The 42,714-nt window shown below is 63.2% G+C and carries 33 protein-coding genes and 2 pseudogenes (1 of these 35 only partly in view); 19 read left to right on the top strand and 16 right to left on the bottom strand.

Annotated elements, in window-relative coordinates:
* Positions 1 to 775: 775 nt before the first annotated feature.
* Positions 776 to 3,067 carry an MHYT domain-containing protein gene (locus VF716_RS07180; protein WP_011912838.1) on the bottom strand — a complete coding sequence of 764 codons (2,292 nt, stop codon included), beginning with the start codon at positions 3,065 to 3,067 and terminating at the stop codon, positions 776 to 778.
* A gap of 464 nt (positions 3,068 to 3,531) precedes the next feature.
* Between VF716_RS07180 and VF716_RS07175 the strand changes: the two genes are divergently transcribed.
* Positions 3,532 to 5,652, top strand: coding sequence for an FAD-dependent oxidoreductase (locus tag VF716_RS07175; protein WP_011912839.1), 2,121 nt, complete (start codon positions 3,532 to 3,534; stop codon positions 5,650 to 5,652).
* Positions 5,653 to 5,849: 197 nt separating this feature from the next.
* Here the strand turns inward: VF716_RS07175 and VF716_RS07170 are convergent, their stop codons facing one another.
* The gene (locus tag VF716_RS07170) at positions 5,850 to 7,244 is read right to left on the bottom strand and encodes a class II fumarate hydratase (protein ID WP_011912840.1); all 1,395 of its coding nucleotides are present in this window, start codon (positions 7,242 to 7,244) and stop codon (positions 5,850 to 5,852) included.
* A 147-nt stretch (positions 7,245 to 7,391) separates the two neighbouring features.
* On the opposite strand from VF716_RS07170, the gene VF716_RS07165 reads away from it, so the two are divergent.
* From VF716_RS07165 to VF716_RS07140, 6 genes are all read left to right on the top strand, one after another.
* A complete protein-coding gene (locus tag VF716_RS07165; RefSeq protein WP_037005484.1) occupies positions 7,392 to 7,898 on the top strand; it encodes a DUF2059 domain-containing protein in 507 nt (168 codons plus the stop codon).
* 11 nt (positions 7,899 to 7,909) lie between these two features.
* Positions 7,910 to 8,206, top strand: a complete 297-nt coding sequence (locus VF716_RS07160) for a BolA family protein (protein WP_013982451.1) — start codon at positions 7,910 to 7,912, stop codon at positions 8,204 to 8,206.
* A 126-nt stretch (positions 8,207 to 8,332) separates the two neighbouring features.
* The gene (gene trhO / locus VF716_RS07155; RefSeq protein ID WP_126526408.1) at positions 8,333 to 9,268 is read left to right on the top strand and encodes an oxygen-dependent tRNA uridine(34) hydroxylase TrhO; all 936 of its coding nucleotides are present in this window, start codon (positions 8,333 to 8,335) and stop codon (positions 9,266 to 9,268) included.
* 47 nt (positions 9,269 to 9,315) lie between these two features.
* Positions 9,316 to 9,945, top strand: a complete 630-nt coding sequence (locus VF716_RS07150; protein ID WP_440552362.1) for a DsbA family protein — start codon at positions 9,316 to 9,318, stop codon at positions 9,943 to 9,945.
* Positions 9,938 to 11,716: an ABC transporter ATP-binding protein gene (locus tag VF716_RS07145; protein WP_011912844.1), complete on the top strand. Its 1,779-nt coding sequence runs from the start codon at positions 9,938 to 9,940 to the stop codon at positions 11,714 to 11,716. Before VF716_RS07150 ends, VF716_RS07145 begins: the two co-directional genes overlap by 8 nt.
* A 174-nt stretch (positions 11,717 to 11,890) precedes the next feature.
* Positions 11,891 to 13,843: a methyl-accepting chemotaxis protein gene (locus VF716_RS07140; RefSeq protein WP_011912845.1), complete on the top strand. Its 1,953-nt coding sequence runs from the start codon at positions 11,891 to 11,893 to the stop codon at positions 13,841 to 13,843.
* A gap of 36 nt (positions 13,844 to 13,879) precedes the next feature.
* Here the strand turns inward: VF716_RS07140 and VF716_RS07135 are convergent, their stop codons facing one another.
* On the bottom strand, positions 13,880 to 14,929 hold the full coding sequence (locus VF716_RS07135; protein WP_125877200.1) for a metal-dependent hydrolase: 1,050 nt from the start codon (positions 14,927 to 14,929) through the stop codon (positions 13,880 to 13,882).
* A gap of 135 nt (positions 14,930 to 15,064) precedes the next feature.
* On the opposite strand from VF716_RS07135, the gene arfB reads away from it, so the two are divergent.
* Complete coding sequence (arfB, locus tag VF716_RS07130) at positions 15,065 to 15,478, top strand: alternative ribosome rescue aminoacyl-tRNA hydrolase ArfB (RefSeq protein WP_014596395.1); 414 nt, start codon at positions 15,065 to 15,067, stop codon at positions 15,476 to 15,478.
* Between the two features lie 2 nt (positions 15,479 to 15,480).
* On the opposite strand, the gene VF716_RS07125 is transcribed toward arfB, so the two are convergent.
* The 3 genes from VF716_RS07125 to VF716_RS07115 form a co-directional block, all read right to left on the bottom strand.
* Entirely contained in the window at positions 15,481 to 16,788 is a 1,308-nt protein-coding gene (locus VF716_RS07125) for an MFS transporter (RefSeq protein ID WP_014596396.1), read from the bottom strand.
* A 164-nt stretch (positions 16,789 to 16,952) separates the two neighbouring features.
* Positions 16,953 to 18,278 carry a DUF2254 domain-containing protein gene (locus VF716_RS07120; RefSeq protein WP_020309106.1) on the bottom strand — a complete coding sequence of 442 codons (1,326 nt, stop codon included), beginning with the start codon at positions 18,276 to 18,278 and terminating at the stop codon, positions 16,953 to 16,955.
* Between the two features lie 72 nt (positions 18,279 to 18,350).
* Complete coding sequence (locus VF716_RS07115) at positions 18,351 to 19,244, bottom strand: LysR family transcriptional regulator (protein WP_014596398.1); 894 nt, start codon at positions 19,242 to 19,244, stop codon at positions 18,351 to 18,353.
* Positions 19,245 to 19,367: 123 nt separating this feature from the next.
* On the opposite strand from VF716_RS07115, the gene VF716_RS07110 reads away from it, so the two are divergent.
* The 11 genes and pseudogenes from VF716_RS07110 to VF716_RS07060 all read left to right on the top strand — a co-directional run.
* The gene (locus VF716_RS07110; protein ID WP_125877199.1) at positions 19,368 to 20,189 is read left to right on the top strand and encodes an FAS1-like dehydratase domain-containing protein; all 822 of its coding nucleotides are present in this window, start codon (positions 19,368 to 19,370) and stop codon (positions 20,187 to 20,189) included.
* 70 nt (positions 20,190 to 20,259) lie between these two features.
* Entirely contained in the window at positions 20,260 to 21,423 is a 1,164-nt protein-coding gene (locus VF716_RS07105; RefSeq protein ID WP_102841423.1) for an acyl-CoA dehydrogenase family protein, read from the top strand.
* A gap of 114 nt (positions 21,424 to 21,537) precedes the next feature.
* The gene (locus tag VF716_RS07100) at positions 21,538 to 21,942 is read left to right on the top strand and encodes a VOC family protein (protein WP_108241880.1); all 405 of its coding nucleotides are present in this window, start codon (positions 21,538 to 21,540) and stop codon (positions 21,940 to 21,942) included.
* Positions 21,939 to 23,291 carry an MmgE/PrpD family protein gene (locus VF716_RS07095; protein WP_108241879.1) on the top strand — a complete coding sequence of 451 codons (1,353 nt, stop codon included), beginning with the start codon at positions 21,939 to 21,941 and terminating at the stop codon, positions 23,289 to 23,291. The genes VF716_RS07100 and VF716_RS07095 overlap by 4 nt, the downstream gene beginning before the upstream one ends.
* Before the next feature lie 145 nt (positions 23,292 to 23,436).
* A complete protein-coding gene (locus VF716_RS07090) occupies positions 23,437 to 24,645 on the top strand; it encodes a CaiB/BaiF CoA transferase family protein (RefSeq protein ID WP_125460603.1) in 1,209 nt (402 codons plus the stop codon).
* Between the two features lie 20 nt (positions 24,646 to 24,665).
* Positions 24,666 to 25,493 carry an HpcH/HpaI aldolase/citrate lyase family protein gene (locus VF716_RS07085; protein ID WP_011912855.1) on the top strand — a complete coding sequence of 276 codons (828 nt, stop codon included), beginning with the start codon at positions 24,666 to 24,668 and terminating at the stop codon, positions 25,491 to 25,493.
* A 54-nt stretch (positions 25,494 to 25,547) separates the two neighbouring features.
* Positions 25,548 to 26,537, top strand: a complete 990-nt coding sequence (locus tag VF716_RS07080; protein ID WP_125460602.1) for a TRAP transporter substrate-binding protein — start codon at positions 25,548 to 25,550, stop codon at positions 26,535 to 26,537.
* Between the two features lie 80 nt (positions 26,538 to 26,617).
* Positions 26,618 to 26,878 (top strand): nitroreductase family protein, encoded by a 261-nt coding sequence (locus VF716_RS07075; protein WP_011912857.1) that lies wholly within the window; start codon positions 26,618 to 26,620, stop codon positions 26,876 to 26,878.
* Between the two features lie 40 nt (positions 26,879 to 26,918).
* Positions 26,919 to 27,430: pseudogene (locus tag VF716_RS07070) on the top strand (IS5 family transposase); the annotation flags it as partial.
* Positions 27,431 to 27,949: 519 nt separating this feature from the next.
* Positions 27,950 to 29,218: a group II intron reverse transcriptase/maturase gene (gene ltrA / locus VF716_RS07065; protein WP_020309288.1), complete on the top strand. Its 1,269-nt coding sequence runs from the start codon at positions 27,950 to 27,952 to the stop codon at positions 29,216 to 29,218.
* A gap of 59 nt (positions 29,219 to 29,277) precedes the next feature.
* Positions 29,278 to 29,748: pseudogene (locus tag VF716_RS07060) on the top strand (IS5 family transposase); the annotation flags it as partial.
* A gap of 399 nt (positions 29,749 to 30,147) precedes the next feature.
* Here VF716_RS07060 and VF716_RS07055 read toward each other — a convergent pair.
* The 10 genes from VF716_RS07055 to VF716_RS07010 form a co-directional block, all read right to left on the bottom strand.
* Entirely contained in the window at positions 30,148 to 31,764 is a 1,617-nt protein-coding gene (locus VF716_RS07055; RefSeq protein WP_011912863.1) for an ABC transporter ATP-binding protein, read from the bottom strand.
* Positions 31,761 to 32,786, bottom strand: coding sequence for an ABC transporter permease (locus VF716_RS07050; RefSeq protein ID WP_011912864.1), 1,026 nt, complete (start codon positions 32,784 to 32,786; stop codon positions 31,761 to 31,763). The genes VF716_RS07055 and VF716_RS07050 overlap by 4 nt, the downstream gene beginning before the upstream one ends.
* Positions 32,786 to 33,856 carry a microcin C ABC transporter permease YejB gene (locus VF716_RS07045; protein WP_011912865.1) on the bottom strand — a complete coding sequence of 357 codons (1,071 nt, stop codon included), beginning with the start codon at positions 33,854 to 33,856 and terminating at the stop codon, positions 32,786 to 32,788. The genes VF716_RS07050 and VF716_RS07045 overlap by 1 nt, the downstream gene beginning before the upstream one ends.
* On the bottom strand, positions 33,853 to 35,628 hold the full coding sequence (locus VF716_RS07040) for an extracellular solute-binding protein (RefSeq protein ID WP_413787562.1): 1,776 nt from the start codon (positions 35,626 to 35,628) through the stop codon (positions 33,853 to 33,855). The genes VF716_RS07045 and VF716_RS07040 overlap by 4 nt, the downstream gene beginning before the upstream one ends.
* 214 nt (positions 35,629 to 35,842) lie before the next feature.
* Positions 35,843 to 38,542, bottom strand: coding sequence for a TonB-dependent receptor (locus VF716_RS07035; protein ID WP_011912867.1), 2,700 nt, complete (start codon positions 38,540 to 38,542; stop codon positions 35,843 to 35,845).
* A 148-nt stretch (positions 38,543 to 38,690) separates the two neighbouring features.
* On the bottom strand, positions 38,691 to 39,092 hold the full coding sequence (locus tag VF716_RS07030; RefSeq protein WP_011912868.1) for an ExbD/TolR family protein: 402 nt from the start codon (positions 39,090 to 39,092) through the stop codon (positions 38,691 to 38,693).
* 1 nt (position 39,093) lies between these two features.
* The gene (locus VF716_RS07025) at positions 39,094 to 39,798 is read right to left on the bottom strand and encodes a MotA/TolQ/ExbB proton channel family protein (RefSeq protein WP_020306074.1); all 705 of its coding nucleotides are present in this window, start codon (positions 39,796 to 39,798) and stop codon (positions 39,094 to 39,096) included.
* Positions 39,799 to 39,835: 37 nt separating this feature from the next.
* Complete coding sequence (locus tag VF716_RS07020; protein ID WP_011912870.1) at positions 39,836 to 40,693, bottom strand: energy transducer TonB; 858 nt, start codon at positions 40,691 to 40,693, stop codon at positions 39,836 to 39,838.
* 592 nt (positions 40,694 to 41,285) lie between these two features.
* Entirely contained in the window at positions 41,286 to 42,635 is a 1,350-nt protein-coding gene (locus VF716_RS07015; protein ID WP_011912871.1) for a TldD/PmbA family protein, read from the bottom strand.
* Positions 42,632 to 42,714: the 3' portion of a TldD/PmbA family protein gene (locus VF716_RS07010; protein ID WP_011912872.1), read on the bottom strand. Its footprint extends 1,363 nt past the window's final position; only the last 83 of its 1,446 coding nucleotides appear in the window; its start codon lies beyond the right edge, outside the window; its stop codon occupies positions 42,632 to 42,634. The genes VF716_RS07015 and VF716_RS07010 overlap by 4 nt, the downstream gene beginning before the upstream one ends.

Here is a 42,714-nt window from a genome sequence, read left to right as displayed (position 1 = left end):
GCCCTGGAAAAGCGGCCGCGCAGAACTGAGCCTGAACCGAGGCCGGCTGCTCCGATGCAGCCGGTGGCTGTGAAGGCGCTGCGGCGGGGTGAGGTAAAAGTACGGCTGCTGCACTGATACAGCATTGTCGGTGATAGCTTGGCTCGCTAAGCGGACCTGCTGGATGAAAGCAGGCAAGCTCATCTGGCCAAGCATATTGATGATGTTGGAGCCACGTCGTTGGGGGGCCTGGCTGCCGCACCGGAAAGCCTGGAAGGCAGCTGGTGACGGAGAGTGGGCAGGGTAGGGCTTACGGTGGTGCGATAAGGTCACCCTATTTAACGCGGCCTAGCAAACTGCGGTTCCACATTAACCGTCTAAGTCCAAAGACCGACGAGAGGCAAGGTACTCGTTCTTCCTCGTTCCGATCCTACCCAGCCGCCTAGTCAACAATCCTGCCTAAATGACGATTGCTGTTCGTGCCTCTGGCATATTCTCTGGCTGGCGGAGCGGGGAGATGCCTTGCATCCCGGTCAGCTCGAATGAATGAACGGCTGCGTCCGATGCGCGGCATTCGTCATGCAACAAATCGAAGGGCTGCCGTTTGAGTGGATGTTTCGCGCAGCGTGAGGTGCTCGAGTCGTCGACGATTCCGATGTGGGCCGCAGTGTGCCTACGCCCGTCTACAGCAAGCGTCACGGCTGAGCAGAGCCTACTTCGGAAGGTTTGAAGCTGTTCGTACGTTAGCCAGACCTTGCGCTGTAGGAACGGGACCCGCCGCGATAGGCGGCTCTCACTATCGCTTCTGGTGAAAGTCCACCACAACAGCGCCCTTGCCTGAAGGCCCTATCGATTGCTGGATGGCGTCCAGAAGGGTCTGTTGGGTGAACGGCTTGGCCAGGACTTGAAGCTGACGTGGGCTGTCGGCGAGATCGGCGTAGCCGCTGACCACAAGGACAGGCAGCTCTGGCTGCTCGTTTCGCAGCCGGTCCGCCAGTTGAGCGCCGGTCATGCCAGGCATCATGTGGTCCGTTATCAGAATGTCGTAAGCAACACGTTGGGTAAGTAGACCCAATGCCGTTTCCGCACTGTTGACCGCGGTTACCTGGCAGCCGAGATCCTCGAGCATCGAAGCCGTATTGTCCAACACCAGGGGATCGTCATCCACGACCAGGACCGACAGCGATAGCTCGGCAGGGGCAGTTAGCTGTGGGCCGGGGCCAGGTTCGACACGGTCCGACGTTTGCTCGGCCTGTCGCTCTGTGGCGATGGGTAGCCAGATTTCCACTGTGGTGCCCTTGCCGGGGCGGCTGTGGATCTGCAGACGACCCCCGGATTGTTCGGCCAGGCCATGGGCCATCGACAAACCCAGCCCCGTGCCATTGCCGGGCCCCTTAGTTGTAAAAAATGGATCGGTAGCGCGGGCAAGAACTTCCGGCTCCATACCGATACCGTCGTCTCGAACGATAAGAATGACGTAGCCGGGCGCATCGATTCTTCCGGCTTCGGCGGCTGTTCGGGACTGTCCCTCGATGCAGATCGATCCGCCGTCCGGCATGGCGTCCCGGGCGTTGACGACCAGGTTGATCAGGACCATCTCCAGCTGGTTCGCATCGACGTACGCCTGTGGCAGATCTAGCGGAAAACGCAGATCGATGCTGATGTTGGTTTCCACCGAGCGCTTCAAGAGCTCTCGCATCCCGATGACCAGATCTGGCAGTGCGACGGCGCTTGGTCGCAGCTCCTGTTTACGCGCGAAGCTCAACAGACGTTGCACAAGCCCCGCACCTCGGCGAGTCGCCTGCAAGCCATTTTCGATCAGTGATTCGGTACGGGGATCTGACGGCGGCAGCCGTTTGCGCAACAGTTCGAAGCTGCCACCGATGACGGCCAAGAGATTGTTGAAGTCATGGGCGATGCCGCCGGTCAGCTTGCCCATCGCCTCCATCTTTTGCGCCTGCCGCAAGGCCGCTTCAGCCTGCCGGCGTTCCGTCACGTTGATGAGCCCGCCGAGGATAAGCGGCCCGGTAGATGTACGTTCCACCCGGCTCGAGGCCAGCACATCGACGAACGTTCCGGCTCGGGCGACCAAGCGGTACTCCGCGTCTCGGCATTCGCTAGTTTCGAGCAGCGACGGCCAGTCATGCTCGAGGAACTGACGAGACGACGCCTCGGTCATGAAACACACGAGCGGTCTGCCGATCACGTCCTCACGGCGGTAGCCCACCAGTGATAACCACGCATCGCTTACCGATTCGAGACGCCCATCCTGATCCAGGGAGTGCAATGGCAGTGGCGTCTTGCTGTACAACTCGCGCAATCGCTCTTCGCTCAGGCGCAGGGCCGATGCCTCCTGCCAGCTACGACGCGCCTGACGCCTGTCGTACATCGAGGCCACCAGGCCGAAAAACAGAACGATGAAGGTCGCCGCGGATATCGCAACAGCCAGCGATAGCATATCCAGCTCACCGTCATGCGTGGCGCTTATGGCGTCATCCAATGGCGTGAAATGCGCGCCGATCATGGCCACGTAGTGCATGCCGGAGATCGCGACTCCCATTGCCGCAGCCGACAGCGCCTGCCCTGACAGGCTGGTTCCTCGGCCTGATAGCCACAACGCTACCGTCGCGGCGCTGATTGCGATGATGAACGACAGTACCACCCAACCGGTGGCGTAGCTGAGCTCGGCATCTACGACCATTGCCGCCATGCCGATGTAGTGCATTGCACCGATGCCCAGTCCCATGAAAAGGCCACCCAAGCCAAGCGTTCGGGGCGTAATACCGCGCTTGCTTACAGCAAAGAAGCTGATGGCGGTAACTGCGATAGGTACCGCAAAGGATGCGAGCGTCAACGCCAGGTCATAACGGACCTGCATGCCCGGCATGCCGAATGCCAGCATGCCTACGAAGTGCATGGCCCAGATGCTGCCGCCCATGCAGAGGGCAGCGGCGCCGACGAAGGCCTGTCGAGGCCAGCCTTCGGTCTCTCGTGTGCGGCTGGAGAGGTCCAGGGCGGTGTAGGAGCCGGCTATCGCGATGATGACCGACAGTACGACCAGAGAGACGTTGTAAGTGGTATGCATCATGCGGATCAGCTCCCGGTAGCGCAGCGAGAGAAACGTGCACGACGTCGTCTAAGAACTTTGACTCATATAGCGACGATACGTCCCGTCACCGGGCGCCCGATTATCGGTCAAGTACGCGGAGCTTGGAAATTTGCGCGGATCTTTACCTGCGCGCCTCAACGGCTTTTGAACGATCGGCAAGTCTACGCACCTTGAGGATCGCGCCTCCAACACGGTGGGACAACACCGTCGCGGGACGTCGAGCTGACGCGAGCGGGATTGCGAAGTTCGAAGTAAAGCGGTCATCGGGCCCATGCCGTCCCGGCCATATTGCTTATCTGCTGGAACGCCGGCGCGCCTCGAAGCTCCAACAGGACGTCAATGGAGAACACCATCCCGATGCTTTTCGCTTTCCTTAATCTCGCAGACGGTCTTACCCGCGTCCCTTGCCGTTCCGTTTCACGGTTTACTAAGGTCGTGCACGGATGAAAGCCAGCCGATGGATCATCGTGGCCCTGCTGATTGTCGCAGTGGTCTGTTTCTTCGCTTTCGACCTCGGCGAGTACCTCACCCTCGAATCCATCAAGGCCCACAGCGGCGCCCTGAAGGCCAAAGTCCAGGATCATCCATGGTGGGCTGCTGGGGTGTTCTTCGTTGTTTACGCGGCGCTTACGGCGCTGTCGTTTCCCGGTACGGTGGTGCTGACCTTGCTTGCCGGGGCCCTGTTCGGTCTGATAGAGGGGACGTTGCTCGTATCCTTCGCCTCGAATGCGGGGGCACTGGTGGCCATGCTCATCAGTCGTTTCATGCTGCGAGACTGGGTGCAGAAGCGATTCGGCAAGCAGATCGCCGGGATCAACAAGGGGCTGACGCGCGATGGCACCTTCTACCTCGTCTCGTTGCGACTGATCCCCATCGTACCGTTCGTGCTGCTGAACCCAGCGTTGGGTCTGACGCGAATCAAGGTCTGGACCTTTTGGTGGACCACCCAACTCGGCATGCTGCCCGGCAATGCGATCTATGTGAACGCGGGCGAGAAGCTGGTCGCCGTGCGCGCGCTGTCCGACATCCTGTCGCCGAGCATCATCAGCACGCTGGTATTGCTTGCGGTGTTCCCGGTCATCGCCACGCGGCTCCTCACCTATTACAAGGCTCGCAAGGTGTACCGCGGCTGGCGCAAGCCGAAGCGCTTCGATTACAACCTTGTGGTAATCGGTGGCGGTGCGGGCGGGCTGGCGACGGCGCGCATAGCGGCGACCTACAAGGCGCGGGTGTGTCTGGTTGAGCGCGAGCGCCTCGGTGGCGTTGCCATGCATGAGGGCGGTGTGCCAACCAAGGCATTTCGACGCCTGGCAAACGAACTCCATACAAGGCACGGCGGCCAGCCCCCCGTCGAAGCGTTTGGCGAATTGATGATGCAGGTCCGCCAGTTGACCGAGTCCGCCCGGCATCACGCATCGGTCGACGATTGCACGCGGCATGGCGTCGAGGTGGTTGAAGGCGAAGCACGGCTGAGCTCGCCCTGGACGGTCGAGGTGGAAGGCCGCACGCTGACCACCCGGGCGGTCGTCATTGCCACCGGAAGCCGGCCGTGGCTACCGCCTATCCCCGGTCTGGACGCAGTCGAGCCCCTGACCTGCGATACCTTGCTGCAACTGCACGAGCGGCCCGAGCGCCTGCTCATTCTCGGCGGCGGGGCAGGCGCCTGCGAGTTCGCCCAGCTCTTTCAGCGCATGGGTTCCAGGGTCACCGTAGCCAGCCCCGACGAGCGCCTGCTTGACCAGGAAGATGCTGAAGCTGCCCAGGCGCTGACCGCTGCACTGATTGCCGCCGGCATCGACCTGCGCCTTGGACTGACGGCGCAGCGGGTCGAGTCGACCGGCAGTGAGCACCGGCTGATTTGCCGGGCAGGCGAGGGCGAAGAGCAATCGCTGCCCTTTGATCGGTTGTTGCTGATGCTCGGGCAATACGCCGATGTCGAAGGACTGGGACTGGACGAGTTGAAGCTGCATTGTGGCGATGACGGTACGCTGGAAGCGGACGAGTATCTGGCCACGCGTTACCCGAATATCTACGCGGTGGGTAGCGTCGCCGGGCCGTACGGGGCTCCGCATGTGGCGGAGCACCAAGCCTGGTACGCAGCGGTCAACGCGCTGTTCGGCGGGCTCAAGCGGTTCGTGGTAAGCGATCGAGTCCTGCCTCGGGCCGTGTATACCTCGCCGGAGATGGCTACGGTGGGCCTGACCGAACACGAAGCGCGGGCGTTGAAGCTCGAGTTCCAGACGACCCGACTGGACCTGGCGACCCTTCCCGGTGCAGTTGCCGAACGCGCCGAGCAGGGGTTCGTCAAGGTGCTCACCGAGCACGACCACGACCGCATTCTGGGAGTCACCATCGTTGGCGAGCAGGCGAGTGAAACACTGGCCGGGTTCGTTGTGGCGATGAAATACAAGGTGGGCTTGCACAAGCTGGGCGACGCAGTCCAGCTGAGTCCGACCCAGGGTGAAGCACTGCGACGTGTCGCCGAAGCCTGGCGGCAACAGCACCGCTCGCCGAGGATGCTCACCTGGGCCGAGCGGCTGAACCGCTGGCGGGTCGAGAGGTAGACATCAACCTGGCTGTAGTTGCTGTCACTGGTGTTTGCGCCGCATTCACCTAGGTCGAGCGATCATCGAATCGACGGCTGCGGCTGGAGTCCGACGACACTGGCGAGCACCGGCACGGGGGTGGTCCGCGCCTGCCGTGCTCGCCGAACCAGGAAGGATCGCTCGAATGACCGGCGTCCGATCATCAGCAGCGTCCGTTACTCCCGCTGTCCCGACTCGAGCATCGTTTCCGGCCGCACCCACTGATCGAACTCTTCACTGCTCAGGTAGCCAAGCTCCAGCGCTGCCTCTCGCAAGGTGGTGCCTTGCGCATAGGCCTTCTTGGCGATTTCGGCCGCTCGGTCGTAGCCGATATGCGGATTCAGCGCAGTGACCAGCATAAGGCCGCGCTCGAGATGTTCTGCCATGCGTGCCGGGTCGGGCTCGAGGCCGGTGATGCAGTGGGTATTGAAGTTGCGACAGCCGTCGGACAGAAGCCGAATCGACTGGAGCAGATTGTGGATGATCACCGGCTTGAACACGTTGAGCTGCAGATGACCCTGGCTCGCTGCGAAACTGATGGTCATGTCGTTGCCCATCACCTGGCAGGCGAGCATGGACAGCGCTTCGCACTGGGTCGGGTTGACCTTGCCAGGCATGATCGAGCTGCCAGGCTCGTTGGCTGGCAATCGCACTTCGGCGAAGCCTCCGCGAGGTCCTGAGCCGAGCAGACGAAGGTCATTGGCGAGTTTCATCAAGGCGACCGCCAGCGTCTTCAGCGCGCCGGAGAGCGCGACCAGTGGCTCGTGGCCGGCCAAGGCGGCGAACTTGTTCGGTGCCGAGACGAACGGCAGGCCGGAAAGGGCGGCCAGCTCGGCTGCGACCGCTTCGGCGAAGCCATGTGGCGAGTTCAAACCGGTACCTACTGCGGTGCCGCCTTGCGCCAGTTCATAAACAGCCGGAAGGCACTGGCGAATCGTCCGCTCGGCAATGTCGAGCTGAGCGACGAATGCCGACATTTCCTGGCCGAAGGTGATCGGCGTGGCGTCCATCATATGGGTGCGCCCGGTCTTGATTAGCTTGTTGTGCCGCGCGGCCAGTTCGGCCAGCCCGCCGGACAACTCGGCCAAAGCCGGAAGCAGCTCACCGTGGACCGCCTTGGCAGCGGCGATGTGCATCGCTGTGGGGAAGCAGTCGTTGGAGCTTTGCGCGCGATTGACGTGGTCGTTGGGATGCACGGGAGACTTGCCGCCACGCTTGCCACCGGCCAGCTCGTTGGCGCGTCCGGCGATGACCTCGTTGACGTTCATGTTGCTCTGCGTGCCGCTACCGGTCTGCCAGACCACCAGCGGAAACTGGTCGTCGTGCTGGGCATGCAGGATCTCGTCGGCGGCCTGTTCGATCAGTCGCGCGACGTCAGGCGGCAGGTCGCCGATGCGGTTGTTGACCCTGGCTGCCGCCTTCTTGATCAGCGCCAGCGCATGCAGCACCTCGATCGGCATGCGCTCGGCACCGATTGCGAAATTGCTCAGCGAACGTTGCGTCTGGGCACCCCAGTAAGCCTGCTCCGGTACTTCGACCTGCCCCAGGCTGTCGGTTTCTATACGCGTCATGCCATGCTCCTGCTCGATATTGCTGGTTTAGGCCGCCTTGCGGTGCCGGCGGTTCCATAGCCCGCCGGTCGTTGCTTGAGGCATTGGAACTCTCGGCGCAGAATGTGTCCGTTGAGGGCTACCTATCGCCTTCCCAAGGGACTTCCAATGCCAACCTTACGTACCCAGGCGTTGCGCTGTGCAATGCTGTTGTTCTGCATCAGCTCTTCGGCATTGGCCGACACCGCCAGCCACGCCAGCAGCGCGGAACGTTTCCTCAAGCTGGCGAACGCCGATCGGCTTGCGGTGCCTGTCTATGCACAAGTACAGCAGATGTTCGCGCAGCGTTTCGCCGAGGCTCAGGCGCCCGAGAGCAAGAAGGCGATGCTCGAGCGCTATCAGGCCCAGGCCAACACCGCGCTGGACAAGGCCATAGGCTGGGACAAGCTGAAGCCCGATCTGGTGTCCCTCTATACCAGTCAGTTTTCCGAAACCGAGTTGAATCAGCTGATCGATTTCTATCAGTCGCCACTGGGCAAGAAGATGCTCGCCAAGTTGCCGGAGCTCAATGCACGGTCTGCCCAGCTAACCCAGGCCAAACTCGAAAGCGCGGTGCCGGAAGTGAACAAGCTGTTGGCCGACATGACGGCCGAACTCGAAAAACAGAAGCCTTGAGAGAGCAGGCAATGCGCAAACTCGATCTGATCCAAAACGCCCTGCAGGTTCTGCAGCCCGAGCACCTGGAAGTGCTCGATGAAAGCCACACTCACAGCCGCGGCCTGGAGACGCACTACAAGGCGGTCATCGTCAGCGAGCAGTTCGCGGGTCTGAACTCGGTCAAGCGTCACCAGAAAGCCTACGCCGCCATGGGCCCGCTGATGCAGCAGATCCATGCACTGGCCCTGCACACCTACACGCCGGAAGAATGGGCCCAGCAGCGTGTGGCTCCGGCATCACCGGTTTGCGCCGGTGGGCATAAATAGAGGCGACAACGGACGGGAAACATCCCGGATGTTCTTTGCTAGAATCGCGCTCGCGCCGGCCCACGCCGGCGCTTTCGTTTGTATCCGGTCCACCCTTTACGCGGGTGACCACTGGTGGAAAACCCCATGACACGAAAAATCGCTGTGGCAGCGCTTTACAAGTTCGTATCGCTGCCGGACTACGTCGCCTTGCGTGACCCTCTCTTCGCGACGCTTACCGAAAACGGCATCAAGGGCACCCTGTTGCTGGCGGAGGAGGGTATCAACGGTACGGTATCCGGCACCCGCGAGGCGATCGATGCGCTGCTCGACTGGTTTCGCCGTGACCCTCGCCTGGCTGACATCGACCACAAGGAATCCTACTGCGACGAACAGCCGTTCTATCGCACCAAGGTGAAGCTGAAGAAGGAGATCGTCACGCTGGGCGTACCCGGTGTCGATCCCAATCAGCGGGTCGGTACCTACGTCGAGCCGCGGGACTGGAACGCGCTGATCGACGATCCCGAGGTTCTGCTGATCGACACCCGCAACGACTACGAAGTGGCGATCGGTACCTTCGAGGGCGCGATCGACCCGCAGACCAAGTCGTTCCGCGAATTTCCCGATTACATCAAGGCGCATTACGACCCGGCGAAGCACAAGAAGGTCGCGATGTTCTGCACCGGTGGCATTCGCTGCGAAAAGGCCTCGAGCTACATGCTCGGCGAAGGGTTCGAAGAGGTCTATCACCTCAAGGGCGGCATTCTCAAATACCTGGAAGAGGTATCCGAGGGCCAGTCGCGCTGGAAGGGTGACTGCTTCGTGTTCGACAACCGGGTCACCGTTCGCCACGACCTCAGTGCCGGTGAGTTCGACTTGTGCCATGCCTGCCGCGCTCCGCTGTCCGTGGATGACCGGCAATCGGAGCACTACGCTGCGGGTATCAGCTGCCCGCATTGCTGGGACACTCTGAGCGAGAAGACGCGAGCCGGTGCGCGCGAACGGCAGAAGCAGATCGAACTGGCCCGCCAGCGCAACCAGCCTCACCCCATCGGCCGTGATCCGCGGGAGCAGGAACGCTGATTCACGCCGGCCCGCGAGCACGCCAAGCAGTTAAGGGGAGTAACGAAGTGGCCCGACTGATCTATGTGATGGATCCCATGTGCTCGTGGTGCTGGGGCTTCGCTCCCGTGCTGCAGGGGCTTGCCGAGCAGGCCGCGGAGCACGGCGTGCCGCTCGTGCTGAGGGTCGGCGGCCTGCGCCGAGAACAGGTCGCGATGGATGAGGCCGGGCGCTCGCGCACGCTGTCGTACTGGCAAGCTGTGCATAACGCCACTGGACAGCCATTCGATTTCGAGGGCGGTTTGCCGGCGGGATTGATCTACGACACCGAACCCGCCTGCCGAGCCCTGGTCGCCGCGCGCGGGCTCGATGAGAGCCGGGTCTGGCCGCTGTCGCTGCTGATCCAGCAGGCCTTCTACCAACAGGGGCGTGATGTCACGCAAGCCGCGCTGCTGGTGGAGCTGGCCGAGGCGGCCGGGCTCTCCCGCGAGCGCTTCGCCGAAAGCTATGACGACCCGGCCACCAAGGCCGAAACGTCAGCGGATTTCAGCTGGGTCGAGAATCTTGGTATCGCCGGGTTCCCGACCCTGCTCGCCGAGCACCAGGGCCAGCTGGCCCTGCTCACCAATGGCTACCAGCCTCTGACGGTGCTGGCTCCATTCCTGGGCCGCTGGCTGGAGCACAATGCGCATGCCTGACCAGCTCAGTTGGGCGGAGATTCGCCGCCTTGCGTTGCGCCACCGCAAGGCGTTGATTCTGGCCAACCTGGTCGCGGTTCTGGCCACGCTCTGCAGCGTGCCGATCCCCTTGCTGTTGCCGCTGCTGGTAGACGAAGTGCTGCTCGGCACCGGCGATGCGGCACTGCGCGTGATGGATCGCTTTCTGCCCGCCAGCTGGGAAAGTGCGGCCGGCTACATCGGCCTGATGCTTGGCATAACCCTGCTGCTGCGGGCCTCGGCGCTCGTGTTCAACGTCCTGCAGGCACGGCTGTTCGCCCGGCTTTCGAAGGACATCGTCTACCGCATTCGCGTGCGGTTGATCGAGCGCCTCAAGCGCATTGCCCTTGGCGAGTACGAGAGCCTTGGCGGCGGTACGGTCGCGACCCATCTGGTCACCGATCTGGAGACCATCGACAAATTCATCGGTGACACCCTCAGCCGTCTGCTGGTGGCGGTGCTATCGATCATCGGCACAGCGGCGATCCTGGTCTGGATGCACTGGCAGCTGGCGCTGCTGATCCTGCTCTTCAACCCGCTGGTGATCTACGCCACCGTGCAGCTGGGCAAGCGGGTGAAGCACCTGAAGAAGCTGGAGAACGACAGCACCTCGCGCTTCACCCAGGCGCTTACCGAAACCCTCGATGCGATACAGGAAGTGCGTGCCGGCAACCGCCAGGGATTCTTCCTCGGTCGACTGGGGCTACGCGCGCGGGAGGTCCGCGATTACGCCGTCGCTTCGCAATGGAAGACCGACGCCTCCAACCGCGCCAGCGGTCTGCTGTTCCAGTTCGGCATCGACGTGTTCCGTGCCGCGGCGATGCTGACCGTGCTGTTTTCCGACCTGTCGATCGGCCAGATGCTCGCGGTATTCAGCTACCTGTGGTTCATGATCGGCCCGGTGGAGCAACTGCTGAGCCTGCAGTACGCGTTCTACGCGGCCGGCGGGGCGCTGGGGCGGATCAATCAGCTGCTGGCGCGCGCCGACGAGCCGCAATATGTCGGCGGTCGCAACCCATTCGCCGATCAGGCGACGGTGGCGATCGATGTGCGCGACCTTCACTTCGCCTACCAGGACGAAGCGGTTCTGGAGGGGTTGAACCTGAGCATCGCGCCGGGGGAAAAGGTCGCGATCGTCGGCGCCAGCGGCGGTGGCAAGAGCACCTTGGTGCAGCTGCTGCTGGGGCTTTACCAGCCGCAATCGGGGCAGATTCGGTTCGGCGGCGTTCCGCTCGAGGAAATCGGTTTGGCCACGGTGCGCGACAATGTGGCGGTCGTGCTGCAGCATCCGGCGCTGTTCAACGACAGCGTGCGTGCCAACCTCACCATGGGGCGCGAGCGGGACGATGAGGCGTGCTGGCGGGCGCTGGAGATCGCCCAACTGGCCGATACCATTCGCCAGCTGCCGAACGGGCTCGACAGCATCGTCGGGCGCTCCGGTGTGCGACTGTCCGGCGGTCAGCGGCAGCGGCTGGCCGTGGCGCGCATGGTGCTCGCCGAACCCAAGGTGGTGATCCTGGATGAAGCGACCTCGGCCCTCGATGCCGCGACCGAGTACGCCTTGCATCAGGGATTGAACCGGTTCCTCCGCGACCGCACCACCTTGATCATCGCCCATCGCCTGTCGGCGGTGAAACAGGCCGATCGAGTGCTGGTGTTCGACGGTGGGCGAATCGCCGAGGATGGTGATCATCAGCAACTGATCGCTGAGGGCGGGCTTTATGCGCGCCTGTATGGGCATCTGCAGCACTGATTGCCCCACGCAGTACCGGACCATCGCCGTTTCGCCTGCCGATGATTGTTTCGCCGCCCCGAGCCAGGCGGCGACCGCCAGTCTTAAGGCGTCAAAAATATCCTGACGCCACACTCAACTATTAGTAATCTCTGCCGACTTCCCGAGCGTGCCCCTTTTTGTGGAACCTTTCTGATGGAACCAGTGCAGAACCTATTCACCAATCTTTCGGTTGCCAAAAAGCTTATCTGCGGCTTCGGTCTGGTACTGCTGCTCACGCTTGGCGTCGCGGCGACCGGCTTCGTTGCGGTCGACGAGATTCTGGGTCGGGCGCAACAGATCGAGCAGCTGTCCAGCGTCAATGCGTCGATTCTTGCGGCGCGCGGCGCAGAGCGTGACTACGCGCTGACACGTCAGCAGGCCTCGGCCGACGCGCTGCACACATCGCTGCAGCGACTCGGTTCCGAGCTGACCGGCCTGGCCGCCACTTCGAGCACGCAGGAGCGTGCCTACCTGACGCGAATCCAGCAGGCCGCCGACGAGTACGGCCGACAGTTCGACCGCTACATGCAGCTGATCGAACGCGGCGTGGCGCTGCGCACGCGCATGCAGGATGCCGCGCAGGTCAGCCGTGAAGAGTTCGAGTTCATCGAGCTGGACATGTACGACGCCGTGCGCGTGCTGCGCCTGGAGGGGGATCGCCTCAAGGGCAGCGACCCGCTGACGGTGGCCGAGGCGACTTCGGGCCTGACCAAGCAGATTCTCGACATGCGGACCCAGGAAAATCTGTTCGTGGCCAACAGTTCCGATGCGGCCGCCAAGAGCTGGAGCGAGCTGCACGCCAACGTGGTTGCCATCGGCAGCAATCTGAAGATCTGGCTGAACGACGATCAGCAGGCCTCCATGGACAAGGCGCTGGTGGAGCTGGAGCACTATCGCAGCGCATTCGACGAATTCCGCCAGAATCGCGCCGAGCGAATCGCCCTGGAAGGCTCGATGGCGCAACAGTCCGAGGTGGTGATCGCCGCTGCGAACGAGGCGCTGGACAACGCGAGCAATGCCATGCAGCAACAGCGCCGCAGCAGCTACCTGCTGCTCGGCGTGATCGGTACGCTGGCGATCTTCGTTGGCCTGCTGGCTGCCACGATGATCTCGCGGATGATCGTCGGCCCCCTGCGCACCACCGTTCAGCAAGCGCAGCGCGTCGCCAGCGGCGACCTCACGCACTCCCAGCCCAGCTCGCGCCGTGACGAAGTGGGGCAGTTGCAGGACGCCATGCATGGCATGACGCAAAGCCTGCGCAACCTGATCGGTCGCATCGGCGGTGGCGTCAGCCAGATCGCCGCGGCAGCCGACCAGCTTTCCGCCGTGACCGCGCAGACCAGTGCCGGCGTTCAGACCCAGCGGGTGGAAACCGAGCAGGTCGCCACTGCCATGCATGAAATGGCGGCCACGGTGCAGGAAGTCGCACGCAACGCCGAGCAGGCCTCCATCGCCGCGCGTCAGGCGGATCAGCAGGCGCGCCAGGGGGATCGGGTAGTGCAGGACGCCGTGGGGCAGATCGGCAATCTGGCCGGTGAGGTGGATCAGTCCGCCCATGCGATCGAGGCGCTGCACGCCGAAAGCGGGCGGATCGGCAGCGTGCTCGAAGTCATTCGCGCGGTTGCCGAGCAGACCAACCTGCTGGCGCTCAACGCGGCCATCGAGGCGGCCCGTGCCGGCGAGCAGGGCCGCGGTTTCGCCGTGGTGGCCGACGAGGTGCGGGCTCTGGCGCGCCGTACCCATGATTCCACCGAGGAAATCGAAGGGCTGATCGCCAATCTGCAGCGGGTTGCACAGCAGGCCGTCGAGCAGATGCAGAGCAGCCGCAGCCTCACTCAGCGCACCGTCGACCTGGCCAACGAGGCGGGCGTCGCGCTGGGTCGGATCACCGAATCGGTGTCCACCATCGAGCAGATGAACCAGCAGATCGCCGCGGCAGCCGAGCAGCAGAGCGCGGTAGCCGAGAACATTTCCGAAAGCGTGACGCGCGTGCGTGATATCGGCGATCAGAGCGCCAGTGCCACAGAACAGACCGCCGGTGCCAGCGCCGAGCTGGCTCGCCTGGGCGTGGAGCTGCAGGAGCTGGTCCGCCAGTTCCGTACCTGACGGCGCGTGGCAGACGCGGCTCGCGCGCGAGCCGCGTTATCTGATCGTCTTGCCGTTCAGCTCGGCCGCCCAGGCGGCCAGGGGCAGCGCGGGTTCCTGCTGCCAGATGCGCTGCCAGATGCTCTCCAGGCGGCGCATATTGCCCCGATTGGCCGGCAGGCGTTCGGGGCGTTCCACCAGCTGCCAGCCCTCGGCGCTGCGTTCGGCCAGAGGAAAACGAAACGGATGGAAGCCGGTCATGCCCAGCCGCAGATCGGTCACCAGCAATTGGTCGCCGTCCACGTCGTAGCGCAGCACATCGCCGCTGAACCAGCGCAGCCGTTCATGCTGAGGTGAGCCGTCCAGCGCATCGGCCAGGTGGGCATTGCGTGGCAGGCGCACCAGCACCGGTGGCGCGTCGTCCCACCAGCTCACCAGTGTCTCGTAGTAGTGCTCGCCCTCTACCAGAATCACCCGCCAGAGCAGGCTGTTGAAGGGCGTCGGTGTGCTGAACATCCGCTCGACCTCGATGCCCTGGCGGGTGATGCTGGCCTGCACGCGCTGTTCGGCCATCTGCTTGCCGGCAAGGGTGAAACCCAGGTAGCAAGTGGTCAGCACCAGCGCGTAAGCGGGCCATCGGGCCGTGCGGCCATGCAAGCCAAACAGCGCGCCGGCCAGCACCGCGATCAGCAGCGGCACGCTGTAGAGCGGGTCGATGATGAAGATGCTGGACCAGGCGATCGGTGGAGTGGTCAGCGGCCATAGCAGCTGGGTGCCATAGCTGGTGAAGGCGTCCAGCAACACATGGGTGACCAGCACCAGCCAGATGGTGAGGAACAGTCGGGTGCCGGAGTATCGCTCATCGGGGCGGAAGCGCCTGATCAGCCAGGTCAGCAACACGGCCACGATGCTGAGGACGAACAGCGAATGGCTGAAGCCGCGGTGATAGGTCATGTTGGCGACTGCATCGCCGTAGTCGATGACCACGTCGAGGTCGGGCAGGGTGCCGAGCACGGCGCCGTAGGCGAGCGCCTTGCGGCCTTGCCAGCGTCCGAGCATCGCGCCCTGTACGCTGGCGCCGAGTAAGGCCTGGGTGATCGAGTCCATGTGCAGATCCCTGGGGGCGGGGAAATTACCTTAGCCGAAGCGCCGGCGGCACCTGATCGGCAAATTTCGAAAAAGTATGTCGTGGTTCGGCACGGCGTAGGACAATCGCCGGCTCAATCGTCCATGGCGCACTCCATGCTGGAAATTTCCAATACCGTGCAGCTGCCGGATGCCGAGATCGAATTGACCGCGATACGCGCCCAGGGTGCCGGCGGGCAGAACGTCAACAAGGTGTCCAGCGCGTTGCACCTGCGTTTCGACATCCGGGGCTCGTCGCTGCCGGCGTTCTACAAAGAACGTTTGCTGGCGCTGCGCGACAGCCGCATCACCGCGGAGGGTGTGGTCGTCATCAAGGCGCAGCGCTATCGTACTCAGGAACAGAACCGCCTCGATGCGCTCGAGCGGCTGGCGGAGCTGATTCGCAGCGTTGGCAAGGTGGAGAAGGCCCGCCGCCCGACCAAACCGACCCTCGGCTCGAAGAGGCGCCGGCTCGAAGGCAAGAGCCGGCGAGGTGCGATCAAGGCGGGGCGAGGTCGGATCGACTACTGAGGTCAGGTGCCGGTGCGCACGTCGGGCGTTGCCTCGGGGGGCGGCACGTCATCCAGCTCGACTCCGTTGGCCGGCTCGTGCTTGGCGGCGTCTTCCGGCGTGTCGGGCATCAGCTCCATGACGGTGGGACTGGTGCGCAGGATCGGCGTGAAGTGGCCGTGCGGCTCGGTCACCAGATCGAACACCTTGCGCGGCCGGTAGAAGGCATAGAACGCCAGTACGCCCAGGCCCACCGCGAAGAACAGCGGCAGGGCGATGGGCCCGACCAGATGCATCAGGCCGCCGGCTGCCACCGGGCCCAGCGCGGCGCCGAAGCCGTTGGCCAATAGCAGGCCGCTGGAGCCGGAAAGGATCTCGTCGGGATTGAGCTGATCGACCATCTGCGCAACGGCGATGGAATAGATGGAAAACGCCAGGCCACCCCAGACGAACATCAGCCCCAGCAGCAGCGGGCTGGCCATCAGAGGTGCCACGGCAAGCGCGAGAACGGCCGCCAGCGCCACTACCCAGAGCAGCACGGTGCGCCGCTCGTGCTTGTCGGAAAACAGCCCGATCGGCCACTGCAGCACGGCCCCGCCGAGGATGGTGACACTCATCAGCAGCCCCACGCCTGCCGCATCGAAGCCGATCTCGCTGGCATACACCGGTGCCAGGCCCCAGAAGCCACCCAGCACGAAACCCGAGATGCCGGCCGCCATCAGCGGTAGTGGGGCGATGCGCGCCAGCTGCAGCAGGTCGGTCGGCGGAATGTCGGGCAAGGTCGGCTGCGGCTGGCGGGTCAGGGTAATGGGCATCATCGCGCCGCCGATGAGGATGGTCGCCAGGGCAAACAGGGTGAATTCCATCGGGCTGTCGAGCCCCAGAAGTTGCTGAGCCGCCGCCAGCGCACCCAGGTTGACTGCCATGTACACGGCGAATACCTGGCCACGCTTCTCGCCGCTCACCTGGGCGTTGAGCCAGCTCTCGATCACCATGTAGAGCGTGACCAGGGCGATACCGTAAACCAGGCGAAGGACCAGCCATACCCACGGATTGACGATCATCACGTGCAGCAGCACGGCGGTGGCGGCCACCGAGGCGTAGAAGGAGAACGTACGAATATGGCCGATGCGGCGAATCAGCGATGGCGCCAGCCAGGTGCCGATCAGGAACCCGGCGAAATAGCCGGACATCAGCAGGCCGACCATCCCCGTCGAGTAGCCTTCGGCCACGCCGCGCAGGGTCAGGAGTGTGTTGAGTAGCCCGTGGCCGAGCAGCAGCAGAGCCACGCCGGCGAGCAGTGAACTGATGGGAGCGATCAAGGACGTCATGCGGTAACCCTAGGCAGCGAAGCCGGCGAAGGCAAGTCCAGGTACGTCGGGCGCTGGCCGCTGGCGCCACCTAACTTGCTGATTTCAGAATAAATTCGCAATGGATGGCGAAATGGTGCGAGTCGGCGGCACCCCTGCGTTGTGCATTTGGCAGCGGACGGCATTCAGGATTCCCGCAACGTGGCGCACTGCAGGGGCTCGGCATGACGCACGGCCTGATTCAACGACCGCACGGCCTCGACCATCGCCTGGCGGTCGAGCGCGCCGCTCAGACTGATCGCTGCCTGGTCGACCACCGCCTGGGCGTGGCGCAGCAGCACCCGTTCGGTGTCAGCGTCCTTGGCGGCGTAGAGCAGGTTCTTGCAGGCTTGCAGCAGTGCTTGCAAAACCTGCAGATCGTCCGCGCCATAGCGGCGTTGAGGGCCGAAGGTCATCTGCAGCAGCTGGTGCAGGTTCAGTTCGCGGATGAATATCCGCGGTCGATCCTGGGCGTGAGCGACCTCATGGTCGGGCATCTCCATGCGCTCGGCCAGCAGTACGCTCAGCATGTCGATCGCCTTGATCGCGGTTCCCGGGTCGTTGATACCCGGGCTTAGCGCGCGCACGGCGATCTCGACGATCTGCTTGAAGCCGAAGAAGAAGTGTCGGTGCGCATACTCCTCGACGTAGAAGTCGAAACAGTCGAGCAGACGGTTCGTGCAGTCATCGTCGAGTTCACGGTCGATGCGCATCAGCGGGTGCCCGGGCATGACGAAGAAACCGTAATGCACTTGCACCGTCATGCGCGCGTCGTGCTCGTCGAGAACGCCGTGGGCGGCTGTGACATTCAGTGCCTTGAAGTACCCCGAGCGCCGCGCCCGCACGACGGACCACTGCGCGTCGTCCGGCCAAGCCGGGCCATGGCTGTCTTGCAGCTGACGACGGCGTGCGCGCAGCTGACCGAGAGTCTGTTTGTAGACGCGGTTGAGGATGAAATCGACCTGGATGGAGAGCGAAATGGAACGGATGAAGTAGACGAACAGGCACAGGCAGATGACTGCGAGCCCCAGCGCCAGGAAGATGCCCAGGCTCGGCACGTTGATGTCGTCGCCTTCCTGGATGGTCGAGATCAGCATCAGCGAATTGATGATGGTGCCGAGGTAAACGCCCAGCACGACCTGATGGCTGCGACTGCTGATCAGCCCCGGGATCACCCGCGGTGACAGCGACGACGCGGCCGAGTTGAGCACCACCATGACCATCGAGAAGCTGAACACCATCAGCGAGATGATGCCCGCCACCAGCGTGCCGAGGATCAGACGGGCGTTGTCGGCGTTCTTCACCAGCCCCAGATCGAGGTCTTCCTTGTAAGGCTGTAGCCAGGTCATCTCCAAGACGATGGTGACGACGCACAGGCTGGCGAGGCCGACCGCGATCAGAGTCGGGTAGAAGGCGATGCTACCGGTGACGCGGTGATACAGGCGAAACAGCCTGTTGGTGACTGCGGACATTGGGGCTCCCTGCGATGGTCCGCCGAAGCGGGGCTACCCGCCTTTCGGCAGCATCGGGGGCGTAACGTTCGCTCAGTCCTTGTCACCGGGAACCAGGGTCGCGATCAGCGCACGCACGCTGCCGGGCAGGGCGTCCAGCTCACGGACCAGAATGCTGCGTTCTCTCACTGCCCAGGGTTCGTCCAGTGTGACCAGGGCGAGCTGCATGGTGCGGCTGTGTCGGCGCGCTGCCGACTCGGGGATGATGCCAATGCCCACACCGGCCTCGATCATCCGGCAGACCGCCTCGAAGCTGGAGACCTGTATGCGCAGGGAGAGCTGGCCGCCGAGTTTTTCCACCTGATCGCGCAGGAAGGTCAGCAGGGTGCTGCCCTCGTGCAGGCCGATGTGCTGATAGGCCAGGGTCTGGCGCAGCGTGACCTGTGCTTCCCCGGCCAGCGGATGGCCGACCGGTACCGCCAGCAGCAGGCGGTCGGTGCTGAAGTGCAATACCTGCAGCCCTTCGGCCTGCACCGGGCCCGCGATGATGCCCATGTCGGTGCTGCCGTCCAGCACACCACGCACGATGTCGCGGCTCAGGCGCTCCTGCAGGTCCACCGTGACGCCGGGGCGCTCGGCGAGAAATCCGGCCAGCACCTCCGGGAGGAATTCGGTTACGGCCGTGGTATTGGCGAAGATGCGGATGTGACCGGCCGAGTCGGTGCCGTATTCGGCGAACTCGCTTTTCAGATAGTCCACCTGGCGCATGATCAGCCGCGCATGTTGCAGCAGCTTGTGCCCGGCCGGCGTCAGCTCCACCCCGCGGCTGTCGCGGTAGAGCAGGCGGCTATCGAACTGAGCTTCCAGCGCCTTGATACGTGCACTGGCGGCTGCCGGTGAGAGGTGCGCGCGGCGCGCGCCCTGGGTCAGGCTGGGGGACTCGGCGATATGGATGAACAGGCGCAGATCGGCCAGATCGAAATGCATGAGGTGCCTCGGCTTGGGTCGGGCGTTCAGCTTAGCCGAACGCCGGTGTCGGTAAATACAAATTCTCGGAACGCCGGCTTCGTAGCATCCTGCGGCAAAACAAGACAACAGCGGAACCCGACGATGACCGATACCTCTGCCTGGATTGGCCGCAGCGAAGAAGTCCACGACCAGCTCAGCCGCAACCTGCTGATGCGCATTGCCGCGACCTTCGGTGAAAGCACTCCCGCCCATGGCGAAGCGCTGCCGCCTTTGTGGCAATGGTGCTTCTTCCAGGACCCGATTGCCGAAAGCGGGCTGGGCGAGGACGGCCACCCGGCGCGCGGTGGCTTCCTCCCGCCGGCGGACAACCGCAACCGCATGTGGGCCGGTGGCCGCGTCGAATTCTTCCGCCCGCTGGAAGCGGGTGGTGAGGCCCGGCGGGTATCGACCATCAAGCACATCGAGGAGAAGCATGGCCGCACCGGTGCGTTGCTGTTCGTTACCGTGCAGCACGACTACCTGCAGGACGGCCGCCTGGCCATCCGCGAGGAGCAGGACATCGTCTACCGCGAGCCGAGCCCGCCGAAGACCAGCAGTGGCGAACCCATGGTCGCCGGTGGCTGGCGCGAGGCGGTGACACCCGCGCCGACGCTGCTGTTCCGTTATTCGGCGGTCACCTTCAACGGCCATCGCATCCATTACGACTGGCCCTACGTCACCGAGACCGAAGGCTATGCCGGCCTGGTCGTTCACGGCCCGCTGATCGCCACGCTCAACCTGCGCGCCTTCTGCCGCGCCAATCCCGACGCCCGCCTGCGCCGCTTCGCCTACCGCGGCCTGCGCCCGCTGATCGCGCCGCAGCCGTTCGAGGTCGGCGGCCGCATCGTCGCGCCGGGCAAGGCCGAACTCTGGGCCGGCGACCACAACGGCCTGGCGCAGAAAGCCGAAGTGGAATTCGACTGAATCGTAGGGTGGATCACGGCGCAGCCTTATCCACCGTTGAGGCCGCGTGCCGCACAAGCGAGAAACCGAGATGACCCCGAACAAGACCGAAGAACTGAGCTTCATCCGCGAAGGCGTGCGCGCCCTCTGTGCCGAATTTCCCGCCGAGTACTGGCGCAAGATAGACGAGGAGAAAGGCTTCCCGGAAGCCTTCGTCACCGCCATGACCGAGGCCGGCTGGCTGTCGGCGATGATCCCGGAAGAATACGGCGGTTCCGGCCTGGGTCTGGCCGAGGCCTCGGTGATCCTCGAGGAGGTCAACCGTTGCGGCGGCAACTCCGGGACCATCCACGGGCAGATGTACAACATGTTCACCCTGCTCAGAAACGGCAGCGAGGAGCAGAAACGCTACTACCTGCCGAAGCTGGCCAGCGGCGAGCTGCGGCTGCAGTCCATGGGCGTCACCGAGCCGACCACCGGCACCGACACCACCAAGATCAAGACCACCGCAGTGCGCCAGGGCGACAAGTACGTCATCAACGGGCAGAAGGTGTGGATCTCGCGCATCCAGCATTCCGACCTGATGATCCTGCTGGCACGCACCACGCCGCTGGCCGAGGTGCAGCGCAAGTCCGAGGGCATGTCGATCTTTCTCGTCGACCTGCGCGAGGCCATCGGCAACGGCCTGACCGTGCAGCCGATCGCCAACATGGTCAACCACGAGACCAACGAGCTGTTCTTCGACAACCTGGAGATTCCCGCCAGCAGCCTGATTGGCGAGGAGGGCAAGGGCTTTCGCTACATCCTTGACGGCCTGAATGCCGAGCGCACGCTGATCGCCGCCGAGTGCATCGGCGATGGCCGCTGGTTCGTCGAGAAGTCCGCGCAGTACGCCCGCGATCGCGTGGTATTCGGCCGGCCCATCGGCCAGAACCAGGGCGTGCAGTTTCCGATCGCCGAAGCGCATATCGAGATCGAAGCCGCCGACCTGATGCGCTGGCGCGCCTGCGAGGAATACGACGCCGGTCGCAATGCCGGAGCGGCGGCCAACATGGCCAAGTACCTGGCCGCCAAGGCCAGCTGGGAGGCCGCCAACGCCTGTCTGCAGACCCACGGCGGCTTCGGCTTCGCCAACGAGTACGACGTCGAGCGCAAGTTCCGCGAGACGCGGCTGTATCAGGTAGCGCCGATCTCCACCAACCTGATCCTGTCGTACGTGGCCGAGCACTTGCTCGAGCTGCCGCGTTCGTTCTAACGGAGCCAGACGTAGGATGGAAACGGCGAAGCCTTTTCCACGCATATCGAACAGGCGACACGGGTGGTGGAAATGCTTCGCGATTTCCACCCCTACGAAAAAGGGAAGTGCGTCATGAATATCAGCCATCTCGACCACCTGGTGCTGACCGTCGCTGACCTCGAGGCAACGATCGACTTCTACACCCGCGTGCTCGGCATGCAGGTGGTGACCTTCGGCGAAGGGCGCAAGGCGCTGGCCTTCGGCAACCAGAAGATCAACCTGCACCAGGCCGGGCGCGAATTCGAGCCCAAGGCCGAGCGCCCGACCCCGGGTTCGGCGGACCTCTGCTTCATCGTTGCCACACCGCTGGCCGAGGTGATCACACACCTTCAGGCGCAGCAGGTCGTCATCGTCGAAGGTCCGGTGCAGCGCACCGGCGCGACCGGACCGATCCGCTCGGTGTACCTGCGCGACCCCGACCAGAACCTCATCGAACTGTCCAATCCGTTAGAGAATCCGCTGGAGCCCAACGCATGAGCCAGCACACCCGTGCCCTGACCGAATTCCTCGCCGGGCTCGCCTACGAGCAGATCCCCGAACCGGTGCTCGCCCGCACCGAAGACCTCTTTCTCGACTGGCTCGGCTCGGCCCTGGCCAGCGCCGGCTCGCACCCGATCCCGCTGTTCGAGCGTTACGCGCAGAAGATGGGCCCGGCCGACGGGCCGGCGCGCATTCTGGTCAACGGCCAGAGCAGCTCGGCCTATTTCGCCGCGCTGGTGAATGCCGCCAGCTCGCACCTGGTGGAGCAGGACGACCTGCACAACAGCTCCGTGCTGCACCCGGCCACGGTGGTGTTTCCCGCTGCGCTGGCGGCGGCGCAGGATCTCGGCAAGTCCGGCCGCGAGCTGCTGGTGGCCTCGGTGGCCGGCTACGAGGCGGGCATCCGCATCGGCGAGTTCCTCGGCCGCTCGCATTACCGCATCTTCCACACCACCGCGACGGTCGGCACCCTGGCCGCGGCGGTGGCCGTTGGCAAGCTGATGGATTTCGACCAGCAGCAGTTCACCCATCTGCTCGGCAGCGCCGGTACGCAAGCGGCGGGGCTGTGGGAGTTTCTCCGTGACGCGGCGGACTCCAAGCAACTGCACACCGCCAAGGCGGCTGCCGATGGCCTGCTCGCCGCCTACCTGACCGCCGATGGCCTGACCGGCGCGCAGAACATCCTCGAAGGCGAGCAGGGCATGGCGGCGGGCATGTCCCGCGATGCCGAGCCGAGCAAGCTGTCCGACCGGCTCGGCATGCGCTGGGCGCTGGCGGAAACCTCGTTCAAGTTCCACGCCTCCTGCCGGCATACCCACCCGGCGGCCGATGCGCTGCTGGCGCTGATGCAGCGCGAAGGGCTCGGGGCCGATGACATCGCCTCGGTCACCACCCGCGTGCACCAGGGCGCGATCGACGTGCTCGGCCGCGTGACGGTGCCGCTGACGGTGCATCAGGCCAAGTTCTCCATGGGCACCGTGCTGGGGCTGATCGCCCTGTACGGCAAGGCCGGCCTGACCGAATTCCACAGCCATGCGCTCAGCGACCCGCGCGTCGGCGAGTTCCGCGAGAAGGTCTCGATGACGCTCGATCCCGAGGTGGACGGCGCCTACCCGGCACGCTGGCTCGGTCGCGTCGAAGTGATCACCGCCGATGGCCGCACGCTGCACGGCGCCATCGACGAGCCGAAGGGCGACCCGGGCAACACGCTGAGCCGCGCCGAGCTGGAGGACAAGTTCCGCCGCCTGGTGCAGTTCTCCGCGGCGCGCAGCGATGACGAGGCGGGCGTGCTGATCGATACGGTCTGGCGCCTGCGCGAGCTGCAGCGGCTGGACGCATTGGCCTGACTCGTAGGGTGGAAAACGACCGCAGGTCTTTTCCACCGGTTTGTACGGCACCCCGTCGCATCGCTTGGAGCCGGATGGACCTGAACAAACGCGTGGAAATGGCTTCGGCGATTTCCACCCTACGCCGAAATTGCAGGAACCGAACATGAACGACACCCAAGTCAAACCACCCCGCCCACTCGATGGCATCACCGTAGTCAGCCTCGAGCACGCCATCGCCGCGCCGTTCTGCACGCGCCAGCTGGCCGACCTCGGCGCACGGGTGATCAAGATCGAGCGGCCCGGTGCCGGTGACTTCGCCCGCGGCTACGACGAGCGGGTCGACGGCCTGGCCTCGCATTTCGTCTGGACCAACCGCTCGAAGGAAAGCCTGAGCCTGGACGTGAAGCAGGACGCCGCTGCCCAGGTGCTCGACCAGCTCTTGGCCAAGGCCGACGTGCTGGTGCAGAACCTGGCACCGGGCGCCGCCGCGCGCATGGGGTTGTCCTTCGAGGCGCTGCACGAGCGCTTTCCGCGGCTGATCGTCTGCGACATTTCCGGCTACGGCGAGGGCGGCCCCTACGAGCAGAAGAAGGCCTATGACCTGCTGATCCAGAGCGAGGGCGGCTTTCTCTCCGTCACCGGTGGGCCGGGTGAAACCGAGATGGCCAAGGCCGGCTGCTCCATCGCCGACATCGCCGCGGGCATGTACGCCTACACCGGCGTGCTTTCGGCGCTGATGCTGCGCGACAAGACGGGCGAGGGCAGCCGCGTCGACGTTTCCATGCTCGAAAGCCTGGTGGAGTGGATGGGCTACCCGTTGTATTACGCCTACAAGGGCGCGACGCCGCCGCCGCGTGCCGGCGCCGCCCACGCCACCATCTACCCCTACGGCCCGTTCCCTACCGGCGACGGCGGCACGGTAATGCTCGGCCTGCAGAACGAGCGCGAGTGGCTGGCGTTCTGCGACAAGGTCCTGCTGCAGCCGGAGCTGGCGCAGGACGAGCGCTTCTCCAGCAACTCGCAGCGCTCGGACAACCGCGAGGCGCTGCGCGCGATCATCGTCGACGCGTTCGGCAAGCTGAGTGCTGACGAAGTGATTGCGCGCCTAGATGCCGCGCCCATCGCCAATGCGCACGTCAACGACATGGCCGGCGTCTGGGCGCATCCGCAGCTCAAGGCGCGCCAGCGCTGGAGCGAGGTGGACAGCCCGGCCGGCCGCCTGCCTGCGCTGCTGCCGCCGGGGCGCAACAGTGCCTTCGCCCCGCGCATGGACCCGATCCCCGCCTTGGGCCAGCACACCGACAGCCTGCTGGCCGAGCTGGGTTACGCCCCCGGCGACATTCAGCGCTTGCACGAGCAGGGCGCGGTATGAGCGTGCCCAGGAGCCAGCCCATGAACTCATCGATCATCCGTAGCGCGCTGTTCGTCCCGGCGACCCGTCCGGAGCGCATTCCCAAGGCGCTGGCGAGCGGCGCCGACGCGGTCATCGTCGACCTCGAGGATGCGGTCGCGGAGAACCTTAAGGCAGAGGCGAGGGGCAACCTCGATGCCTTCCTCGCTGCCAACCCGGCGGCGCGCCTGCTGGTGCGCATCAACGCGCCAACCCATGCCGAGCAGGCCGCGGACCTGGCGCTTTGTGCCCGTCATGCCGGCGTCGCCGGCGTGCTGCTGCCGAAGGTCGAAAGCGCGGTGCAGGTTGCGCTGGCGGCCAGCTGCGGCAAGCCGGTCTGGCCAATCGTCGAAAGTGCCCGCGGGCTCGCCAATCTGGCGGAAATTGCCGACGCCCAGGGTGTCGAGCGGCTGTCCTTCGGCGCGCTGGACCTGGGCCTCGATCTCGGCCTGGCCAATGGCACCGCCGGCGCCGAGCGCATGCTTGACCAGGCACGCTATGCGCTGCTGCTGCAGTCGCGATTGGCCGGGCTGGCAGCACCGCTGGACAGCGTCTTTCCCGACATCAAGAACCTCGATGGCCTGACCCGTGCCGCTGCCGACGCGCGTGACATGGGCTTTGGCGGCCTGCTGTGCATCCACCCGAGCCAGGTGGCCGTGGTGCATGAAACCCTGATGCCCAGTGCCGCGGAACTGGACTGGGCGCAACGCATCCTCGCCGCCGGAGCTTCCGGCGATGGGGTATTCGTGGTGGACGGACAGATGGTCGACGCCCCCGTCATCGGCCGTGCCCGTCGCCTGCTGCAACGTGCCGGGCAAGCGGTGCCCTGACCGCAACGCTTGCCCGCGAAACGTACCAATCGACAAAAACAAGAGGGTACTTCCATGCTGAGTAACAAGCTCAAGGCACTCGCCTGCGCGCTTTCTTTCACCGTCGCCGGGTTGGTGCACGCCGACCCCGTGACCATAAAGTTCGCCCATGTGGTGGCGGACAACACACCGAAGGGGCAGGGCGCCCTGCTGTTCAAGAAGCTGGCCGAGGAGCGTCTGCCGGGCAAGGTGAAGGTCGAGGTCTACCCGAACTCGTCGCTGTTCGGCGACGGCAAGGAAATGGAAGCCTTGCTGCTCGGCGACGTGCACATGCTGGCGCCGTCGCTGGCCAAGTTCGAGCACTACGACAAGGGCATCCAGATTTTCGATCTGCCGTTCCTGTTCGATGACATCGAGGCCGTCAACCGTTTCCAGGCCAGCCCGCAAGGGCAGGGACTGCTGAGCAGCATGGAAGACAAGGGCATCACCGGCCTGGCTTACTGGCACAACGGCGTGAAGCAGCTGTCGTCCAACAAGGCGATGCATGAGCCCAAGGACGCCCGCGGCCTGAAGTTCCGCGTGCAGGCTTCCAACGTGCTCGACGAGCAGTTCAAGGCGATTCGCGCCAACCCGCGCAAGATGAGCTTCTCGGAGGTCTACCAGGGCCTGCAGACCGGCGTGGTCAACGGCACCGAGAACACCTGGTCGAACTACTACAGCCAGAAGGTGCACGAAGTGCAGAAGTACATGACCGAATCGGACCATGGCCTGATCGACTACATGGTCATCACCAAAACGAAGTTCTGGAAGGGCTTGCCCGAGGACGTCCGCACCGAGCTGGAAGCGGTCATGGCCGAGGTGACGGTTGAGGTAAACCGCCAGGCCGATGAGCTCAACCAGAAGGACAAGCAGGCCATCGCGGGGGCCGGCACCACCGAGATCATCGAGCTGACCCCCGAGCAGCGCGCCAAATGGCGCGAGGCGATGCAGCCGGTGTGGAAGAAGTTCGAGAACGAGATCGGCGCCGACCTGATCAAGGCAGCCGAAGCCTCGAACCAGCGCTGATGCACCAGCGGCACCCGGCCATGCGCCGGGTGCCCCGGTTGCGCGGGCAGGTGTCTCGACGGGACACTTGCCGGTAATCGATGCTCGGCACAGGATTTTCTATGAAGGTAAGCGATGCGCTGCGCCAACGGCGCAGCATCCGCGCGTTCGACGATCGCCCCGTGGACGCCGACCTGTTGCGCTCATTGCTTTGGATTCAAGCAGCAGATCTGGTGGCGGCAACGGTTCGGCGAGTGCACAGGCGCCCAGGGCCATGCCCAGAGGAACTGCCAGCGGATGTGTTCGAGTCGAGGCGACTTCTGCCTCACACCATTAGGGAAACCCTGAAGAAGACTTCTTGAATCTGGTGAAATACGCCGAACCCGTTGCCCGAGTATCCCGATGAAGCAGATGACCTTCGCTGACGCCGAGTACGCCGGCAAGCGCAAGCAGACCCGCAGAGAATTGTTCCTGATCGAGATGGATCAGGTGGTGCCTTGGAAAGGTTTGATTACTCTGATCGAGCCGCATTACCCGAAGGGTGAAGGCGGACGTCCAGCGTATCCATTGATGGCGATGCTGCGCGTGCACCTGATGCAAAACTGGTTCGGCTATAGCGATACGGCGATGGAGGAAGCGTTGTACGAGACCACCATTCTGCGCCAGTTCGCAGGGTTGAGCCTGGAGCGCATTCCGGACGAAACCACCATCCTCAACTTCCGTCGTTTGCTGGAGAAGCACGAACTGGCTGCTGGAATCCTGGCCGTGATCAACGGCTACCTGGCGACCGTGGCCTGTCGCTGCGCCAGGGCACCATCGTCGATGCCACGCTGATCAATGCGCCGAGTTCGACGAAGAATAAAGATGGCAAACGCGACCCGGAGATGCACCAGACCAAGAAGGGAAACCAATATTGTGTGTCACGAACACAGGTCAGTTGACCTGTGATGCTGTACCGAAGATGGAAGTAGGCCTTCCGAAGTCGGCTTGCAGGAGCGGACTTCAAACCACCCGGTGCTGCTGCGCCCAAAAGGCGTGGTGGTGAGCGACCGAGGAAAAGTCACCCCTGAGGGTGGCAGGTGAGTATGGAGAAGATGAGCGAAAGCAAACCGTCCGATGACGCATCGTTATGCCCAAGGTGCTGTCGAAACTGAGGTTGAGTATTGGCTTCAGGACGAGTCGGGGCGTTACCTGCTTACGGACCCGATGGCAGCCGGTGTATAGGCGGCATGATCTCCATATAGGCTTTGGTATGGAACGTGAGAACCTTGCTCCAGATGCGAAGGAAAATGACAAATGGCCAACACCATGAGGAAGAATACCGATGCTGGAGCGAGGGGCGGAGCCTCCCGTAGTAGTGATGAAGCCTCTGTAATGGCGGTGGAGCGAAGGGGCGGCGTTATCCTGCCGACGAATGCTGTCAACCTCCGGGGATGAGCAGCATGATATCGGCGAAACCTTATGGATTAGCGAAGCGCACGGTATGGGAGGCATACCAGCAGGTTAAAGCTAACCGTGGTGCTGCTGGCGTCGACGATGAAACCATTGCCGACTTCGAGCAGGGCCTGTCGAAGAATCTTTACAAGCTGTGGAACCGGATGTCGTCGGGATCATACTTCCCGCCGCCGGTGAAGCAGGTGGAGATTCCCAAAGCGTCGGGAGGCATGCGCAAGCTGGGAGTGCCCACGGTCTCTGACCGTGTTGCGCAAACCGTAGTCAAGCTTCTCATCGAGCCAGAGCTGGACTCGATCTTCCATCCGGACTCTTATGGGTATCGGCCTGGACGGTCGGCGAAGCAGGCCGTGGCAATCACTCGTGAACGCTGCTGGCGATATGACTGGGTCGTGGAGTTTGATATCAAGGCGGCTTTCGATCAGATTGATCATGGGCTGCTGATGAAAGCGGTACGCGCCCACATCAAGGAAGACTGGATTCTTCTGTACATTGAGCGGTGGCTGGTTGCTCCGTTCGAAACGAAGGACGGCGTTTGCGTTCCACGCGACCGCGGCACTCCGCAAGGAGGAGTAGTCAGTCCAATCCTGATGAATCTGTTCATGCACTACGCCTTCGACATGTGGATGCAACGCACCAGCGCGAACTGTCCGTTCGCCCGGTATGCAGACGATGCGGTGGTTCACTGCCGTAGTCGGAAGCAGGCGGAATATATGATGCGAACCATCGCGTCACGGCTAGCGGACTGCGGGCTGACGATGCATCCTGAGAAATCGAAGATCGTGTATTGCAAGGACAGCAACCGTACCGAACAGCATCTGCATGTGAGCTTCACCTTCCTGGGTTTTATGTTCAGGCCGAGGAAGGCACTCAGCAAAGAAGGCAGGCTTTTCACGAGCTTCCTTCCGGGAGCGAGCGAGGGTGCCTTGAAGCGGATGCGGCAAACGGTGCGCAGGTGGCGACTCAATAGTCAAACCCACGTGACGCTGGCCGATGTGGCTCGGCTATACAATCCGGTGATACAGGGGTGGTGGCACTACTATGGCTCGTTTTATCGGACGTCCATGCTTGGCATCTTCCAACACATTGACCGCGCACTTGAACGCTGGGCCCGACGAAAGTACAAGGCCCTTCACAGGCGGAAGCGGCGTGGTAGCCGATGGGTGGAAAAGATGCGTATGGCGGCACCCCGACTGTTCCATCACTGGCGAGTGGCTGGGCAACAAGGTTGGATAACGGGAGCCGTATGACGCGAGAGTGTCACGTACGGTTCTGCGAGCGGCTGTGGGGGCAGTTCCTGCGGTCGACTCACCACTTCGGTATGAAGGCGCATATCGGCGTGGACGACACGTCTGGCCTGGTGCACAGCGTAGTGGGTACGGCGGCCAACGTTGCGGACGTTACTCAGGTCGACAAGTTGCTGCATGGCGACGAGAACGTAGTTTGTACGGACGCGGGCTACATTGGCGTTGAGAAACGTCCGGAGCATGCTGATCGGAAGGTTATCTGGCAGGTGGCGGCACGACGTAGCACCTACAAGAAGCTCGATAAACGCAGTGCGCTATACAAAGCCAAGCGCAAGATCGAGAAAGCCAAGGCTCAGGTGCGCGCCAAGGTCGAGCACCCGTTCCGGGTGATCAAGCGGCAGTTTGGTTATACCAAGGTGCGCTTCCGCGGACTGGTGAAGAACACGGCGCAACTGGTGACGCTGTTCGCCCTGTCGAACCTCTGGATGGCTCGCAGACATTTGCTGGCGAATGCAGGAGAGGTGCGCCTGTAATGTGGGAAATGGCTGCGGCGAAGTTATCGCGGCGGCCATAAACACCGATATCGGTGGGCGAACTGATCATTTTGGATCGGTTTTCCGCTTTCAAAAACGGCGCAGGCTGAAGTCGACCGGAAATACAGGCTGCTTCAGACCATCCTTAGAAGAAACCGTGAAGGAGCAAGGCGTTAGCCAGCTTATTGGCGATGGTCATGTGCTTCGACGAATTGTGACGCAGGTTGGGTGGTCCGCAGGGGCAGCGGAACCAGGCCCCTTTTCATCCCAATTCACAGGCCGGACGCCGTGAAACCGATATTAAAGATTGACCGCTGAGGTTACTTCCGCAATGACCTCGATGGTTGGGGCGCGGCGGCGGCCGCGCGTGCAGTCGAGCACAGGCCGGTCGCTGCCCCATCAGATTGCCGTCCTCGCCCAGCCGGCTGCGGATTGCTGCTCGGCCAGTCCAGAGGCACGCAGCAGTTCCTGTGTGTAGGGGTGGCTCGGTGCCTGGAAAATCTGCCGGGCATCGCCTTGTTCGACGACGATACCGTCCTTGATGACCATGAGGTCGTGGGCGAGGGCGCGGACCACCGCCAGGTCGTGACTGATGAACAGATAGGTCAGCCCATGTACCGCCTGCAGGTTGCGCAGCAGGTCGACGATCTGCTTCTGCACGGTGCGGTCCAGCGCCGAGGTGGGTTCGTCGAGCAGGATCACCTCGGGTTCGAGGACCAGCGCTCGGGCGATGGAGATGCGCTGGCGTTGGCCCCCGGAGAATTCATGGGGATAGCGATGGCGCGTCTGCGGATCGAGGCCGACTTCCTGCAGGACGCGGATCACCGCGAGCTCGCGCTCGGCCACGGTCCCGATGCGGTGGATGTCCAGGCCTTCGCGGATGATCTGTTCAACCGACATGCGCGGGCTCAGGCTGCCGAACGGATCCTGGAACACCGCTTGCAGGTGCCTGCGGTGTGGGCGCATGGCCTTCGCGCTCAGTGCATCCAGGCGCTGGGTTCCGAAGTGGATCTCGCCCTGGGAACCCACCAGGCGCAGCAGCGCCTGGCCGAGGGTCGACTTGCCCGAACCGGATTCGCCGACGATGCCCAGGGTACGCCCGCGCGTGAGTTCGAAGCTGATGCCATCCACAGCCTTGACGTAGCGCTGCTGGCGGCTGAACAACGGCTTGGGCAGGGGAAACCAGACACGCAGGCCGCAGGCCCGGATCAGCGTGTCGTCACTGCGTGAGGGTAGCGGGTCGCCGGAGGGCTCCGCATCGAGCAACAGGCGGGTATAGGGGTGGTGCGGCGCAGAAAACAGGCTGCGGCATTCGTTCTGCTCCACCAGGCTGCCCTGGCGCATCACGCAGACACGTTGAGCGATCTTGCTCACCAGGTTCAGGTCGTGGCTGATCAGTAGCAGCGACATCCCGAGGCGCGCCTGCAGGTCCTTGAGCAGCAGCAGGATGGTTTCCTGGACGGTCACGTCCAGCGCCGTGGTGGGCTCGTCGGCAATCAGCAGCTCGGGCTCATTGGCCAGCGCCATGGCGATCATCACCCGCTGCCGCTGGCCGCCAGATAATTGGTGGGGATAGGCGTTGAGCCGTGCGGTCGGCTCGCGGATGCCCACTAGTTCCAGCAACTCCACGCTGCGCGCCCGTGCCGCCTTGCCAGTGAGCCCCTTGTGCAGAGACAGGATCTCGCCGATCTGCCGTTCGACGGTGTGCAGCGGATTGAGCGATGTCATGGGTTCCTGGAAGATCATCGCGATTCGGTTACCGCGCAATTCGCGAAGCCGTTTTTCCGAGGCTCCAAGCAGGTCTTCGCCCGCATAGCGGATGGCTCCGGAGGTCCGGGTGGACGCGGGCAACAGGCGCAACAGCGAGTGGGCCAGCACCGACTTGCCCGAGCCGGACTCGCCGACCAGCGCGAGGCATTCGCCGCGACGGATGTCCAGGTCGATGCCGTGAACCACCTCCTGCCCGGCGAAGGCCACTCTCAGGTCACGGATTTCAATCAGGTTGTCTTGGTTCATGCGGACCTCGGGTCAAGGGCGTCGCGGGCCGATTCGCCGATGAATAGCAGCAAGCTGAGAATGGTCGCCAGCGCGGCGAAGGCGGTAAGGCCCAGCCAGGCGGCTTGCAGGTTGCGTTTGGCCTGGCCGATGAGCTCACCCAGCGAAGCGGTGCCAGGCGGCATGCCAAAGCCCAGGAAATCCAGCGCGGTCAGGGTGGTAATGGCCCCGGTGAGGATGAAGGGAACGAAGGTCATGGTGGAGGTCAGCGCGTTGGGCAGGATGTGGCGCCACATGATCATGCGGTCCGAAAGGCCCAGCGCCCGGGCGGCTTTCACGTATTCTAGGGAACGCCCGCGCAGGAACTCGGCGCGCACCACGTCCACCAGCGCCATCCACGAGAACAGCGCCATGATGCCCAGCAGCCAGCCGAAGCCGGGCTCGACGAAGCCCGAGAGAATGATCAATAGATAGAGCACCGGCAGGCCCGACCAGATTTCCAGTAGCCGCTGGCCGAACAGATCGACCTTTCCGCCGTAATAGCCCTGCAGGGCGCCGACGGTCACGCCGACGATGACGCTGATCAGGGTCAGTGCCAGCGCGAACAGGATCGATACCCGTGTGCCGTAAAGCAGGCGTGCCAGCACATCGCGCGCCTGTTCGTCGGTGCCCAGCCAGTTCTCCGTGGAGGGTGGGCTCGGAGAGGGGACCGTGAGGTCGTAGTTCACCGTGTCGTAGCTGAACGGGATCGGCGGGAACAGCATCCAGCCACCGTGATCCTCGATCAGGTGGCGCACGTATTCGCTGCGGTAATCCGGCGGAAAGGGGAACTGCCCGCCGAATTCGGTTTCCGGATAGGGCTTGAAGATCGGAAAGTAGAGCGTGCCGTTGTGGCTGAGCAGGAGCGGCTTGTCGTTGGCGACCAGTTCGCCGCACAGGCAGATGACGAGCAACGCAGTAAACAGCCAGAGCGACCACCAGCCGCGGCGGTTGGCCTTGAAGCGCTGGAGTCGGCGGCGATTGATCGGCGAGAGAGCAGGCATCAGGCGGTCCTCGCTAAGAAGTCGATACGTGGGTCGATCAGGGTGTAGCTGAGGTCACCGATGATTTTTACCAGCAGCCCGAACAGGGTAAAGATGAACAGGGTGCCGAATACCACCGGGTAGTCGCGGTACAGCGCTGCCTCATAGCCCATTCGCCCCAGGCCATCGAGGGAAAAGATCACCTCGACCAGCAGCGAACCGGCGAAGAACACCTCGATCAGCGCGGTGGGCAGTCCGGCCACGACGAGCAGGATCGCGTTGCGGAACACGTGGCGGTAGAGCACCGCCCGTTCGGTAAGCCCCTTGGCCCTGGCGGTCACCACGTATTGGCGGCTGATCTCGTTGAGAAAGCTGTTTTTGGTGAGGATGGTCAGGGTGGCAAAGCCACCGATGACCAGCGCTGATACCGGCAGCACCAGGTGCCACAGGTAATCGATGACCTTGCCTGCCGGGCTCAGCTCCTCGAAATGCTCGGACGTCAGCCCCACGGCCGGAAACCAGCTCAGATAGCTCCCTCCGGCAAACACCACCAGCAGCAACATGGCGAACAGGAACGCCGGTACCGCGTAACCCACGATGATGACCGTGCTGCTCCAGACGTCGAAGGCACTACCGTGCCTGACGGCTTTGCGGATGCCGAGCGGGATCGACACCAGATAGGTGATGAGGGTGGCCCACAGCCCGAGGGAGAGAGATACCGGCAGTTTTTCCAGGATCAGGTCGGTGACTTTCGCGCCCCGGAAAAAGCTGGTGCCAAAATCCAGGGACGCGTAGTTCTTGAGCATGAGCCAGAGCCGCTCGTGGGGTGGCTTATCGAAGCCGTACTGGCGTTCGAGCTCCTTTATCAGCTCCGGGTCGAGGCCACGGCTGGCGCGGCTGCCGCCGGACGAAACGCTGCCGGTTTCAGGCGCTGCCTGACCGACGCCCGTGCCACCGAAGCCCTGCATGCGGGCCATGGCCTGTTCCACCGGCCCACCGGGCGCCGCCTGCACGATGATGAAGTTGATCACGATGATGCACAGCAGCGTTGGCACCACCAGCGCCATGCGCCTTAGTAGATAGCTGATCATGGCGCAGTGTCCTTCAGGCGTTCGGCCATCTGTTCGTTGGTGAGCGCGGTGGGGCTCACCTCCCACCAAGTTTCCAGGCCCACGTCATACGCAGGCTCGATTTTCGGCCGGCCGAATCGATTCCAGTGCACGGTGGGCGTCCCGTCCGAGTAGTAGTTGGGAATGATCAGGTGGCTCCATTGCAGGACCCGGTCCAGCGCGCGGGCATGCAGGACCATGTCCTCGCGGCTGGTGGCGTCGACCAGGCCGGCGATCAGCACGTCGACGGCCGGCTCTTGCAACGCCATGGCATTTGAACTGCCCACCGAGGTGGCGCTGCTGGACCCGAACAGGTCGTAGAGATCGCTGCCTGGGGAGGGGTTGGGAATACCGCTGCGCGGAAAACCGGTGACGATCATGTCGTAATCGCGGCCGTTGACCCGGCTGATGTACTGCGAGGTATCCACCCGCCGCAGGTTCAGGGTGATGCCGATTTGCGACAGGGTGCGCTTGTAGGGCAGCAGCATACGATCGAAACCCTGGCCGTCGAGAAAGGTGAATTCCAGGGGTTGGTCGTCGGCGTTGACCAGTTTATCCCCTTTCGGTCGCCAGCCGGCCTCCTGCAGCAACGTCAGCGCCTGGAGCTGTTTGTCGCGGACGAAGCCGCTGCCGTCGGTCGCAGGTGCCCGGTATACCCGGCTGAAGACTTCATCCGGAATCTGCCCCCGCAAGGGTTCCAGAATGGCCAGCTCCTGCGCGGTCGGTAGCTCGGTGGCAGCCATTTCGGTGTTGGGAAAGTAGCTGTGCTGGCGCGTATAGAAGTTGCGCATCATCTGCTTGTTGGTCCATTCGAAGTCCCAGAGCAGGGTCAGTGCCTCGCGCACCCGGCGGTCCTGGAAGATCGGGTTGAGCAGGTTGAATGCAAAGCCCTGTGGCGCCGTGGGTTTGCCCCTGGCCAGGATGGCCTTCTGCAGCCGGCCATCGCGCAAGGCAGGGCTGTCATAGCGGATGGTGAAGCCGGTTGCGGAGTACTCGCGGTTGTAGTCGTAGGCGCCGGCAATCAGCAATTGTCGGGACACCTCGATATCGCCGTAGAAATTCACGACGAGCTGATCGAAGTTGTACAGGCCGCGGCTGACGGGCAAGTCCTTTGCCCACCAATCGTTCACGCGCTCAAAGGCTACGCTGCGTCCGGGCTCCACCTTGCTGACCCGGTAGGGCCCGCTACCCAGCGGTGGCTCGTAGCCGCCGCCGTTGCGGAAGTCGCGGTCTTTCCACCAGTGCTGCGGCAACACCCGCATGCTGGCCAGGTCGAGCGGTAGCGTGCGGTTGGCGCCTTCCTTGAAGTCGAAGCGTATCGTCAGTGGAGCTTCGATCACGGCCTTCTCGACGAAGCCATAGAACTGTCGGTAGCTCAGTGAACCCTGGGTCATCAATGTTTCGAAGGTGAATTTGACGTCCTCTGCGGTCATGGGGTGGCCGTCATGGAAACGTGCCTTTGGGTTGATGAAAAAGCGCACCCAGCGGTTGTCCGGGTCGCGCTCCATCTTCTCGGCCACCAGGGCATAAACACTGTAGGGCTCGTCCAGTGAACGGTAGGCGAGCGGCTCGAATACCCAGGTATCGAGCTGCGACACGCCGGTGGCCTTGTCGACGTACGGCAGCAGGTAGGTGAACAGGTCGGTTTCCTGGGATGAGCGGCGCAGGCTGCCGCCCTTGGGGGCATCCGGGTTGACGTAGTCGAAGTGCTGGAAGTCCGCCGCATACCTGGGAGGTTCGCCGTAGACGGTCATGGACACGTCAGGTTGGGCGAAGGCCAGGGCGCTGACGCTTGCCAGAAGGATAAAAAACAGGGGGCGCCGCGAGCAGCGCCCGAGGGAGCAGTTCTGAAGCAGGCAAGAAACGTTCAAGGGCATCATCTCGTCAGGCGATTGGTGGCGTGCGGTCCGAATCCATGCCGTGTCTGTCGAAAGGGCGGCCCCCGCCGCGGGCGGGGGCCGCTGTGGCTTAGAAGCGATAGGTGACGCGGGTGTAAAGGGTCCTTCCCAGCGGATCGGTATAACGGGGGTCATAACCGCTCTGGAAGGTCACGGCCTGGTTGGTGAACGGCGGGTCGCGATCGAAGAGGTTCTTCACGCCCACGTCCAGATCCAGGGTCTGGCGCCAGTTATAGCCGGCCGCCAGGTCCCACATCATGTACGACGAAACCCGAGCGTTTCCTTCGGTATCGTAATCGTTGTAGCCGGACATGTAGCGGTTGGTCAGGGATGCCCGGTATGGCCCCGCGTTCCAGGTGCCCACGAGATTGTGCTTCCAGCGGAAAATGACACCATTGCCCTGGAAGTCGCCCACGTTCTCGATGTAGGCGCCGCCTGCCTCGTCCTGGTAGTCGTAACGGGTCACGTAGGTGCCCTGCATCGACAGGCCGAACTGGCCGTAGGGGCTGTTCGGAAAGAGGTAGTCGAGGGACAGGTCGATGCCGCTCGTCTTCACTTTCCCCTGGTTCGACAGGCCGGTGATGATGTAGTCGATCGAACCATCCGCCGCCCTCACGATGCGGTCGGCATAGAGCTCAGGGTTGGCGAAGATCGAGGTTTCCGAAAACTCCGCGATCTGCCCGGAGATGTCGATCCACCACAGATCGACGCCCACCGACAGGTTGCTGAGGGGCTGGTAGACGAAGCCGAGTGTCTTGTTGCGCGCCGTCTCGGGCGTCAGGTCGGTGTTGCCGCCAGTCTGGTTGAGCACCTGCTGGTCGCAGTCGCGGTTGGCCACGCCACCGTTGCTCGGCGAACCGCCAGCGCACAGGACCGGGTCGTTGTAGCTCCCGGCGCTATAGGTGATGTAGGTGGGATCGTACAGCTCATACAGCGAAGGCGCGCGGAAACCCTCGCTGTAGGCGCCACGGATCACCAGTTCCCGGAACGGCTGGTAGCGGAACGAATATTTCGGGTTAGTGGTACTGCCCACATCGCTGTACTTGTCGTGGCGAATCGCCGCGCTCAGCTCCAGGCTATCGAAGACCGGCACGTTCAGTTCGGCGTACTGGCCCTGTACGTTGCGGTCGCCGCTGACGGTCGGGTCCCCACTGACGCCGAGGCTGCCCACCAGCGAGGTGATCCCGGTGTCATAGGCTGCGTGGAAATCTTCCTCGCGGTACTCGCCGCCCAATGCGATGGCGGCCGGGCCGGCGCCGAACCAGTCGCCGATCTCCCGGCTCACCCGTCCATCGATGGTCTTGACCCGGCCTACGGCAGTCATGTAGTCGCCGTTTACCCCGATGCTGTTGATCAGCTCCTGCCCAGCCTGGGTTTGCGGCCCGAACGGGTTGATGATGCCGTTTTCAATGGCATCAGCCGCCAGCTCGTCGTTGAGGTAGCCGCCACGCAGGGAGCTGACCACCTTGTTTTCGTTATAGGATGCGCCGACGTTGTAGTCCCAGGCACCGGCGAGATTGCCGTCGAACACCAGTTGCAGGCGTTGACCGGTATTTTGGTCCTTTTGTATGCGCGCGCCGGCGTCGCTCTCGCGCCAGCCGACGGTTACCGGGTCGGTGGTGATCAGATCGAAGCTGGTGGGCAAGGGTGTCGAGCCGTTACCCGGATAGAAGGGCGTATCGGGTCCCACACTTAGGCCGGTCAGCAGGGATGGCCCGATGGTTGTGGTGTTGTTGTTGCGTGCCCAGAAATAATCCAGGCTTACGTTATGGTCATCGGCCAGTTTCAACGTACCCATGGTGAACACCGAGGTCTTTTCGGTTTCCGGTATCAGGTCGATGTACTCACGCGTACTGAAGCGGCACAGGCCGTTGCTGGCTATCAGGTTCGCGCCGTTGCAGCCGGTGTCGGCCAGCGGGTTGGTCGCGTTCGCCCCCTGGGTGTAGTTGCCCGGATAGGCGGTACCCGAGGTGCCGTTCAAACCACGGCTGGGTCTGAAGTCGTTGGTGAAGTCACGGTCGCTTGCGGTGAGGTTGTCCTGCTTGTCGTAATTCACCACCCCAAAGACGTTGAAGCGGTCTTCCTGCAGATCGCCGAAACCCCAGCTGCCGCTGTAGTTGCGTCCTTGGGCACCGCCCGACTCGGTAGGGTAGGTGTAACCCGCGCTGAACTGGCCTTCGGTGACGCTTTTTTTGGTGATGAAGTTGATTACGCCGCCGATGGCGTCGGTGCCGTAAAGCGCCGAGGCGCCGTCCCGCAGGATCTCCACCCGGTCGATGGCCGCGAACGGGATGGTGTTGAGGTCCACCGCGGCGCCATCGATGGCATTGTTGGCCAGCCGCCGGCCGTTGAGCAGCACCAGGGTCTTGTTGGCGCCGATACCGCGCATGTCGGCAAACGAGGCACCGCCGGTTCCACTGCCAATCGATTGGGCGGCGGTGGTGGTGGTCTGGCTGCCGACGATGCGGTTGACCAGCTCCTGGGTGGTGGTCACGCCCTGCTTCTGCAGCTCTTCGGCACGCAGGATGGTGATCGGTACGGCGGTTTCGGCGTCGGCCCGGCGGATCGCCGACCCCGTCACCTCGATACGCTGGAGTTCGGTCACCGAGGGCACGACAGTGGCTGCCTGCGACTGCTCGAATTCATCGGTGATTTCCTGCGCGCCGACCTGAGGCGCGCCGAGTGCCAATAGCCAGAGCGGCACGAACCGGTAACGGGTGATCGCTGCTGCCAGGGGGGTGCGAGCAAAACTACTACGGTACGTCGTCATTTTGTTATCCCTCGTCTCGGGCGTTGGGGCGTGGCTTCTTGAGCCGCTATTGCACCGGTCTGGTTATGCCTTCCCGGGCCTTTCACCTGGCAACACTTCACCTATACCGCCGAGGCTTCGCCCCGGCCGCATGGATGTCGTCAGGAATTCAGTGGGAGGTCATGACCGCAATGCGGGTGATTCCCGATCGTTCGATGGATGCCATGGCTTTCGCCACCTGGCCGTAGTTGACGTTTTCATCGGCTTGCAGCTGCACCCTGACTTCAGGGTCGCCGGCCTTGACGTCCTGCAGGTTGAGCTCGAGCAGGTCGGGTTCGATCTCCGATTTGTCGAGGTAGAACTTGCCGTCCGCATCGACGCTGACCACGACGGGGTCTTTCATCTCCGCAGGCGCGACGGCGCCGGTCTTGGGCAGGTTGATCTTGATGGCATTGGTCATCAGCGGGGTGGTGACGATGAACACCACCAGCAGCACGAGCATGACGTCCACCAGGGGGGTGACGTTCATTTCGCTGAGGACTTCGTCGTTGTCTTGGGTAGAAAAGGACATGTCAGCTGGCCTCGCGCATGGCGGCGTTCTGTTGGGCGATCGGTTTGCGACTCAGCGCGAAATCGCTGCGCTGCGCCAGGCTGTCGAAGTCATGGGCGAAATCGTCCATGTGCGCGCCAGCGAGCTTCAGGCGGCGAAGGAAGAAGTTGTAGATGAGCACCGCGGGTACTGCGACGGCAATGCCGACGCCGGTCGCAATCAGTGCATGGCCGATGGGACCGGCAACGGTGTCGAGGCCGGCATTGCCGGTGACGCCGATCATCGTGAGCGCATCCATGATGCCCCACACGGTGCCGAACAGCCCGATGAACGGGGAGGTGCTGCCGATGCTGGCGAGCACGGCGAGACCCGCTTCCAGCGCCCGACGCTCTTTGAGGATCTGCTGGCGCAGGTTGCGCTCGACGCGGTTGCCGCGATCGATGCTCTGCGCGAGCTGCAGGGTATTGCGAGGGGTTTCATCCGGTGCCATGGCCAGGAAGCCCCTGTTGGCGATGCGTGCCATCGGGCCCGGGTACTGTGATGCATGCTCGGCGGCGGTCAGCAGGTCCGGTGCGCCCCAGAATGCCTTCAGAAAATGCTTGTTCTGGCGGCGGGCCTTCATGGACTGGGCCAGCTTGACCATGAAGATGGCCCAGGTGGCTACCGAAAACAGCACCAGCCCCCAGAGGACGCCTGGAACGATCAGTGAATTGACAGTTTCGTTCATCGTGTATCCCTCTCGTTAAGCAATCGGCGTTGCTGCCTCAGCGCGGCAACTTGAAATCAATCGTTTGGGTGGCGAAGCCTTCGATGGCTACATCGCCCCGTTTGGCCGGGATGAATTTCCAGCCCTTGACCGTTGCCACTGCCGCTTCGTCGAGCTGGCTGCGGCCACTGGATTTGGTCACTTCCACGCTGCCTGCGCGGCCATTGGGCAGAACCCGGATGCGCAGCGTGACGGTGCCTTCCCAGCCCCTGCGCAACGCCAATGACGGGTATTGCGGCGAGGGGTTGCCCAGGCTCGCAAGGCCCGAGACCGCGGGCGTTTCCTTTGGCGGACCGGGTGGGGCCACCGGAACCACAGGAGCGGGCGGCGCCGGTTGCGGCGGTGGCGCAGGCGCAGGCGCAGGCGCAGGTTGTGGCTTGGGTTGCGGCTTGGGCTCGGGCTTGGGCACAGGTTTTGGCACCGGCTTGGGTTTCGGTGGCTCCGGCTTGGGAGGGGGTTTTATCGCTTCCTCCTGTACGGGCGGCTCGGGTTCTGGCTCCGGCTCCGGCTCCGGCTCCGGCTCGGGCTCCGGCGGCGGTGGAGGCGGTTCTGGCGGAGGCGGCGGTTCCGGTGCAGGTGGCTCTGGCGCAGGTTCCGGGGGAGGAGGCGCCGTGCTGCTCAGCTCGATGATCATTTCCGGGATCTGCGGCGCCACTTCCTCGGGCGCTTCGCCCGAAAGCAGATACCAGGCAAGGCCGGCATGGAGCACCAGCGACGCGCCCACCAGCAGCCCCATGTTTCGCCGGCTGAGGATGTTCGGAGACGATTCGTTAACGCGAAACGTGAATGCTGATTGGGCAGAGGAGGACAGTATTTCTCCTTTGATGTTGAGGTTATCCAATACTGCGTTTCCCATTTAGTGTTCTCCCTTTTGGGAAAAAGTGCCGGTCGACTCATTAGCGGAGCCACATTGTTTGTTCGCCGATTCCGGCACTCGCTAACTTTATGAGTAGAACGACCTTCCGGTGCAGAGTAACGACTTCGGGTAAATAATTAATCCTGTCTTGTTAGTCAGGAACTGTATATACGGTTTTAATTAGAACGTCTTCATGAATCGTAAAGCAAGCTCTATGCCATCCCTTCTATTCAGATATATATAAATAAATAACTTATAATTCAAAGAGTTATGCAGGGGTTCTAGATGCCTTTGGCCCAGGCGATGGCGGCGGCGCTGGCGGTTGCACCGCCACTATTGGTCGCTGCTCCAAAGTTGCCCATTGTGTCAGGATTGTGTTTTAAATAGGAGCGTTACCCTTTTGCATCGTCCATTTAACTGTTATTTGCGTGATTCGTTACTGTAAGCAGGGCTGTCACGGAAACAGTCATGTGATTCCGCATGTTGTTAATAATGCCGGTTGAAGGTGCGGCGTTCCGGCGGCATATCACCCACCCCATTCACCTCATGGGTGGTAGGAGATATGCCGTCGGAAAGGTAAGTTGTGCGCTAATCAGAGCGTGAGGACAAACTTGGTTGTCAGCGCGCCGGGCAACAACATCGACTCGGTATGGCGTCGCCCGTAGGTCGAATGACTGGGCGACAGTTCGCGCTGCCGGGTGAGCCCCAGCAGGTGCGGCGGACCGAGGAACTGGTAAAGGCTGTCATCGAACCGCATGGTATCCACCGGCGCAACGATCTGGCCTTTTTCAACCCAGAAGGTCGCATAGCGCGTCATGCCGGTGAGGCGGGCGGTGGCGAGGTCGGAGTGGTTCACGTACCACAGGTTGCTGATGAACAGACCGGTGTCCAGTTCAGCCAGTACCTGCTCGGTTTCGATGGTTCCGGTATCCATGCAGAGCGAGCGGGGCATCTCTTCCATGTCGCTGCCGTTTTCGCGGAGGCCGTATTCGCGTGCGCTGCGGGCACTGACCAATTCGCCGACGAGCTTACCGTGTTCGATCAGGCGAAGGTCGTCACGGATCCGGCCATCGCGGGTGAACGCCGGGCATAGTGAGCCGCTGACCTGTTCGCTCAGGCCCAGTTGAGGGCTCAGTGACTGCTGCCCGGCAAACAGTTGCTGCAGCGGGCTTTGCGCGGTGCGCAACGCCCTGGCGGAAAAGGCGCTCCATGCCATCAGGCCCAGCAGTTCGCCCAGCGCCGCCGGGGCCAGGTAGGCGCGATAGGCGCCTGGCTGCAGGACCCGCACCGGTTTGCGCAGCATCTCCAGATGAAGATCCGCTTGCGCCATGCGTGCCTCGAAAGCCGCCGGGTTCCATGCCGGCCCTGCCAGTTGCGCCTTCACCGCGCGTCCGGCGTCGTCGAACAGGCTCCACTCGACACTCGACTGGCTCACCGCATGCCAACCGAACGCACCGGCAGAGTCGGCGTAACCGTAATAGATCGGCCCGCTGGCGTAGAACCCCACGATGTCTCGATCTTTCGAGGCATTGCCGATTTGCTCGATAACATCTCCCGGAGCAGGCGCCATCTGCAGGCTGGACGATTCGTTGGTCCAGCCGAGGTGGTTGAGTTGCAGGTAAGGGTCCGGCGCCAGATCGGACAGAACGCCTCGCAGCTGGCTGACGGCCTCGGTAACCCGGGGCCTGTCCAGAATCACATTACCCTGCAAGGTCAGCCGGGCACTGGCATGCCGGCGGTCGCGCGCCAGGCCGAGGGTCATCTCGATCTGGTCGACCTGGCCGGCCTGGCGGACCTTGCCATGATTGAAACGGACGAAATCGGAGGCTTCGGCGTTGTACCAGAGCGTGTAGTGCTCTCCGGCGTTGAGCGCGCGCTGCAGCGCCTCGCGGATGCCCTGGAAATGCTCCAGTGCCTGGGTGGTGTTCGAGAGCGCCATCATTGACCACCTCCAAAGACTTCGATGCCAGCAAACACGCAGGCGGGGGAGGCGTGCCCGACCCGGACGGCCTGGTTCGGCT

It is taken from the genome of Stutzerimonas sp. Brlt_14 (assembly GCF_051948915.1).
GTDB classification, from domain to species: Bacteria; Pseudomonadota; Gammaproteobacteria; order Pseudomonadales; family Pseudomonadaceae; genus Stutzerimonas; species Stutzerimonas stutzeri.
The sequence above is the reverse complement of the archived record's forward strand: the minus strand, read 5'-3'. Positions and strand labels throughout refer to the sequence as shown.

Excerpts from the sequence above, each read along its gene's own strand:
- VF716_RS07025 (WP_020306074.1), bottom strand. The coding sequence starts at position 39,798 with ATGAACGAAACTGTCAATTCACTGATCGTTCCAGGCGTCCTCTGGGGG.
- VF716_RS07030 (WP_011912868.1), bottom strand. The coding sequence starts at position 39,092 with ATGTCCTTTTCTACCCAAGACAACGACGAAGTCCTCAGCGAAATGAAC.
- VF716_RS07100 (WP_108241880.1), top strand. The coding sequence starts at position 21,538 with ATGAATATCAGCCATCTCGACCACCTGGTGCTGACCGTCGCTGACCTC.
- VF716_RS07140 (WP_011912845.1), top strand. The coding sequence starts at position 11,891 with ATGGAACCAGTGCAGAACCTATTCACCAATCTTTCGGTTGCCAAAAAG.
- VF716_RS07050 (WP_011912864.1), bottom strand. The coding sequence starts at position 32,786 with ATGCCTGCTCTCTCGCCGATCAATCGCCGCCGACTCCAGCGCTTCAAG.
- VF716_RS07040 (WP_413787562.1), bottom strand. The coding sequence starts at position 35,628 with ATGACCGTCTACGGCGAACCTCCCAGGTATGCGGCGGACTTCCAGCAC.
- VF716_RS07135 (WP_125877200.1), bottom strand. The coding sequence starts at position 14,929 with ATGGACTCGATCACCCAGGCCTTACTCGGCGCCAGCGTACAGGGCGCG.
- VF716_RS07015 (WP_011912871.1), bottom strand. The coding sequence starts at position 42,635 with ATGATGGCGCTCTCGAACACCACCCAGGCACTGGAGCATTTCCAGGGC.
- VF716_RS07085 (WP_011912855.1), top strand. The coding sequence starts at position 24,666 with ATGAACTCATCGATCATCCGTAGCGCGCTGTTCGTCCCGGCGACCCGT.
- VF716_RS07145 (WP_011912844.1), top strand. The coding sequence starts at position 9,938 with ATGCCTGACCAGCTCAGTTGGGCGGAGATTCGCCGCCTTGCGTTGCGC.
- ltrA (WP_020309288.1), top strand. The coding sequence starts at position 27,950 with ATGAGCAGCATGATATCGGCGAAACCTTATGGATTAGCGAAGCGCACG.
- VF716_RS07080 (WP_125460602.1), top strand. The coding sequence starts at position 25,548 with ATGCTGAGTAACAAGCTCAAGGCACTCGCCTGCGCGCTTTCTTTCACC.
- VF716_RS07045 (WP_011912865.1), bottom strand. The coding sequence starts at position 33,856 with ATGATCAGCTATCTACTAAGGCGCATGGCGCTGGTGGTGCCAACGCTG.
- VF716_RS07125 (WP_014596396.1), bottom strand. The coding sequence starts at position 16,788 with ATGACGTCCTTGATCGCTCCCATCAGTTCACTGCTCGCCGGCGTGGCT.
- trhO (WP_126526408.1), top strand. The coding sequence starts at position 8,333 with ATGACACGAAAAATCGCTGTGGCAGCGCTTTACAAGTTCGTATCGCTG.
- VF716_RS07120 (WP_020309106.1), bottom strand. The coding sequence starts at position 18,278 with ATGTCCGCAGTCACCAACAGGCTGTTTCGCCTGTATCACCGCGTCACC.
- VF716_RS07175 (WP_011912839.1), top strand. The coding sequence starts at position 3,532 with ATGAAAGCCAGCCGATGGATCATCGTGGCCCTGCTGATTGTCGCAGTG.
- VF716_RS07160 (WP_013982451.1), top strand. The coding sequence starts at position 7,910 with ATGCGCAAACTCGATCTGATCCAAAACGCCCTGCAGGTTCTGCAGCCC.
- VF716_RS07055 (WP_011912863.1), bottom strand. The coding sequence starts at position 31,764 with ATGAACCAAGACAACCTGATTGAAATCCGTGACCTGAGAGTGGCCTTC.
- VF716_RS07090 (WP_125460603.1), top strand. The coding sequence starts at position 23,437 with ATGAACGACACCCAAGTCAAACCACCCCGCCCACTCGATGGCATCACC.
- VF716_RS07165 (WP_037005484.1), top strand. The coding sequence starts at position 7,392 with ATGCCAACCTTACGTACCCAGGCGTTGCGCTGTGCAATGCTGTTGTTC.
- VF716_RS07115 (WP_014596398.1), bottom strand. The coding sequence starts at position 19,244 with ATGCATTTCGATCTGGCCGATCTGCGCCTGTTCATCCATATCGCCGAG.
- VF716_RS07110 (WP_125877199.1), top strand. The coding sequence starts at position 19,368 with ATGACCGATACCTCTGCCTGGATTGGCCGCAGCGAAGAAGTCCACGAC.
- VF716_RS07020 (WP_011912870.1), bottom strand. The coding sequence starts at position 40,693 with ATGGGAAACGCAGTATTGGATAACCTCAACATCAAAGGAGAAATACTG.
- VF716_RS07075 (WP_011912857.1), top strand. The coding sequence starts at position 26,618 with ATGCTCGGCACAGGATTTTCTATGAAGGTAAGCGATGCGCTGCGCCAA.
- VF716_RS07170 (WP_011912840.1), bottom strand. The coding sequence starts at position 7,244 with ATGACGCGTATAGAAACCGACAGCCTGGGGCAGGTCGAAGTACCGGAG.
- VF716_RS07180 (WP_011912838.1), bottom strand. The coding sequence starts at position 3,067 with ATGATGCATACCACTTACAACGTCTCTCTGGTCGTACTGTCGGTCATC.
- arfB (WP_014596395.1), top strand. The coding sequence starts at position 15,065 with ATGCTGGAAATTTCCAATACCGTGCAGCTGCCGGATGCCGAGATCGAA.
- VF716_RS07105 (WP_102841423.1), top strand. The coding sequence starts at position 20,260 with ATGACCCCGAACAAGACCGAAGAACTGAGCTTCATCCGCGAAGGCGTG.
- VF716_RS07035 (WP_011912867.1), bottom strand. The coding sequence starts at position 38,542 with ATGACGACGTACCGTAGTAGTTTTGCTCGCACCCCCCTGGCAGCAGCG.
- VF716_RS07095 (WP_108241879.1), top strand. The coding sequence starts at position 21,939 with ATGAGCCAGCACACCCGTGCCCTGACCGAATTCCTCGCCGGGCTCGCC.